The 56,694-nt window shown below is 72.9% G+C and carries 50 protein-coding genes (1 of these 50 running past the window's edge); 22 read left to right on the forward strand and 28 right to left on the reverse strand.

Translation table 11 applies throughout. The features are described 5' to 3' along the window. Positions 1 to 243 precede the first annotated feature (243 nt). Together ACPYO6_RS13550 and ACPYO6_RS13555 are read left to right on the forward strand one after the other, a co-directional pair. Entirely contained in the window at positions 244 to 4,347 is a 4,104-nt protein-coding gene (locus ACPYO6_RS13550; RefSeq protein ID WP_425715277.1) for a DUF2961 domain-containing protein, read from the forward strand. 188 nt (positions 4,348 to 4,535) lie between these two features. Next, positions 4,536 to 6,938, forward strand: coding sequence for a family 43 glycosylhydrolase (locus ACPYO6_RS13555; RefSeq protein WP_425715278.1), 2,403 nt, complete (start codon positions 4,536 to 4,538; stop codon positions 6,936 to 6,938). 200 nt (positions 6,939 to 7,138) lie between these two features. Here ACPYO6_RS13555 and ACPYO6_RS13560 read toward each other — a convergent pair whose 3' ends face one another. Continuing rightward, positions 7,139 to 7,846: a hypothetical protein gene (locus tag ACPYO6_RS13560; RefSeq protein ID WP_425715279.1), complete on the reverse strand. Its 708-nt coding sequence runs from the start codon at positions 7,844 to 7,846 to the stop codon at positions 7,139 to 7,141. Between the two features lie 249 nt (positions 7,847 to 8,095). Between ACPYO6_RS13560 and ACPYO6_RS13565 the strand changes: the two genes are divergently transcribed. Further along, a complete protein-coding gene (locus tag ACPYO6_RS13565; RefSeq protein ID WP_425715281.1) occupies positions 8,096 to 9,370 on the forward strand; it encodes an LCP family protein in 1,275 nt (424 codons plus the stop codon). Between the two features lie 61 nt (positions 9,371 to 9,431). Here the strand turns inward: ACPYO6_RS13565 and ACPYO6_RS13570 are convergent, their stop codons facing one another. Continuing rightward, positions 9,432 to 10,037, reverse strand: a complete 606-nt coding sequence (locus tag ACPYO6_RS13570) for a low molecular weight phosphatase family protein (RefSeq protein ID WP_425715282.1) — start codon at positions 10,035 to 10,037, stop codon at positions 9,432 to 9,434. Positions 10,038 to 10,048: 11 nt separating this feature from the next. Then, entirely contained in the window at positions 10,049 to 11,521 is a 1,473-nt protein-coding gene (locus tag ACPYO6_RS13575) for a polysaccharide biosynthesis tyrosine autokinase (protein WP_425715283.1), read from the reverse strand. A 216-nt stretch (positions 11,522 to 11,737) separates the two neighbouring features. Between ACPYO6_RS13575 and ACPYO6_RS13580 the strand changes: the two genes are divergently transcribed. Then, positions 11,738 to 12,652 carry a response regulator transcription factor gene (locus tag ACPYO6_RS13580; protein ID WP_425715284.1) on the forward strand — a complete coding sequence of 305 codons (915 nt, stop codon included), beginning with the start codon at positions 11,738 to 11,740 and terminating at the stop codon, positions 12,650 to 12,652. Between the two features lie 21 nt (positions 12,653 to 12,673). Here ACPYO6_RS13580 and ACPYO6_RS13585 read toward each other — a convergent pair whose 3' ends face one another. The 9 genes from ACPYO6_RS13585 to aroD all read right to left on the reverse strand — a co-directional run bounded on the left by ACPYO6_RS13585 (position 12,674) and on the right by aroD (position 21,852). Continuing rightward, entirely contained in the window at positions 12,674 to 13,048 is a 375-nt protein-coding gene (locus ACPYO6_RS13585; protein ID WP_425715285.1) for a hypothetical protein, read from the reverse strand. After that, complete coding sequence (locus tag ACPYO6_RS13590; protein ID WP_425715286.1) at positions 13,045 to 13,833, reverse strand: signal peptidase I; 789 nt, start codon at positions 13,831 to 13,833, stop codon at positions 13,045 to 13,047. The genes ACPYO6_RS13585 and ACPYO6_RS13590 overlap by 4 nt, the downstream gene beginning before the upstream one ends. A gap of 64 nt (positions 13,834 to 13,897) precedes the next feature. Then, on the reverse strand, positions 13,898 to 14,845 hold the full coding sequence (locus ACPYO6_RS13595; RefSeq protein ID WP_425715288.1) for a hypothetical protein: 948 nt from the start codon (positions 14,843 to 14,845) through the stop codon (positions 13,898 to 13,900). A gap of 47 nt (positions 14,846 to 14,892) precedes the next feature. Then, on the reverse strand, positions 14,893 to 15,474 hold the full coding sequence (locus tag ACPYO6_RS13600; RefSeq protein WP_425715289.1) for an alternate-type signal peptide domain-containing protein: 582 nt from the start codon (positions 15,472 to 15,474) through the stop codon (positions 14,893 to 14,895). Between the two features lie 47 nt (positions 15,475 to 15,521). Next, positions 15,522 to 16,109 (reverse strand): alternate-type signal peptide domain-containing protein, encoded by a 588-nt coding sequence (locus ACPYO6_RS13605; RefSeq protein WP_425715290.1) that lies wholly within the window; start codon positions 16,107 to 16,109, stop codon positions 15,522 to 15,524. 272 nt (positions 16,110 to 16,381) lie between these two features. Beyond that, entirely contained in the window at positions 16,382 to 17,596 is a 1,215-nt protein-coding gene (locus ACPYO6_RS13610; protein ID WP_425715292.1) for a GGDEF domain-containing protein, read from the reverse strand. Beyond that, positions 17,593 to 19,383, reverse strand: a complete 1,791-nt coding sequence (locus ACPYO6_RS13615; protein WP_425715293.1) for a sensor histidine kinase — start codon at positions 19,381 to 19,383, stop codon at positions 17,593 to 17,595. Before ACPYO6_RS13615 ends, ACPYO6_RS13610 begins: the two co-directional genes overlap by 4 nt. Positions 19,384 to 19,496: 113 nt before the next feature. Next, a complete protein-coding gene (locus ACPYO6_RS13620) occupies positions 19,497 to 20,834 on the reverse strand; it encodes a mechanosensitive ion channel (protein WP_425715294.1) in 1,338 nt (445 codons plus the stop codon). Between the two features lie 211 nt (positions 20,835 to 21,045). Beyond that, positions 21,046 to 21,852, reverse strand: a complete 807-nt coding sequence (aroD, locus tag ACPYO6_RS13625) for a type I 3-dehydroquinate dehydratase (protein WP_425715295.1) — start codon at positions 21,850 to 21,852, stop codon at positions 21,046 to 21,048. 171 nt (positions 21,853 to 22,023) lie between these two features. Between aroD and ACPYO6_RS13630 the strand changes: the two genes are divergently transcribed. Next, positions 22,024 to 22,590 carry a type 1 glutamine amidotransferase domain-containing protein gene (locus ACPYO6_RS13630; RefSeq protein WP_425715296.1) on the forward strand — a complete coding sequence of 189 codons (567 nt, stop codon included), beginning with the start codon at positions 22,024 to 22,026 and terminating at the stop codon, positions 22,588 to 22,590. 163 nt (positions 22,591 to 22,753) lie between these two features. Next, positions 22,754 to 23,338: a hypothetical protein gene (locus tag ACPYO6_RS13635; RefSeq protein ID WP_425715298.1), complete on the forward strand. Its 585-nt coding sequence runs from the start codon at positions 22,754 to 22,756 to the stop codon at positions 23,336 to 23,338. 6 nt (positions 23,339 to 23,344) lie between these two features. On the opposite strand, the gene ACPYO6_RS13640 is transcribed toward ACPYO6_RS13635, so the two are convergent. From ACPYO6_RS13640 to ACPYO6_RS13655, 4 genes are all read right to left on the reverse strand, one after another. Beyond that, on the reverse strand, positions 23,345 to 24,625 hold the full coding sequence (locus ACPYO6_RS13640; protein ID WP_425715299.1) for a CoA transferase: 1,281 nt from the start codon (positions 24,623 to 24,625) through the stop codon (positions 23,345 to 23,347). 53 nt (positions 24,626 to 24,678) lie between these two features. Then, positions 24,679 to 25,329: a 4a-hydroxytetrahydrobiopterin dehydratase gene (locus ACPYO6_RS13645; RefSeq protein ID WP_425715300.1), complete on the reverse strand. Its 651-nt coding sequence runs from the start codon at positions 25,327 to 25,329 to the stop codon at positions 24,679 to 24,681. A 121-nt stretch (positions 25,330 to 25,450) separates the two neighbouring features. Further along, positions 25,451 to 25,657 (reverse strand): hypothetical protein, encoded by a 207-nt coding sequence (locus ACPYO6_RS13650; protein ID WP_425715301.1) that lies wholly within the window; start codon positions 25,655 to 25,657, stop codon positions 25,451 to 25,453. A gap of 173 nt (positions 25,658 to 25,830) precedes the next feature. After that, positions 25,831 to 26,415 carry a TetR family transcriptional regulator gene (locus ACPYO6_RS13655; protein ID WP_425715302.1) on the reverse strand — a complete coding sequence of 195 codons (585 nt, stop codon included), beginning with the start codon at positions 26,413 to 26,415 and terminating at the stop codon, positions 25,831 to 25,833. A gap of 46 nt (positions 26,416 to 26,461) precedes the next feature. On the opposite strand from ACPYO6_RS13655, the gene ACPYO6_RS13660 reads away from it, so the two are divergent. The 6 genes from ACPYO6_RS13660 to ACPYO6_RS13685 are packed head-to-tail and all read left to right on the forward strand — an operon-like array spanning position 26,462 to position 32,381. Beyond that, positions 26,462 to 27,382, forward strand: a complete 921-nt coding sequence (locus tag ACPYO6_RS13660; RefSeq protein WP_425715303.1) for an SDR family oxidoreductase — start codon at positions 26,462 to 26,464, stop codon at positions 27,380 to 27,382. Positions 27,383 to 27,439: 57 nt separating this feature from the next. Continuing rightward, on the forward strand, positions 27,440 to 28,012 hold the full coding sequence (locus tag ACPYO6_RS13665) for an NADPH-dependent FMN reductase (protein WP_425715305.1): 573 nt from the start codon (positions 27,440 to 27,442) through the stop codon (positions 28,010 to 28,012). Continuing rightward, positions 28,002 to 29,636 (forward strand): IS21 family transposase, encoded by a 1,635-nt coding sequence (istA, locus tag ACPYO6_RS13670; protein ID WP_425715306.1) that lies wholly within the window; start codon positions 28,002 to 28,004, stop codon positions 29,634 to 29,636. The genes ACPYO6_RS13665 and istA overlap by 11 nt, the downstream gene beginning before the upstream one ends. Then, complete coding sequence (istB, locus tag ACPYO6_RS13675) at positions 29,633 to 30,472, forward strand: IS21-like element helper ATPase IstB (protein ID WP_425715307.1); 840 nt, start codon at positions 29,633 to 29,635, stop codon at positions 30,470 to 30,472. Before istA ends, istB begins: the two co-directional genes overlap by 4 nt. Before the next feature lie 53 nt (positions 30,473 to 30,525). Then, positions 30,526 to 31,005 carry a GlcG/HbpS family heme-binding protein gene (locus tag ACPYO6_RS13680; protein ID WP_425715308.1) on the forward strand — a complete coding sequence of 160 codons (480 nt, stop codon included), beginning with the start codon at positions 30,526 to 30,528 and terminating at the stop codon, positions 31,003 to 31,005. Continuing rightward, a complete protein-coding gene (locus ACPYO6_RS13685; RefSeq protein ID WP_425715309.1) occupies positions 31,002 to 32,381 on the forward strand; it encodes an FAD-binding protein in 1,380 nt (459 codons plus the stop codon). Before ACPYO6_RS13680 ends, ACPYO6_RS13685 begins: the two co-directional genes overlap by 4 nt. On the opposite strand, the gene ACPYO6_RS13690 is transcribed toward ACPYO6_RS13685, so the two are convergent. Together ACPYO6_RS13690 and ACPYO6_RS13695 are read right to left on the reverse strand one after the other, a co-directional pair. Continuing rightward, positions 32,374 to 32,901 carry a zinc-binding dehydrogenase gene (locus tag ACPYO6_RS13690; RefSeq protein ID WP_425715311.1) on the reverse strand — a complete coding sequence of 176 codons (528 nt, stop codon included), beginning with the start codon at positions 32,899 to 32,901 and terminating at the stop codon, positions 32,374 to 32,376. The two genes, ACPYO6_RS13685 and ACPYO6_RS13690, sit on opposite strands and share 8 nt — an antisense overlap. Beyond that, positions 32,902 to 33,357, reverse strand: coding sequence for an alcohol dehydrogenase catalytic domain-containing protein (locus tag ACPYO6_RS13695; protein WP_425715312.1), 456 nt, complete (start codon positions 33,355 to 33,357; stop codon positions 32,902 to 32,904). 195 nt (positions 33,358 to 33,552) lie between these two features. Here ACPYO6_RS13695 and ACPYO6_RS13700 point away from each other — a divergent pair, with 195 nt between their 5' ends. Continuing rightward, positions 33,553 to 33,978 carry an MmcQ/YjbR family DNA-binding protein gene (locus tag ACPYO6_RS13700; RefSeq protein ID WP_425715313.1) on the forward strand — a complete coding sequence of 142 codons (426 nt, stop codon included), beginning with the start codon at positions 33,553 to 33,555 and terminating at the stop codon, positions 33,976 to 33,978. 63 nt (positions 33,979 to 34,041) lie between these two features. Here the strand turns inward: ACPYO6_RS13700 and ACPYO6_RS13705 are convergent, their stop codons facing one another. The 4 genes from ACPYO6_RS13705 to ACPYO6_RS13720 form a co-directional block, all read right to left on the reverse strand. Next, positions 34,042 to 34,683, reverse strand: a complete 642-nt coding sequence (locus tag ACPYO6_RS13705) for an SDR family oxidoreductase (RefSeq protein ID WP_425715314.1) — start codon at positions 34,681 to 34,683, stop codon at positions 34,042 to 34,044. Between the two features lie 155 nt (positions 34,684 to 34,838). Beyond that, entirely contained in the window at positions 34,839 to 36,209 is a 1,371-nt protein-coding gene (locus ACPYO6_RS13710) for an FAD-dependent oxidoreductase (RefSeq protein ID WP_425715315.1), read from the reverse strand. Between the two features lie 166 nt (positions 36,210 to 36,375). After that, positions 36,376 to 37,323 (reverse strand): aldo/keto reductase, encoded by a 948-nt coding sequence (locus ACPYO6_RS13715; RefSeq protein WP_425715316.1) that lies wholly within the window; start codon positions 37,321 to 37,323, stop codon positions 36,376 to 36,378. Continuing rightward, positions 37,320 to 38,189 carry a TetR/AcrR family transcriptional regulator gene (locus ACPYO6_RS13720; protein WP_425715317.1) on the reverse strand — a complete coding sequence of 290 codons (870 nt, stop codon included), beginning with the start codon at positions 38,187 to 38,189 and terminating at the stop codon, positions 37,320 to 37,322. Before ACPYO6_RS13720 ends, ACPYO6_RS13715 begins: the two co-directional genes overlap by 4 nt. A gap of 177 nt (positions 38,190 to 38,366) precedes the next feature. Here ACPYO6_RS13720 and ACPYO6_RS13725 point away from each other — a divergent pair, with 177 nt between their 5' ends. Beyond that, positions 38,367 to 39,317 (forward strand): NAD-dependent epimerase/dehydratase family protein, encoded by a 951-nt coding sequence (locus tag ACPYO6_RS13725; protein ID WP_425715318.1) that lies wholly within the window; start codon positions 38,367 to 38,369, stop codon positions 39,315 to 39,317. Between the two features lie 107 nt (positions 39,318 to 39,424). On the opposite strand, the gene ACPYO6_RS13730 is transcribed toward ACPYO6_RS13725, so the two are convergent. Continuing rightward, a complete protein-coding gene (locus ACPYO6_RS13730) occupies positions 39,425 to 40,906 on the reverse strand; it encodes a catalase (RefSeq protein ID WP_425715413.1) in 1,482 nt (493 codons plus the stop codon). A 360-nt stretch (positions 40,907 to 41,266) separates the two neighbouring features. Further along, positions 41,267 to 43,723, reverse strand: a complete 2,457-nt coding sequence (locus tag ACPYO6_RS13735) for a DUF6777 domain-containing protein (RefSeq protein ID WP_425715319.1) — start codon at positions 43,721 to 43,723, stop codon at positions 41,267 to 41,269. Positions 43,724 to 44,011: 288 nt separating this feature from the next. Between ACPYO6_RS13735 and ACPYO6_RS13740 the strand changes: the two genes are divergently transcribed. Next, complete coding sequence (locus ACPYO6_RS13740) at positions 44,012 to 44,350, forward strand: DUF488 domain-containing protein (RefSeq protein ID WP_425715320.1); 339 nt, start codon at positions 44,012 to 44,014, stop codon at positions 44,348 to 44,350. An 88-nt stretch (positions 44,351 to 44,438) separates the two neighbouring features. Further along, a complete protein-coding gene (locus tag ACPYO6_RS13745) occupies positions 44,439 to 45,566 on the forward strand; it encodes a carboxylate-amine ligase (RefSeq protein ID WP_425715321.1) in 1,128 nt (375 codons plus the stop codon). A gap of 24 nt (positions 45,567 to 45,590) precedes the next feature. On the opposite strand, the gene ACPYO6_RS13750 is transcribed toward ACPYO6_RS13745, so the two are convergent. Further along, the gene (locus ACPYO6_RS13750) at positions 45,591 to 46,133 is read right to left on the reverse strand and encodes a YqeB family protein (protein ID WP_425715322.1); all 543 of its coding nucleotides are present in this window, start codon (positions 46,131 to 46,133) and stop codon (positions 45,591 to 45,593) included. Between the two features lie 425 nt (positions 46,134 to 46,558). Between ACPYO6_RS13750 and ACPYO6_RS13755 the strand changes: the two genes are divergently transcribed. The 6 genes from ACPYO6_RS13755 to ACPYO6_RS13780 all read left to right on the forward strand — a co-directional run bounded on the left by ACPYO6_RS13755 (position 46,559) and on the right by ACPYO6_RS13780 (position 54,092). Beyond that, the gene (locus ACPYO6_RS13755) at positions 46,559 to 47,698 is read left to right on the forward strand and encodes a DUF1611 domain-containing protein (protein ID WP_425715323.1); all 1,140 of its coding nucleotides are present in this window, start codon (positions 46,559 to 46,561) and stop codon (positions 47,696 to 47,698) included. Between the two features lie 2 nt (positions 47,699 to 47,700). Then, positions 47,701 to 49,665 carry an ABC transporter ATP-binding protein gene (locus ACPYO6_RS13760; RefSeq protein WP_425715324.1) on the forward strand — a complete coding sequence of 655 codons (1,965 nt, stop codon included), beginning with the start codon at positions 47,701 to 47,703 and terminating at the stop codon, positions 49,663 to 49,665. Next, positions 49,662 to 51,179 carry a phytoene desaturase family protein gene (locus ACPYO6_RS13765; protein ID WP_425715325.1) on the forward strand — a complete coding sequence of 506 codons (1,518 nt, stop codon included), beginning with the start codon at positions 49,662 to 49,664 and terminating at the stop codon, positions 51,177 to 51,179. Before ACPYO6_RS13760 ends, ACPYO6_RS13765 begins: the two co-directional genes overlap by 4 nt. 19 nt (positions 51,180 to 51,198) lie before the next feature. Next, positions 51,199 to 51,702 carry a hypothetical protein gene (locus ACPYO6_RS13770; RefSeq protein WP_425715326.1) on the forward strand — a complete coding sequence of 168 codons (504 nt, stop codon included), beginning with the start codon at positions 51,199 to 51,201 and terminating at the stop codon, positions 51,700 to 51,702. A 97-nt stretch (positions 51,703 to 51,799) separates the two neighbouring features. Continuing rightward, positions 51,800 to 52,825, forward strand: coding sequence for a hypothetical protein (locus ACPYO6_RS13775; protein WP_425715327.1), 1,026 nt, complete (start codon positions 51,800 to 51,802; stop codon positions 52,823 to 52,825). A gap of 148 nt (positions 52,826 to 52,973) precedes the next feature. Continuing rightward, on the forward strand, positions 52,974 to 54,092 hold the full coding sequence (locus tag ACPYO6_RS13780) for a trans-sulfuration enzyme family protein (protein ID WP_425715328.1): 1,119 nt from the start codon (positions 52,974 to 52,976) through the stop codon (positions 54,090 to 54,092). Positions 54,093 to 54,111: 19 nt separating this feature from the next. On the opposite strand, the gene ACPYO6_RS13785 is transcribed toward ACPYO6_RS13780, so the two are convergent. The 3 genes from ACPYO6_RS13785 to ACPYO6_RS13795 all read right to left on the reverse strand — a co-directional run. Continuing rightward, positions 54,112 to 54,384, reverse strand: a complete 273-nt coding sequence (locus ACPYO6_RS13785; RefSeq protein ID WP_425715329.1) for a DUF1905 domain-containing protein — start codon at positions 54,382 to 54,384, stop codon at positions 54,112 to 54,114. A gap of 143 nt (positions 54,385 to 54,527) precedes the next feature. Next, positions 54,528 to 56,198, reverse strand: coding sequence for an ABC transporter permease (locus ACPYO6_RS13790; RefSeq protein ID WP_425715330.1), 1,671 nt, complete (start codon positions 56,196 to 56,198; stop codon positions 54,528 to 54,530). Further along, on the reverse strand, positions 56,198 to 56,694 hold the 3' portion of the coding sequence (locus ACPYO6_RS13795) for an ATP-binding cassette domain-containing protein (RefSeq protein WP_425715331.1). 409 nt of this gene lie beyond the right edge of the window; 497 of the gene's 906 nt are visible here — the last part of the coding sequence; its start codon lies beyond the right edge, outside the window — the gene reads right to left on this strand; it ends in the stop codon at positions 56,198 to 56,200. The genes ACPYO6_RS13790 and ACPYO6_RS13795 overlap by 1 nt, the downstream gene beginning before the upstream one ends.

A 56,694-nucleotide genomic window follows, 5' to 3' on the forward strand; every position in this document is an offset into this window, starting at 1 on the left:
GCTGGGTGGGGGGGGCCACCGACCCCCGCCATGTCGGCACGACATCGCTGGACCACACCCGACGGGGCACCGACGCCCCCGGGACCACCGGGCACCGACGCCCGCGACCACGTACCGACCGACGACGACGCACCGACGGACGCCCCCGCGTCCCGTGCCCCCGGACCGACGCACGCGACCGAGCTCCACGTACCGAAGCACCGACGCACGACCCGACACCGTTCCGATCGAGGGGGATCAGACATGTCCGACCATTCCCGTACCCGAGGGGGCCTGAGGCGGCGCGCAGCCCAGGTCGCCGTCGCCACCGTGGGGGCCATCGGGCTGCTCGCGCCGGTGGCGGCCGCCGTCCCGGGCGCCCAGCCCGCGGCGGAGCCCGCAGCCCCGGCGTCCGCACCGGCGGCGGTCCAGGCGGCCCAGCAGCCTTACGCCCAGACCCCTGCCGTCCAGGAGCCCGCGCCCGAGCAGGACGACGCCGCGCCCACCGGCCCGGCCGCCCCGATCGGCTGGGACATCTACGAGCGTCTCGATCTGCTCCCGACCCTGACCACCGGCGTCGAGACCCGGCAGTTCTCGAGCTTCGACCGCACGGGCGGCAACGACGACGGCTTCCAGGGCACGTACTCCTGCCTGCGCGAGAGCGAGCAGGGCTGCGTCCTGGCCGAGGACACCGGCCCGGGCGAGATCGGCTCGATCTGGTTCACCTGGGACGGCGGCAACGTCTCCGGGGCCGGCAACATCGTCATCGAGCTCGACGGCGAGGTCGTCGTCGACGCGCCCCTGCAGGAGCTGGTGAACGGCGAGCACGGCGACCCGTTCACCTACCCGCTGGTGGCCAACGCCGACCAGAGCTCGGGCGGCGTCTACATCAAGGTCCCCATGGCCTACCGCGAGTCGATGCGGGTGACGACGACGAACAACCCGTTCTTCTACTACGTCACGCACCGCTCGTTCCCCGACGCCGAGGGCGTGACGACCTTCGACCCGGAGGCGGCCCCGGCGGACATCGTCGAGCAGGCCCAGGCGTGGGGCCACGAGGACCCCAAGCCCGCGCACCCGGACGCGGTCGCCGAGGACACGGAGGTCGCCGTCGCCCCGGGCGAGACCCTCCGGCTCGCCGAGCTGAGCGGACCCGGCGTCGTCGACGAGCTCCGGCTCGCGCTGCCGCAGGTCGTCGGCGCGCCGCCGCCCGGCGAGCCGCTGCAGGACGACGGCCGCGCCCACACCGGCACGAGCAGCTTCACCGTGGCGATCGACCCGGACAACGAGGGGGTCGAGCTCACGCGGCGGTGGGACCCGCTCTCGGCGAACCAGCACGCGACCATCACCGTCGACGGCGAGCCGGCCGGCGAGTGGGAGCCCGTGCGCGGGAACTCCGGCCAGTGGACGGACCAGACCGCCGAGCTGACCGCCGAGCTGACCGCGGGCCGCAGCGAGATCACGATCGAGAACACGTTCGTCTCCGCGGGGATCGACTTCAACGAGTTCTACTACTGGGTCGACTCCGTGGTCGGCGGCGAGCTCGTCCGCACCGACGAGCTCGACGTGGGCCCCGGTGACGAGGCGCTCGCCAGCGAGGAGGCGCACGGCTACGAGATCACGGACCAGGCCTGGGAGGGCTCGCACAGCTACTCCTACCCGACCGAGATCGAGAACGAGGAGGAGATCCTCGCCTCCAACGAGCTGCTCCGAGACGTCCGCGTTCAGATGACCTTCGACGGCGTCCAGACCGTCGACGCCCCGCTCGGGGAGTTCTTCGGGTCCGGCCTCGGGGAGGCCGAGGTCCGCGCGCTGATGTACGCGATGGACACCGAGGACGACGGCTCGTACTGGTCCTGGTGGCCGATGCCGTTCGCCGAGTCCGCCACGATCGACCTCGTCAACGGGTCGACGCAGACGATCGAGACCGGCAGTGCCACCGTCACGTCCCACGCGGACCCCGCGATCGCGGACCAGCTGACCGGCGACGACCCGTCGATCGGGTACTTCCAGGCCGAGAGCCGCACCGGCGAGACCGTGGCCGGCGAGGACTGGACGTTCCTCGACACCAACGCGGTCGGCCGGTTCGTCGGCGTCAACCACACGATGGTGGGCCACATCGAGGAGGGCAACATCCGCAACTACCTCGAGGGCGACGAGCGGGTGTTCGTCGACGGCTCGCGGTCGCCGCAGATCCACGGCACCGGTTCGGAGGACTTCTACCACGGCGGCTGGTACTTCAACCGCAACGAGTTCTCCGCCCCGATGAACGGCGCGCCCGCCATGCAGACCGGCATCCTCGACTGCGAGTTCCAGTGCGACGCCGCCTACCGGCTGATGATCGCCGAGTCGGTGAGCTTCGGCTCGGGCATCGAGTTCGGCATCGAGCACGGCCCGCTCGCCAACGAGCCCGGCCTCTACGGGTCCACGGCCTTCTGGTACGGCCACGAGGGCGTGAGCAGCCTGCGCGTCACCGACCGCATCGACGTCGGCGACACGGAGAGCGAGGACGCCCACGACTACCTCGGCGGGGGCGACGTCGCCGAGCTGACGTCGACCTTCGAGGGGACGCACAACCCCACGTCGGTCACCGACGACCTGCGCACCAGCACGGAGCCCGTCTCCTTCACGGTCGCCGTGGCCGAGGACAACGACGGCGTGTGGCTGCGCCGCACGTCCGACCAGGCCGAGGGCTACCAGGCGGTCGAGGTCAGCGTCGACGGCGAGGCCGTGGGCGTCTGGCAGCAGCCGCTGGCCAACGAGACGCACCGGTGGCTCGAGGACTCGATCGTCGTGCCGGCGGCGCTGAGCCAGGGCACCGACGGGATCATCGAGGTCACGCTCACGCCCGTCGAGGGCGCGGCCCCCTGGTCGGCCTCGGAGTACGAGGTCGAGTCGATCGTCGCCCCGGTCGCCGACACCACCCCGCCGTCCGCCCCGGTGAACGTCGCGGCGCAGGGCCAGGAGTCGAACGCCATCGACGTCACCTGGGGCGCGGCCTCCGACGACGTGGGGATCGAGCACTACGAGGTCCACGCCTCCACCGAGCCCGGCTTCGAGCCGAGCGAGGACACTCTCCTGACGACGACGTCGAACCTCGGCCTCGTGCACGACTCCCTCGGCCTCGGCGAGGAGTGGTCCTACCGGGTCCGCGCCGTCGACGTCGGCGGGAACACCGGCGAGTTCTCCGAGGAGGTGACGGCCACCGCCGGCACCACTGTCCGGCTCGAGGCCGAGAGCCTCGAGGTTCTCTCGAGCGACGCCGACGCCGTCCGGCAGGGCACCTGCTGCGGCGCCGACTGGTCCGCCGGGGCGCAGCTGTGGTTCAAGGCCACCGAGGTCGGCCACACGGCCACCCTCGCGTTCGACGTCCCCGCCGACGGCACGTACGACCTCGCCGGGGTGTTCACCCGGGCGGCGGACTACGGGATCGTCGAGGTGCTCGTCGACGGCGAGGTCGTCGGCGAACCCGTCGACGGTTACGGGGCCGAGGGCGTGAGCCTCACCGACCCGATCGGGCTCGGCACCGTCGAGCTCACCGCCGGCACCCACGAGCTGACCCTGCGGGTGACGGGCCAGAACGAGGCGGCCGCCGGCTTCTTCGTCGGGCTGGACTACCTCACGCTCACCGGCACCGAGGGCGAGGAGCCCGAGGAGCCGGAGGAGCCGGGTGAGCCGGTCCCGCCGACCCCGGGTCGCGGGTTCTACCTCAACGACGGCTGGGACGCGTGGGCCGAGCACGAGTTCAGCTTCGGTCGCCGCGGCGACGAGGTCCTCGTCGGCGACTGGGACGGCAACGGGTCCGACACCCTGGCCGTGCGCCGGGGCAACGCCTACTACCTGTCGAACACGCTGTACGGCGGCAACGCCGAGGTCGAGCTGAGCTACGGCCGGGCGAGCGACGTCGTCCTCGTGGGCGACTGGGACGGCGACGGGGCGGACTCCTTCGCCGTGCGCCGCGGGAACAGCTACTTCCTCTCGAACAGCCTCGAGGGAGGCTGGGCGGACGCGGAGCTCGACTACGGCCGCGCCGGCGACGTGGTGCTCGTGGGCGACTACGACGGTGACTCGGTGGACACGTTCACCGTGCGCCGTGGGAACACCTACTACATCTCCAACTCGCTGACGTCCGGCGACGCGGACTCCGAGCTCGACTACGGCCGGGCCTCGGACGAGGTGTACGTCGGTGACTGGGACGGCGACGGCGCGGACACGTTCACCGTGCGCCGCGGCATCACGTTCTTCGTCTCCAACTCGCTGACGTCGACGAACGCCGACGTCGAGCAGGACTACGGGCGTGCGGGCGACGAGGTGTTCGTCGGTGACTGGGACGCCGACGGCTCCGACACCCTCGGCGTCCGCCGCTGACCTGTCCGACGGGTGAGCGGATGTCCGCCTGACGAGTGAGCGCCGCCCGGACCACGGTCCGGGCGGCGCTCACTCGTCGTTCCCCGGTGGCGCGACATCGATGCCGCCGATACATGAGGCCGGTGCACGCGGCCGCCCGCGACCGGCCCCGACCGAACGACCCAACCAGGCAGCAAGGAGGCGCCGACATGGTCGGTGGGAGAAGACAGTGGTGGTCGCGCGTCGTCGCGGCCGCCTTCGGCAGCGCGGTGCTCGTGGGCACCGTCGGCATCGCGGCACCGCCGTCGTCCGGGGCACCGGACGCCGACGACATCGCCATCGAGCCCTTCGAGGAGCGCGTCCCCGCCGTCACCAGCGGCGAGCGCTTCAGGATCTACGACCCCTCGACCGGCATGGACGAGCAGTGGTACATCAACGACCACACGTTCATCCAGGACGACGAGGGCACCTGGCACCTCTTCGGGATCACGCACGAGGAGCCGGCGGCCCCGCTCGACGAGACGTACTTCGCGCACGCCACCGCGGACTCCCTCGAGGGACCGTGGATGCGGCAGGAGCCCGTCATGCACGCCGACCCCGAGGCGGGGGAGACCCACGTCTGGGCGCCGTACGTCATGGAGCACGACGGCACGTACTACATGTACTACGCCGGCGGGAACGACGATCACACGGCGTACCAGATGCAGCTCGCGACGTCGGAGGACCTGTTCACCTGGACCCGGCACGACGCGAACCCGCTGTTCGTCGACGGCTTCGACGCGCGCGACCCGATGATCCTGCGCCTCGAGGACCAGTGGGTCATGTACTACACCGCGAACAGCGAGCCCGACGGCGGCAACCACATCGTCGCCTACCGCACGAGCACGGACCTCGTGAGCTGGGGGCCGCGGGAGGTCGCCTTCGAGCACCCGGTCGAGGGAACGTTCGGCGGACCGACGGAGTCGCCGTTCGTCGTCGAGCGGGACGGCTCGTACTACATGACCGTGTGCTGCACGACCGACTACAGCGACACCCGCGTCTACCGCAGCGACGACCCGCTCCACTTCACCGTGGACCAGGAGGTCGGCCAGATCCGCGAGCACGCGTCCGAGATCGTCCGGGACGGCGACGACTGGTGGGTGAGCGGCGCCGGCTGGGGCCAGGGCGGCGTCTGGCTGCGCCCCCTCGACTTCGACGGCGAGCGGGTCACCACGGGGTACGACGTCACGACGCCGGGCTACCGCGCACGGGTCGAGACGTCACCGCACGCCGCGCTCACCTCGATGGAGGTGCCCGACGGCGAGGACGGCTGGACCCCGGTGCTCGACGACGACTACCGCGCCACCGGCCCCTACCTGGGGGTCGGCAACTTCGGGAACACCGACGTCGCCGGTGAGCCGGCCGAGGCCGTGGTCGACGGGACGACGCTCGACCTCGCCGGGATCCCGTTCGGCGACGAGCCCGTCACCGCCGACTGGTCGCTCGACTTCTCCCAGGAGTGGCTCGACTCGAACCTCGACCTCGCGGTCACGGCCCCGACGACGGCGCCCGTCTGGGAGGTCGGCCTCACCGTCGACTCGGCGATGGACCGCGTCGGCGACGACACCGAACCCGACCGGCCGCAGGGTGACGTCACGGGGTTCGGGCTGTGGACCCAGGCGACCTCCGACGACGCGAGCGTCGCCGCCGCCTACCTGCCGGGCTCGGCGTGGAGCGAGGACAACACGTACTACGCCCCGTCCGGCGCCGTCGTCTGGCAGCCCCACTGGGAGCCGGGCGGGCGGGACCTCCCCGCGGGCGAGTACGCGGCCGGCACCTGGCGGATCGGCGCGAGCCTCGAGGCGCACGACGACGAGCTGGGCGCCGACCTGGTGGCCTCCTTCGACGACGACGAGGAGCCGCCGGTGGATCCGGGTGAGCCGGTTCCGCCGACGCCGGGTCGTGGGTTCTACCTCAACGACGGCTGGGACATCTGGGCCGACCACGAGTTCTCCTTCGGCCGTCCGGGTGACGAGGTCCTGGTCGGTGACTGGGACGGCGACGGCAGCGACACGCTCGCCGTGCGCCGTGGGAACGCCTACTTCCTGTCCAACTCCCTCTACGGGGGCAACGCGGACATCGAGCTGGCCTTCGGCCGGTCCGGGGACACCGTGCTCGTGGGTGACTGGGATGGTGACGGCGTGGACTCCTTCGCGGTGCGTCGTGGGAACTCCTACTTCCTGACCAACGAGCTGGTTGGTGGGGATGCGGAGACCGAGCTGGACTACGGCCGCGCGAACGACCAGGTCCTGGTCGGTGACTACGACGCCGACGGCATCGACACCTTCGCGGTCCGTCGTGGGAACACCTACTACGTGGCCAACTCGCTCAGCTCCGGCTGGGCGGATGCGGAGTTCACCTACGGCCGCGGCAATGACCAGGTGCTCGTGGGTGACTGGGATGGTGACGGCAGCGACACGTTCGCCTCGCGTCGCGGGAACCTCTACCTGGTCTCCAACACCTTCGACGGTGGTTGGGCCGACCGCGAGGTTCGTTACGGCCGCTCGGGCGACGAGGTCTTCGTCGGCGACTGGAACGGCGACGGCGAGGACACGTTGGGTATCCGCCGCTGACCGCCCCGGTCCCGTGGGTGCGGGGATCCACCTGCCAGTGTGGGGATCGGATCCCCGCACTCGTGCTGATCGACGAGTGAGCGGATATCGGTCCGACCAGTGAGCGGGCCCCGCACCCATCAGGGTGCGGGGCCCGCTTCGCTGTCGAGGGGTGTGCGTCGTCGTGAGTGGTACCGGCGTGCTCACTCGCCGGGACGACGTCAGGTGGTCGGGGCGTCCGGCTGGTCGCCGTGGGGGAAGGCGCCGGGACCGGGCAGGCCGGCAGCCTCCGGACCCTCCTCGATGACCGTGCGGAGCATGGTCTCGAGCTCGGCACGCGCCTCGTCGGCCTCGGCGCGGGTGACGTCCCCGCGCTCGACCGCGGCGTCGATCTCCTCGTCGACCGGCCCGAGCCCGAGCTGGACGAGCTCCTCGGGGTCAACGCCCTGCTCGGTGGCGAGCTCCCCGATCGTGGCGCCGGAGCTGAGCTCGGCGAGGAGCTCGCCCGGGCCCAGATCGAGGAGCTCGAGGCCCTCGAGCGCGGCGTCGATCATCGGCTGCATCGACTCCGTGAGCGCGGCCATGCCGCCGTCCTCGAGCTCGCTGGGCAGCTCACCCTCGAGTCCCTCGAGGTCGTCGAGCCCCTCGGGCAGCTGGTCGCCGAGGTCGTCCGGCAGCTGGTCGGCGAGGTCGTCGGGCAGCTGGTCGAGCAGGCCCTCCGGGAGGGCGGGCAGGCCGCTGGGCGGGGTGTCGCCGTCGGGCGCGTCGTCCGGTGCGTCGGTCTCGTCCCCCGTGCCCGAGTCGTCGCCCGCCGCGACCGGCTGCTCCGGTGCGTCCTCGCTGCCGAGCGAGGCCGCGACCGCGACACCGCCGACCCCGACGATGCCGAGCCCGGCGACCGCCGCGACCGTGATGATCCTGCGCCTCATGCTGGTGCTCCCTCGTGGCTCGATCCCGGGGCCGGCCGGCGGCCGGACTCCCGTCCTCTAAAAAACGGTACGTCGGGGTGCTCGGCACGGCAACGAGTTCCGGATGGGGCGGGGGTGCGCCTCTGCCCGTGCACACCTCCCCGTCCGGCGTCCCCGTCCGCGACGCGCGGGCGCCCTAGACTTGCCTCCCGCGCGGAACGGCGCGGCAGGACGGGCGGACTCGCGCCCCCGGGACCATGAGGGATCGGTGTGACCAGCTCGACGCCGGACAAGGACGCCAGCCGCACGCCCGACGAGCCGTCGGACGACGAGACCACGAACCACGAGGTCTCCGACGACGAACGACGCGACGAGGACGGGCGCTCCGACGACGACCGGTACGGCGACTCCTCCGACGACGCGGACGACGACTCCGACGATCCGGACGACGACGTCATCCCGTTCAGCGACAGCGACGACGAGGCGGCGGGCGGCCGGCATCGTCGCCGACGCAAGGGCGGGGGCGGCCGGAAGGCCCTCATCGCCTCGCTCGTCATCGTGCTCGTCCTCGTCGGCGGCGCGTACGGCGCGCTGAGGTACGTCCAGCACCGGATCGAGTCCCAGGTCGAGCGCATCCCGGACGTCTTCGAGTCCGTCACCGACCGGCCCACCCACGTCGAGCCCGAGGAGGGCAGCGGAACGCCGGTCAACTTCCTCGTGCTCGGATCCGACTCGCGGATCTCGGCCGGCGACCCCACCCAGTGGGAGGTCGGCGGGCAGCGCACGGACGCGATCATGATCGTCCACCTGTCCGGCGACCGGCAGTCCGCCGTCGTCATGTCGATCCCGCGCGACTCGTGGGTGCCGATCCCCGGGCACGGGGACAACAAGGTCAACGCCGCGTTCTCGTTCGGCGGGCCGGGCCTCATGGTGCAGACGATCGAGGACCTGACGAACATCCCGATCGACCACTTCGCCGTCACGGACTTCGAGTCGTTCGCCCAGCTGACCGACGAGCTCGGCGGGGTCGAGATCGACCTCCCCAACGGCATGGAGGGGACGACCCGGGACGGCCGCGCGGTCGACCTCGAGCCCGGCACGCACCTCCTCGACGGCGAGGAGGCGCTGTTGTACGCGCGGAACCGCTCGATCCCCGGCGGCGACTTCGGCCGTGTCCAGCGCCAGCAGAACTGGATGCGCGCGATGATGTCCGCCGTCTTCCGGGAGAACCTCCTGCGTCGCCCCGCGGCCCTCTACGACTTCGCGCAGGTGGTGGCGGGGACCGTCGCCGTCGACGAGAACCTCTCCGTGAGCCAGATGACGACCCTCGGGCTGTCGATGCGCGACGTGCGGCCTGACGACGTCACGTTCCTCACCGCGCCCGTGGCCGGCACGGGCTGGAGCCCGGACGGTCGGCAGTCGATCGTCAACCTCCACTACGAGACGTTCGACGAGCTCAACCAGGCGATCGCCGAGGATCGCGCGGCCGAGTACCTCGAGGAGAACCCGGAGGTCGCCGAGCGCCTCGACGAGGAGGTCCTCTAGGCCGGACCGGTCTGTCGGCCGGATTCGGACCGGCGGGCCGGACGAGGTGCGGACCGCGCCGTCAGGCGCGGCCGAGCACCCGGTCGGCGATCGTGTCGACGGCCTCCGCGACCGCGTCGATCGCGACCCGGTACTCCTCCGGGCTGCCGCGGTAGGGGTCCGCGACGTCATCGAGCTCGCGGGGAACCTGGACGCGGTGCCGGGCGGCGAGCGCGGCGAGAGCCTTGAGTCGCGCGGCCGGCGTCGCGTCGTCACCGGCCCTGGCCACGAGGTCGGCCTCGTCGACCTGACCGACGAGGCGGGCGAGCTCGAGCAGCGTGAAGGACCGGCGCACGAGGGCGGGTGCCACCTCGACGACCGCGGCGCGGTGCTCGCGGGTGGCGGTGAGGACGATGTCGCTCGAACTGGCGATGCGCTCGGTCAGCGCCCGGGCGGCGAAGTCCGTCGTGTCGACACCGCGGTCGGTGAGGAGCCGGACGACGGGCTCGTCGATCGGTGCGCCGACCAGGGCTCCGACACCGGCGCTCGTCACCTCGATGCCGGAGCCGGCACCGAACCGGTGGCGCAGGAGCCGCTCGGCCGCGGGCGAGCGGCAGATGTTGCCGGTGCAGACGGTGAGGATGCGCAGCTCGGGCGCGGCGGCGGTGCCCACGTCGGCGGTGCTCACGTCTCCGGTCCTCAGGACGCTGCGCGGGTGCGGCGGTTGCGTCGGGGTGCGGGGGCGGTGGCGCGGCGCGGGGCCACCGCCCGCGGGCCCGAGGCGGCGGTGGTCGTGCCCGCCCTCGGCGCCTCGTCGGCGTCGAGGGGGCGGTACCCCGCGTAGGTGTAGGAGTAGCGGTTGCCGGTGCGGGCGACCCGGTTGAGGACGATGCCGAGCACGTGCGTCTCGACGGCCTCGAGCGACTCGAGGGAGTCGGCGAGCTGGCCCTTGTGGATCTGGTTCGCGCCGGCCACCACGAGCGTCCCGCCGGTCATGCCGCTGAGCACGGTGGCGTCGGTGACGGGCAGGATCGGCGGGCTGTCGAGCAGGACGGCGTCGTAGGAGCTCGTGGCCTCGGCGAGCAGCGTGCGCATCGACTGCGAGCCGAGCAGCTCGCTCGGGTTCGGCGGGATCTGCCCGGTGGGCAGGATGTCGAGCGACGTGTCCTGCCACGGCTGGACGACGTCCTCGAGCGACGCGCGCCCGATGAGCACCGTGGTCAGCCCGACGCCGCCCTCGAGCCCGAGGTAGTCGGCGACCGAGGGGCGCCGCAGGTCCGCGTCGATGAGGAGCACGCGCGCCCCGGTGTCCGCGAGCGAGGCGGCGAGGTTGATCGCCGTCGTCGACTTGCCCTCGCCCGGCAGCGAGGACGTGACGACGATCGAGCTGGGGCCGTCGCCGAGGTCGACGAACTGGAGGTTGGTGCGCAGCCGGCGGACGGCCTCGGCGGAGGGCCCGTGCGGGTCGTCGTGGACGAAGACCCGGTCGCGCTCGGCGTTCTCCTTGATCGCCACTGCGGCGATGACGGGCGTGTCGGTGAGGGGCTCGATGTCCTCCTCGGTGTGCACGCGGGTGTCCGCGAGGTGCCGGACGAACGCGGCACCGAGTCCGAGCAGGAGGCCGAGCACGAGGCCGAGCGCGGCGTTGCGGACGACGTCCGGCGACGACGGCGAGCCCGGGACCTGGGCCGGCGTCATCACGGTGGCCTGGACGGGCGCGGTCTCCCCACCGTCGGGCGAGGACAGCGCGGCGGACGTGCTGGCCAGCTGGTTGGCGACCGCGTTGGAGATCGCGGCGGCGTCGTCGGGGCTCGTCGACGTCGTCGAGACCTCGAGGATCACCGTGTCCTGCGGGACGCTGACGGTGACCATCCCCGCGAGCTCGCCCGGGGTCATGTCGAGGCCGAGCTCCTCGACGACCGGCTCGAGGACGAGCGGGGAGGTGGCGACCTCGGCGAACGAGGTCATCTGTCGCTGGGCGAACGTCGAGCCCTGGGCGAGGTCGCTGACCGAGTCGCCGCCCTGGACCGCGAAGAACACCTCGGAGCTCGACGTGTACCGCGGGGTGGCGAGCAGGCTCGCGGCCAGCGAGGCGGCGAGGCAGAGCAGGGTGACGACCAGGACGATCGGCCACCGTCGTCGGATGACGGCGACGTAGTCGGTCAGCTCCACAGGTCCACCTTCGTCTCGTTCCGCGCGCCGACATTCTCGTCCTACATCCAGTGGGCGCGAGGGGGTGCCGAGCGTGAATTGTGGGGGGAGTTGCGAGAGTACTACGCGAGGCTGGTGTTTCCGTGGGATTCGCGCGCGACGAAAGGCACGTCGACACACGTTCCGAGCACCGGTCGGGGGTGTCGCTGCAGGTCGTCGGTTTGATAACTTTGTGACGTGATCTCTGAGGTCAGGACCGCCGTCGTCGTCGAGGACGACGCCGACATCAGGTTCCTGCTCGAGACGACCCTGCGTCAGGCCGGTTTCGAGGTGCACACCGCGCCCACCGGGCTCGAGGGGGTCGACGCCGTCCGGGCGCACGACCCGCTGGTGACGACCCTCGACATCTCCCTGCCGGACATCGACGGCTTCGAGGTCGCCCGCCGGATCTGGACCTTCTCCTCGACCTACGTCCTCATGCTCACGGGTCGGTCCGACGAGATCGACACCCTGCTCGGCCTCGAGGCCGGCGCCGACGACTACGTGACCAAGCCGTTCCGGCCGCGCGAGGTGCGCGCCCGCATCGAGGCGATGCTGCGGCGTCCGCGCACCGTGGCCGGCTCGGCGGACTCGCCGCCCGTCGCGGCCTCCGCACCGGTGGCCGCCTCGGCGCCGGCCGCACCCGCGGCGTCCGTCCCCCCGACACCCCCGGCGATGCCTCCCGCGCTCGCGACGGTGGCGAGCTCGGCGCCGGTCGCCGGGGTGGTGCAGGTCGCGTGGTCTCCCGATGCGCCGGCCGCAGCACTCCCGGACCCCGACGACGACGGCGTGCTGCGGCACGGGGGCCTGCTCGTCGACGTCGACGCCCGGCTCACCTCGCTCGATGACGCTCCCGTCCACCTCACGCGCAGCGAGTTCGACATCCTCGTGGCGATGGTGGGCGCGGGCCGCCGGGTCGTCGAGAAGGACACCCTCGTGCGCGCCGCCTGGGGCGACGCCGACGACCACGCCCGGGACGTCACCGACCCCGACCGCCGCGCCGTCGAGGTGCACATCGCCAACCTGCGCCGCAAGCTCGGCGACGGCGCGGCCGCCCCGAGGTTCATCGAGACCGTGCGCGGTGTCGGCTACCGGATGGTGCCCGCGCGGTAGGGCCCGGTGCGGCGCCCGGTCTCAGCTGGAGCAGGCGGGCAGGCGGGAGAGCTCGCCGGCCGAGCGGCGCGCCACGTGCTCGAGCCGCTGGAGGGCCTCGGCGCCGTCGCGCTTCTCGCCGTCGGGCAGGGTGATCTCGCCGGGGGCGAGGTCCGCGAGCCGGACCGAGCGCGCGGACGCGGCGAGGGCCTCCGCACCGAGCATCGAGGCGGAGCAGGCGAGACTGAGCACGGCGACGCCCAGCTCCTCCGCGTCCGGCGCGCGGCGGATCCGCAGGAGCCGAGCCTCGAGCAGGTCGAGGAAGCGGTCGACCATGTCGCACGCCGCGTCCGTGCCGACGTCGGAGGCGAGGCGGTGCAGCGCGGCGACGTCGACGACCTGCTCGTCCGTCGTCATCGGCCGGCGTGGGCGTAGGACCGGTGGTGGACCGCGTCCTCGCTGTCGGGGGACAGTGCGGAGATCGCGGGGGCGTCCGGCGAGAGGAGCGGCAGGACGGCGGGGTACTCGTCGTCGGAGGGGACCGTGGTCGCCGCGTCCGCGTCGTCTGTCGGGACGACGCCGGCGCTCGCCTCCGCGTCCCGGCTCGCCTCCGCGGGGGCTGCTGCGCCGAGGACGGGGCTCGACGTCGACGGTTCCGTGCTCGCGTCAGCCGCCGCGTCCTCCTCGGGACGACGGCGGACGGCGCCGACGATCTGGACGGCGGCGTAGGTGAGGAGCACGCCCGCGGCGAGGATCGCGCCGGTGGCCTTCTGACCGCCGTCGAGGAAGGAGGCCACGTAGCCGGCGTAAGGCACGTGGTAGCCGACCTCGCCGCGGATCTGGGTGGCGGTGACGTCCCACTCGTCGGCCGTGTTGTTGGCGTCGCCCTGGGTGACGAAGCTGACGCCGTCGGCGCTGACGCGGCGCTCGACGATCCGGTGCGTGACGAGGGTGGGGTCGTTCGGGTACGGCATGACCGTGATGACGTCGCCGACCTGGAGCTCGCTCGCCTCCTCCTCGCCCTGGACGCGCTCGATGACCACCTGGCTGCCGGTGGGGATCGTCGGCTCCATCGAACCGGTGAGGATCGTCAGCGGCACCCAGCCCATGAGCCGGGGGACGATGACGAGGGCGCCGAGCACGGCGATGATCGCGACGAGCGCGAGGCCGGCGACGATGCGGCCGAGTCGGCGGACGGTCATGGTGGGCTCCTGGTTCTGACGGCGCGGCGTGGGTGGTGTCGAGGGGGACGGGGCGGTGCGCTGCTCAGGAGCAGGTCATGGTCCCGCCGCGTTGGGTCGAGGTGTCGAGGCCGATGGCGTTGCTCGCGACCCGTGTGCCGTCGGTGAGCACGGCGACAATGCGGATGCTGCCGGTGCTGTTCACGCGGAGGCGCTGCGGAAGGTCGTTCCACTTGATCTGGTACGACTGCGCGGACGCTGCGATGCCGTCGAAGATCGTCGTCCAGTCGGAGGCCGCCACGCGGTGCTCCACCCGCCAGCCCTGCACGGACGCGGACCCCGAGGCTCCGGTCAGGGCCCAGCGGAGATCGACGAACTTCTCGTTCGACAGGGGGCCGCAGCGGAACGAGTCGACCTCCGGAAGGGCGGGCAGCGGGGCGGGCAGCTGCTGCGCGGTGGTCCAGCTCTGGCCGGCCGTCCACGTGCCGGTGCCGGACTGGGCGGCGGTGATCGTCGTCGTGACGGAGAGGGCGACGCCCGCGTAGCTCGCCCGCAGGGCGTCGCCGGGGACGAGCGTGACGCAGAGCGTGCGCGTACCGCTGAGGGCGGAGCCGCCGGAGACCGTGAAGCTCGTTCCGGTGCCTGTGGGCGTCGCCGTGAAGAGCGGCGTGCCGGTGGTGGAGCAGGCGGCCCCCGCCGCCGGGACGCGGTACTCGAGGCGTGAGCCGGCCAGCTGGGCGACGGTGAGCGGGACGCCCGCGGCCGCGACCGTCACGGCGGTCGGTGACCAGGTGCTCGCGACCGTCCCGCCGGGCGTGACGACGGCGGAGCCGGTGACGGCGCCGGAGACGGCGAGGGAGAGGGAGCCGGTGGTGCCGGAGGCGCCGGCGACGTCGACGGAGTCGCTCCAGGCCGCCGTGGTGGAGCCCGAGGGCTGGAGGACGAGCACGGCCGCCACGGCGAGGAGCGCCGCGACCAGCGCACGCACCAGGTGGGTGCGGGGGCGTGGGCGCGTGGCGGTCGCGGCGCTCATCGGTTCTCCTTCGGGCAGGTTCTGGGTGGTTCGGGCAGGGCGGGAGTTCAGGACTGCTGGACGAGGGTCCAGCGCAGTCCGCCGGGGGCCACTGACTGGTTCTGCAGTCGCGTGCCCCACCAGTTCGACCGGTCGGCGGCGCGGGGCCGGCCGTCGGTGGTGGCGGGGATCGTCCAGGCGACGGTCGCGGTCGCCGTGGCGCCGTCGTCGGAGCCCGTGACGGCGAAGGAGTGGGTGCCCGCGGACGGGAGCGAGCTGCTCGTGCCGACGTGGGCGCCGGCGGAGAGGTCGACACCACCGACGACGAGCGTGGCGGCCGAGGCGTCGAGCGCGAGGCGCGCGTCGAGGGCGTCGCCGGCCGTGCGGACGCGGACGGTCGACGTGAGGGTGATCGTGTCCCCGGGCTGCACCGCGGTCGTTGCGAGCGGCGTGGGGGTGGGGCTGCCCGGCCGCGTGACGAGGACGGACGAGGAGACGGCCTCGACCTCGAGCCGGCCCGACGAGATCGTCGATCCCGCGCTCGTCACCGAGTCGGACCAGGAGGCGGCGGTGCCGCCGGATCCCGAGAGGAGGACGACGGCGAGTGCCGCTGCGAGTGCCGCGCGGCCGAGCCGGGGGGTGCTGCTCATCGTCGTCCTCCTCTCGGGGGTTCAGGGGGGTTGATCGGTCGGGTGCGTCAGCCGGCCATCGGGGTCTGCGCGACGGTCACCTCGAGGGCGCCGATGTTGACGTGCTGGCCCTGGGCGACCTGCTCGACGGCGTCGAAGGGGATCGTGATCTCGATACCGACCGTCTGCTCGCCGTCGTTCGTCGGGACGATCGCGGACGGACCCTCGGTCTCGGACATCGGCGCGTAGGTCTCGCCGTCGAGGGTGACCGAGAGCGAGGCGGCGTCGCGGAGGGCCGCGACGAGCTCGGGGCCACCGGTGTGGCTCGGGATGTTCGTGCTGACGGTCGCCTCGAGGCCGTCGCCCTCGGCGTCGATCGTCATCGACTCGGTGTAGGTGAGCTCCTCGCCCGGGACGATGACGTATTCGGCCGGGTTGATCTCGACGCCCGCACGGTTCGTCCACGTGCCGTTGTTGTTCGAGCTGATGTCGAGGACGCCGGAGGTGATCGTCGCCGCGTTGTCGGCCGCGGCGGAGGCGCGCCACTCGGCGAACGAGGCCCCGCCACCGGCGAGGATGGCGACGGCGGCGACGCCGGCGGCGACACCCTTCCAGGTCTTCGAGGTGAGGGTGGCGGAAGCGGTCGAGCGCGACATGATGGGCCTTTCGGGAGGGGGCCGGCCCGGCCTGTCCGGGCTGCTGGGAGGAGATTCCCCCGCGCGCCTCAGCGCCCGCCCTCGGTCACCGTTCGTTCACCTCAGGTTCGCCTCAGGACTTGCTCAGGGTTCACCCCCGGTCGTGGTGCGCCTCAAGATTCGTCAGCGCAGACCGTTCCGGGGTCCGGGTATCACTCCCGACGACGGCGAACGACGGCTCGCGACACCAGGGCTGCCGTCGTCGCCGGCCCCGCGTCGTCGGGCCCGCGCGGTCAGTCGCGTGGTGCGCCGATGCTGCGGCCCACGGAGGCCAGGCTCAACTCGCCGTCGTCGACGGAGGCGACGTGCACCTGGTTGCCGCCCCCGGACCGGGAGCTCGCGGCGGCGTCGCGGCTGACCTGGGCGAGGTCGTCGAGGTCGTAGCCCGCCGTGTCGTCGCAGGCCACGCCCGCGCTGATGCGCAGCCGGAGGTGCCCGCCGTCGACGTCGAGGGAGTCCTTCGCCAGCTCCCGGCGGACCTGCTCCGCCCACGTGCGCGCCTCGGCAGGGCCGCGGCGTGGCAGGAGGACGTCGAACCCGGAGCGGTGTCGCTCGCGGCCGATGAGCGACATCGGCGGGGCCAGGCGCCGGACGACCTCGCCCAGTGTGATGACCGCGTGCTCGGCGATCCCCGCGTCGAAGGCGGTCCGCAGGCGGGCGTGGTCGTCGAGGTCGAGGGTGACCATCGACACCGGCCGGTGGGCCTCGCGATCCTCGTCGATCGCCGTGATCGCGCGGGGGCGGAAGCTGACCACCGTGCGCGCGCCGGTCGCCGGGTCGTAGGAGGACCGCTCGACCTCGACGCGCCGGCGGTCCTCCCCGCGCATGCTCACCATGGCGAAGGCGGCGCAGATGACGAGGACCATGATGACGAGCGACGTGACGGACGTGCCGGCCCAGCGCTCGAACACCCCGGACCTCGGACCGGCGCCGAGGAGCAGGACGAGGCGGAAGGCGTAGAACGCCGCGACCGCGAGGAGCAGCACCGCGAGCAGGCGCACGACGGGGGAACGGCCGCGCCACGCCGCGGCCAGTGTGGCGCCGCCGGCGAGGGCGCCGGCGGCGGTCACCGCGAGCATCGCCCAGGCCCCGCCCCACGGCCCGGCGTCCGGACCCGCCACCAGCGTGATGACGAGGACGGACGCGCCGGCCACGCCCGAGACCCACAGCAGGTGGGGTCGCCCGCGCCACGCGCGCAGGCCGTTCCACATGAGCGGGGTCGTCATCGCGGTGGCGGCGTTGCCGAGAGCGTTGGCCCACCACATGGCGGGCGAGGCGGCGGCCACGACGTAGGTGATCGCGCCCGTGATGGCCGCCGCGAGTGCGCCGCCCCAGAGCTGGTCGACGGTGTCCTCCCCCCGGCCGCGGGCGTCGACGACGAACAGGACCGTCACCGTGGCGATGACGAGGCCGGTGACTGCCTGGAGGGTGAAGGTGTCGAGGGTCATGACGCACCCGCCGCGGGCAGCGAGACCTCGACGGTGGTGCCCTCGCCGAGCCGGCTCTCGAGCGTGATCGTGCCGCCGAGGGCCTCGACGAGCCCCTTGGTGATGTGCAGGCCGAGCCCCGTGCCCTGCACGGGGCCGCTGCGCACGGACGGCGCCCGGTAGAACCGGCTGAACAGCCGGATCCGGTCGCCCGCCGAGATGCCGATGCCGGTGTCCACCACCTCGAGATGGACCTGGTCCGGGGTCCGCCAGGTCGAGATCCGCACGCGGTCGCCGGGGCGGGAGTACTTGATGGCGTTCGAGACGAGGTTGTCGACGATCTGGGTGAGGCGGGTCTCGTTCGCCTCGACCTCGCACCGCTCGTCGGCGTCGACCTCGACCGAGATCCGCCCGTCGGCCGCCCGCGGTGCCTGGCTCTCGGCGACGTCCGCGACGATCGCGGAGAGGTCGACCAGGCCGGTGGGCGCCGGGGTGGCCCCGGCGCTCTCGCGGGCGGCGACGAGCAGGTTGGAGATGAGCAGCTCGAGCCGCTCGGAGTTACGCACGGCCACGTCGAGCTGGGTGCGGACGTCGTCGGGCAGGTCGGGGTCCTCGAGCGCGAGGTCGAGGTAGCCGAGGATCGAGGTGAGCGGCGTGCGCAGCTCGTGGGTGACCGAGGAGACGAAGTCGTCGCGCTGCGCGAGGGCCTCCATCTCCTTGGTGAGGTCCTGGTAGACGAGGACCGACCCGGCGGCGGCGCCGCTCTCGTCCGTCAGCCGGGTGGCCGAGACGCGCTGCGCCGAGCGGGGCTCCTGGGCGCCCCACCAGATGATCTCGCGGACGACGCGCTCACCGCGGTCGACCCGCACGCTCGGGAGCTCGTCCGCGCCGAGCTCGGTGACGCCGTCCGCGCCGCGGACGAGGCCGTCGTGCCGCGCCAGGACCTCGGGGTCGTCGACGAGCTCGCCGACCCCGGGCACGGGGGCGTCCTGCTCGACCAGCGTGCGGTTGCGCAGGGTCACCCGACCCTCGGCGTCGAGGACGACCACGCCGACGTCGACGGTGTTGAGGACCGCCTCGAGGAGCCGGCGCTGGCTGCGCGAGTCGGCGAGGGCCTCCTCGACCACCTGGCTCTGGCTGGAGACGAGCTCGAGGCGGGCGGTGGAGCGCCGCTCGGAGCCCGCGACGACGATCGCGGTCGACGCGAGGACCGCCGGGATGATGACGAGCCGCTGGAGCGTGATCGGGTCGACCCTCAGTGCCTTCGACGAGGAGACGAGGTCGACGATCTCCGGGGACCACGCGGCCGCGACTCCCAGCGCGATCGCCGGCGCCACGCCCGTGCGGGGGAACGTGCGCGCGAGAACCATGACCGGCAGCACGAGCATCGAGGACACGACGAGCGACTCGGACAGGAGGAGCGCGACCGCGAGGATGTCGAGGACCGGGACGACGGCCGGCGCCCAGGTGGGCAGTCGGTGCCACGGCATCGCCGCGGCCGTCGTCGTGGCCGCGAGGACGAGGAGGAACGCCCCGAACGTCCGGTCCTGCGTGAGGATCTCGGGGTCCGTCGCCACATGGACGAACCCGACGACGACGGCGACGGCCACGAACGGCAGCTGGCGGACGAGCGGTGAGGAGCGCAGCCGCGGCGAGGTGTCCGTGCCCGCGTCTGCGTCCGCGGTCCACGGGGTCGGTGCCGCGCCTGGCTCGGGCTCCGGGCCGACGTCGCTCCCGGTGGGCGCCGCGAGGCCGGCCGTCACGCCCGGTCGCCGGTCGCCGTCGTCGGGGGCGGTGACCGTCGGCATGAGGCGAGCCTAGGCGCCGGACGCGCGGTTCGCCGCGGGTTCGGGCGAGCGTTCGCGCACGTGGGGCGCGCGACCGGACCACGGCCGCGCGCCCCACGTCAGGGGGTGTCCTATCAGGCGCCGGGGTGCCCCTCCGGGGCGGCCGGGCCCGCCGACGCGGTGCCCGGCGCGGCGGATCCGGCACCGGCCGCGGGCGTCCCGGCGTCGATCTTCCGCTCCGCCTTGCTCAGCGTGCGGGCGGCGGCGTCGCGGCCCCCGAGGCCGAAGGCCAGCGCGGCGGCGAGAGCCCCGCCGACGACGACGGCGCCGAATGCGAGGTTGACGATCGACTCGGCGATGCCCATGTAGCTCAGGCCCATCGCGGCGAACAGCGCGACGGTCGCCCAGTAGACGATCTGGGCCGGGGTGCCGGTGCCGATCGCGCGGCGCAGGAGCGTGGCGACGAGGACGCCGACCGCGACGAACGCGGCACCGAAGAGGATCCGGCCGCCGACGGCGATGATCTCCTCGAGGAACCCGGTGATCTCCGGGAAGCCGAGCATGCGGGTCGCCATGATCGCGAAGAACACGACGATGACCACCTTGACCACCGTGGCGAGGATGCTCGAGGCCCGGCGGCCCTCGGGGACGATGCCCTGCTCGACGGCGATGCGGTCGATGCTCAGCCCGGCGAGCGTGGACTCGAGGAGCTGGGCGACGAACTTGGCGATGACCCAGCCGAGGATGAGCAGCACGGCGGCGGCGAGGATGTTCGGGATCGCGTCGAGGACCGTCTGCAGCATCGAGGTGGCGGGGTCCGAGATCGCCGAGATGCCGAGGATCTGCAGGGCCGAGATCGACACGACGACGAGCACGACGGCGAACGCCAGGTTGGCCAGGACGTTGGTCAGGCTGGTCTGCTGGCCGCCCTGCTGCGGGGCCTGCTGCGGCGCGTGCTGCTGACCGGGCTGCTGCGGCGCGGCGCCGTGGGCGCCCTGCGCGCCGGCAGGAGCACCCGCGGGCGCCGGGTTGCCGGTGGAGTTGCCGCTCAGCTTCGCGACGCGCTGGTCGAGGCCGGCCGAGTAGAGGGCGGTGCCGACGAGCTGGCGGACGATGCGGGCGAGCACCAGCCCGATGAAGAACACCGCTCCCGCACCGATGAGGTTGGGCAGGTAGGACAGGATCGTGTCGAGCATCGACTGGATCGGCGCGAGGACCTGCTCGAGGCGGAAGACCTGCAGGATCGCGATGAGGCCGAACATCCACACGAGCAACGAGGCGATCTGCCCGAGCGAGCTGCCGACGCTCTGTCCGTCACGACCGGCGCGCTGGAGCGCGGGGATCCGTCCGACGAGCTTCTCGAAACCGGCCTTGACCAGCCGGGCGATGATCCACGTGACCAGGAGGATGACGAGGGCGACGAGCACCTTCTCGAGCAGTCCCACCCAGTCGTAGTTCCGGAGTTCGTCCATGTCTCTGCGCTCTCTCTCGATCGATGCATAACGGACGCATGACAACCTAACGACCTGGGCCACACAAGGGAAGACCGGCGGTTGACCGTTCGATGAACCGGTCATGGCGAGGCGATGGCGGCGCTGCGCGTGCTTCGCGCGCCCCGAGGAGGCGGCTGACGGGGTGCCCGGCCGGCGAGTGCCCGGCCTGCCGGGCATTCGTCCGTTGGTGTCAGCCCGTGGCGGCGAGGGCGTCGATCGTCGCGCGCACGGAGTGCAGCGGGAGCTGGCCGGGGGCCGACGACGCGGCGAGGCTCGCGAAGGTGGCCGCCGAGCCGAACCGGCCGCCGACCAGGCGCGTGGGGGCACCGAGCGTGCCCATCGCCATCGTGATGAGGGGGACGCGCGCGACGGCGGCGCGCTCCGCGGTGGCGGTGAGCAGCGCGAGGACGTCCGCGGTGGTGCGCGGCGTGACGGCGATCTTCGCGACGTCGGCGCCCGCGTCCTCCATGGCGGCGAGCCGGTCGACGATCTCGCGGTGCGCCGGGGTGCGGTCGAAGTCGTGGTGCGAGAGGACGACGGCCGGGCGTGCGGGCGCCTCCCGCGCGACAGCCAGCGCGTCGGCCGCGGCGGGGTGGTCCGCCTCGACGTCGACGAGATCGACGCCGTCCACCGCGGCGACGGCGCCCACGAGCCGGACATACGCGTCCGGCGACGCCTCCCCGGCGCCGCCCTCCGACGTCGTGCGCCACGTGACCATGAGCGGCGCGCCCGCGCACGCGGCGACCACGGCCGGCAACGCGGCGAGGACCGAGTCGAGGGTGCGCCCGTCGAGCTCGGCGCGCGCGGGGTCGGTGCCCCCGTCCGTCACCGCGTACGCGAGATCGATGCGCCACTCGACGACGTCCGCCCCGGCCTCGACGGCCTCGGACGCCCGTTCCGCCGCGTCGCCCGCGGTGACGACCGGGACGACGACGAGCGGCCGGTCCGCGGTGAGCGTGACGCCGCGCAGGGCGAGTGCGGCGGTGGGCTCGGGCATGCGGGGAGCCTACGACGGGCGACGACCTCGCGCGGTGCGTCGTCGTCGTTCGCCCCGGGCTGATCCGGGCGGCGACACGCCCGCCCCGGGATGCGGAGGGGCCCGGTACTCGGTTGCATGGAGGTGACCGCGGCCCCGAGCGGGCCGGACCGATCAGACGGGAGGCCGATCATGGCTCCGAGCATCTCCGGCAAGAAGGTCGCGTTCATCGCGACGAACGGCGTCGAGCAGTCCGAGCTGGCCGAGCCCTGGGCGGCGATCGAGAAGGCGGGTGGCGAGCCCACGCTCATCTCGCTCGAGTCCGGCACGATCACGGCGCTGCGGCACGACTGGGACCGGGGCGACGACTTCACGGTCGACCTCGAGATCCTCGCCGCGAACCCGGACGACTTCCAGGCCCTCGTGCTGCCGGGCGGCACGCTCAACGCCGACGCCCTGCGTGGGAACTCGGACGTGCGGACGTTCGTCCGGGCGTTCTTCGACCAGCACAAGCCGGTGTCCGCGATCTGCCACGCGCCGTGGATCCTCATCGACGCGGGCGTCGTCGAGGGGCGTCGCCTCACGTCCGTGCCGACCGTCTCGACGGATCTGAAGAACGCGGGCGCGCAGTGGGTCGACGAGGAGGTCGTCGTCGACGCCGGTCTGATGACCTCGCGCACCCCGGCCGACCTCGCCGCGTTCTGCGCGAAGACGGTCGAGGAGATCGCCGAGGGGAAGCACAGCGACCAGACCGCCTGACGCGGTCGGCAACCGCCTGGCACGGCCGGCGCGGGCGGCGGCGTCCCCATGACGGCGACGCTGCCCGCCGCCGGTCGGCGTGACGTGCACACAGTGTCCGGCAGCGCGCAGGGTGCCTCCGCGCGCTGCAGCTCCTACGGCGCGGGCCTGCGAGGATCGGGGTGTGGACACAGTTGGGGGACCGGGCGCCGAGGAGAGTGACGCTGCGCGAGCGCGTCGTCGTCGGACGGGTCGTCGGCGCGGGTTCGGGCTGATCGCGCTCGGGATCGTGTGGCTCGTGCTCGGGACGCTGGCCGTGTTCGCCGTGGCGATCATCGGCGGCACGCGGGGGGCTCCGCCCGATCTCGTGGCGAGCGAGCCTCAACCCGTCGAGGGCGGGAGTCACCGACTCTCCGGCGACAGCCCCTACGTGCTCGTGTCGTCGGCTCCGATCGACGCGGAGCCCGCGTGCTCGATCACCGGGCCAGACGGCGAGGAGGTCGAGTACGAGGTCGCCGCGAACTGGGAGCACTCCGAGCGACCAGCGATCGCCCGGTTCTACGCGGACGAGACCGGCGACCACGCACTCGGCTGCACCGCGGGCGGGTCGGAGCTCGAGGTCGCCGTCGCCGACGACGGCGCCTGGGAGTGGGACCGCGAGGGCGAGGCGCACGAGCGGCGGATGGTGATCGCGGTGGTCGTCGTCGCCCTCATCGGGACCGCCGTGCTGGTGACCGGGACGTCCCAGATCGTGCGGAACCGCGCCTGACCGAGGTCAGCCCGCCGCCCACGCGAGCGGGTCGCCGCCGTAGGGACGCGGCGGCCACCGGTGGGGGAGGCGCTCGCCGCCGACCGCGAACGGCGGCGGCACGTGGAGCAGCCGGCCGTGCGGCGAGTCGACCTCGACCAGTTCGGGCGCGTCGTCGTCGGGGGTGCCGCCGGGACCGGGCATGGCGAGGAGCTCGGTGGCGGCGTCGACGAGGGCGTGGTGCGCGGACCCGGCGCCCACCTCCTCCCGGGCGGCGAGCAGCCGCATCGCCGAGGTCGCGAGGCGGATGCCCGTAACGTAGTCGAGGGCCTGCACGGGCAGCGCCCCCGGCCGGCCGGCCGTCGACCTCCCGTCGCCCGCCCGCCCGTCGGCATCCTCCGCGTCGCCCGCCCGGTAGACGTCCGCGATGCCCGAGGCCGCCTGCACGAGGCTGTCGAACCCGCGGCGCCCCGCCCACGGGCCGACCGTCCCCCACGCGCTGAGCGAGACGACGGTGAGGTGCGGGTGGCGCGCCCGGACGCCCGGCCCCTCGAGGGCGAACCGCGTGAGCGCACCGGGCCGGTACCCGGTGAGCAGGACGTCGGCACTCTTGAGCAGGTCGTGCACCCGGTCGAGCTCGGCCGGATCGGTGAGGTCGGACTCGGCGGTTCGGAGGCCGAAACCGGTGTCGAGGTGCTGGTCCGGCAGCTCGGGCAGGTCCGGCGGGTCGACCCGCAGCACGTCGGCCCCGAGGCTCGCGAGGAGGCGCGCCGCGCTCGGGCCCGCGAGCACCCGGGTGAGGGTCAGGACGCGCAGGCCGGCCAGGGGCAGGTCGCCGTCGTCGAGCGGGGGCAGGCGTGTGGCGGAGCCGACGCCGGGGCCGCGGTCGGGGCGGTGCCCGGGCGTCCCACGTGTGGCCGCGGCATCCGTGCCGGAGAAGTTCGCGGCGGTGCGCACGGCGACGGTGAGTCCCCCCGCGGCGGTCACGCGCTCCTCGGCCTCGAGCGCCGGCAGGTCGGCGAGCGCGCGGGCGGCGTCGTCCGGTCCCGCGACCTCGGGCAGCGCGAGTGCCGTGCGCAGGGCCGCGGAGTGGTGCGGGTAGTTGGCGTGGGTGCGGACCCAGCCGTCGGCGGCCGAGAAGAACGCCGAGAGCGGGCCGAACCCGATCCGCCGGCGACCGTCGACGCGCAGGTGGTTGGCGGTGGCGATGGCGTCCCACGCCCATCCGGGCCGGGTCGTGACGACCGCGGCGGAGCCCCGCGCGCGGGCGAGCGCGGTGGCGGCGTCCGCGCAGTCGGTCGCTGCCACCTCGGCGAACCCCTCGACGTCGAGGGGTCCGCACCAGGGCCGGCCGCGCATCGTCAGCGATCGAGCACGGTGCAGAAGCAGGCGCGGTTTCCTTCCGCGTCCTCGACCACGACGAACGCGCGGCCGCGCCCCATGTCCTCCACGCGACGGCCGCCGGCGGCGACGGCGGCCTCGACGCGGGCGTCGAGCTCGTCCGCGGGCACCTGGACGTCGAGGTGGAAGCGCTGGCGCGGGGTGTCGTGCGGCTCGGTGCGCTGGAACCACAGGGTCGGTGCGCGCCCCGACGGGTCGACGATCTCGTCGCCGTCGACGTTGTCCGGCGAGCCCGTGAGGACCGAGGACCAGAACGCGTCGATCGCGCCCTGGTCCGCGGTGTCGAGGGCAAGCTCGACCACCGCGACGCCCGACGGCGCCGCCGGGATGCCGTCGGCCGAGGCGATCGTGCTGATCCGGCGGGCGAGGTCGATGTCCTTCGGCGTGATCCCGCCGGAGTCGTGGCTCGTCAGGCTGACGGTCACGGACGGGTAGGTGAGGGTGACGTCGGGGTGGTGGCCGGCCGCCTCCGCGACCTCGCCGATCGCGGCGACGAACGAGAGCCCGCGGGCGAAGTCACCCGTCTCGAACCGGGAGTGCAGCTTGTTCACGAGGTGACGCCAGTCCGTGAGGGCGGCGTCCTGGACCTGATCCGCTGTCAGATTCTCCATGCCTCCAGCGTGGCACCGGTCACCGACATCGGCATCCCGACCGCCGGAGCGCGCGGAGGCCGGGCGCGGCTCGCGCCCGGCCTCCGGTGGTCCGTCGTCGGACGGCCCGGTCCTGCCGTCCTCAGTGCTCGTGGACGACGACGCCGCGGATGTTCTGACCCGCGTACATGTCGTCGTAGGCCGTGTTGATGTCCTCGAGCTTGTACTGACGCGTGGCGAGCTCGTCGAGGTGGAGCTTGCCGTCCTTGTAGAGCTCGATGAGCTTGGGGATCGCCACGCGCGGCGACCAGCTGCCGTACAGCGAGCCCTGGATCCGCTTCTGCAGCATCGAGAACTGGAACAGGTTGATGCCGTCGATCGTCTGAGAATGCGGGTTGATCTGGGAGTCACTTACGGGTGTGGTCGGGAGTCGGTCGCGCCGGCCACCGCAGTGTGCGGACGAACTCAGGAGTCACGAGGTGAGATCGGCGGTAGGGCAGGTCTTGGTGTCACTTGGCGTGCTCAGGCTGCTAGGTACGGGTCGAGGATCTGGTGGAGGTGGCGCCTGACCTGTCCGGCAGGCTCGCTCTCGCCGGTCATGCCCCAGGTGAGGAGGGCGCCGTTGTACGCGGCGTGGACCAGGCGTGGGAGGTCGTCGTCGAGCGGTCCGGAGAGGAGCTCACCGGATGCCTGGCCTGCGGCGAGGACGTCGCTGATCGCGGCTTCGACGGCAAGGGCGTAGGTCCTGGTGAGGTCTCGGAAGTCGGGGTCGCCGAGGTCGAGGAGCAAGAAGGCCAGGTGGTTGGCGAACTCGGAGGACGTGCGGACACCGGCAGCGAGTTCGGCGAACGTGTTCACCATGGCGGCCACGGGAGCTGAGGCTGAGGCGGACTGCCGCAGATCCCGGGGCAGTGTCTGAGCGGCCTGTTGCGCCAGGGCGAGGAGCAGTCCCCGTTTGGAGCCGAACCGTTGCAGCAGGGTGGCCGGTGACAGTCCGACCTGGCGTCCGATCTCGGCGAGGGTGATGGCACCGGGCCCGACTGCGGCCACGGCGTCCGCGGCGGCCGCCAGCACGTCTTCGTCGGCCATAGTGCGGGGTCTGGTCATGAGCGGCACTCTAGCATTAGTAAATGAATGATGGTTTACTAACAATATGAACACACCGCTTCCCAACGTCTGCTCCGTCGACCCAGCGCCACAGTCCACCTCTGCTGGCGTCTTGTCCGACTGTGTGGCGCTGGTAGCCGGCGGCACTCGGGGCGCGGGCCGCGGCATCGCGGTCGAGTTGGGGGCGTTGGGGGCCACGGTCTACGTGACCGGACGCAGCACCCGGGGGGCGGGTTCGGACATGAACCGGCCCGAGACCATCGAGGAGACCGCGGAACTGGTGGCCGCCGCCGGTGGCCACGGAGTCGCGGTCGTCTGCGACCACACTGACCCAAACCAGGTGGCCGCCGTTGTGTCGCAGATCCGGGCCGCGCACGGCCGCGTGGACGTTCTGATCAACGACGTGTGGGGTGGTGACCCGCTGACGCAGTGGGACACACCGTTCTGGGAGCTGGACCTGACCAAGGTCAGAACCCTGTGGGAGCGGGCCGTTCTGACCCATCTGATCACCAGCCAGCAGACGGTGCCGCTGATGCTGCCCCGCCGGGCAGGGCTGATCGTGGAGATCACCGATGGCGCCGGTCCGCAGTACCGCGGCAACCTGGCCTACGACCTGGCCAAGACCGCGGTGAACCGGCTCGCTCTCGCCCAAAGCGAGGAGTTGCGGCCTCACGGGATCACCTGCCTCGCCGTCACTCCCGGATTCCTGCGGTCGGAGGCGATGCTGGACGGCTTCGGGGTGGCCGAGAGCAACTGGACTGATGCCGCCGCCCAAGACCCCCACTTCCTGGCCTCAGAGACCCCTCGGTTCCTTGGCCGGGTCGTCGCCGCGCTGGCCGCCGATCCGCAGGTGGCGAACCGGACCGGGCAGGTGCTGACCTCTTGGGACCTGGCCGAGGAGTACGGCATCGACGACGTCGATGGTCGACGCCCCCACTGGGGCCGCCACATTGCCGAAGCGCTCTAGGCGCTCACGGGACCTTCCACTCGCCCACACCACCCAGCACACCAGAGGAGCTCTTTCGTGTTGCGCATTGCCATCATTGTTGGAACGACCCGGCCGGGCCGACGGGGAGACATCGTGGCCCGTTGGGTCCACGCTCACGCCTCGGGGCGCGGGGACGCCTCCTACGAGCTCGTCGACCTCGCCGACCATCGGCTGCCGGTCTTGGACGAGCCGGTCGCCGCCGCCATGTCCGAGGAGTACGTCCACGCCCATACCCGTCGGTGGGCCGCCACCATCGCCTCCTACGACGGGTTCGTCTTCGTCACCCCCGAGTACAACCACTCGACCACCGCGGCGTTGAAGAACGCCTTGGACTACCTGTATCGGGAGTGGCATGACAAGGCCTGCGGCTTCGTCAGCTACGGCATCAACGGCGGCGTCCGGGCCGTGGAGCACCTCCGCCAGATCGTCGGCGAGCTGCACCTTGCCGATGTCCGTGACCAGGTCGCGCTGTCGGCCTTTGACGACTTCGACGGCTCCCGCCTCGACCCTCCGCAGCACCACCTCGACACCTTGCATCGCATGCTCGATCAGCTCACCGCCTGGGCCGACGCGCTGCGAAAAGCGCGGACGGCCGCCGATGCCGCCTAACCGGGCACCGTCTCCGACGGAGGTGTTCGCCGCCATCCGGCGAGACCTCCGGGCCGGACTGTCCTCCCGCGAGATCCAGCGCACCCGCCACGTGACCTGGCGGACGGTGAAGGCGGCCTCGCAGTCGGCGTGGCCGCCACCCCGGGCGGAGTATCCGCAGCGGGCCTCGAAGTTGGATCCGTTCAAGCCGCTCATCGAGGAGATGCTGGTGGCCGATCTAGACGCGCCACGGAAACAGCGCCACACCGCCACCCGGATCTTCGACCGGCTCGTCGACGAGCACCAGATGAGCGGGGTCTCCTACGACACGCTGCGTGCCTACGTCGCGAAGAGGCGACCCGAAGTCCGCGCCGAGCAGGATCGCGGCGCCTCCGAGGTGTTCGTGCCGCAGACCCATCTGCCCGGCCGGGAAGCCGAAGTCGACTTCGGTGAGATCAGCGTCCGGCTCCGCGGGGACCTGGTCAGCTGCCACTTGTTTGCGCTGCGGATGTCCTACTCGGGCAAGGCGGTTCACCGCGCCTCGGCCACCGGCGGCCAGGAAGCGTTCTTCGAAGGCCATCAACACGCTTTCCGGACCCTCGGCGGAGTACCGGCCGGCAAGATCCGCTACGACAACCTCAAGGCCGCCGTCGCGCAGGTGATCGGCTTCACCCGCCAGCGGGTCGAGACCGACCGGTGGATCGCGTTCCGGTCCCACTTCGACCTCGACGCCTTCTACTGCCAGCCCGGCATCGAGGGAGCCCACGAGAAGGGCGGCGTGGAGGGCGACATCGGCAGGTTCCGCCGCAACCACCTGGTTCCCGTGCCCGAGGTCGACTCCATCGCCGAGCTCAACGACCTGATCGACGGCTACGACACCGCCGACGACGCCCGGCGGATCGGGCACCGGCTGCACACCGTCGGCGAGGCCTTCGCCGCCGAACAGACCCTGCTGAAACCGCTGCCTGTCGAACCGTTCGAGACCGGGCTGTGGCTCACCCCGCGGGTCGACCGCTACGCCCAGGTCACCGTCCGCTCGAACCGGTACTCGGTGCCGTCCCGGCTGATCGGCCGACCGGTGCGGGTGCTGCTAAACGCCTCCGACCTCACCATCTACGACGGCCGCACTCCCACCGCCGATCATCAACGACTGCTCGGTAAAGGCGGCAGCCGACTTGAGCTGGACCACTACCTCGAGGCCCTGATCCGCAAGCCGGGCGCGCTGCCCGGGGCGACCGCGTTGGAGCAGGCCCGCGCCGCCGGCACCTTCACTCCCGCCCACGACGCCTGGTGGGCGGCGGCCCGCAAGGCCCACGGCGACACCGCCGGCACCCGCGCGCTGATCGAGGTGCTGCTGCTGCACCGCCACCTGCACGCCGACCAAATCAGCGCCGGCATCCGAGCCGCCCTGCAGGCCGGTGCGTTCACCGCCGACGCCGTCGCCCTGGAAGCCCGCAAACGAGCCGACACTGACCTGCAGTCTCCGGTCAGGGCGCCGGACGCCCATGCCGCCCCCGCGGTCGGGCAGCAATCAATCCGCTCCCTCACCGAGAAGCGGCTGAGCCACCTCCCGCCGGACACCAGGCCGCTGCCGGACGTGACCTCCTACGACCAGCTGCTCACCCGCCCGAAGGGAACCCCATGACTGCACCTGTTGCCACCCCCGCACGGCGAGGCTTGACCGAGCAGGCCGCCGACACCGCCATCGACCAGGCCTGCCGCATGCTGAGGCTGCCGACCATCCGCACCCACTTCAGCGAAACCGCCGACACCGCCGCCCGCCAGCAGCAGTCCTACCGCGCCTTCCTCGCCGAGCTGCTGCTCGCCGAATGCGACGACCGAGCCCGCCGACGATCCGAGCGCCGCATCCGCGCCGCCGCATTCCCCCGGGAGAAGTCGTTGCGCGCCTTCGACTACGACGCGAACCCCCACATCGACCCGGCAGTGATCAACACCCTCGCCGCCTGCGACTGGGTCCGCCGCGGCCAGCCGCTCTGCCTCATCGGCGACTCCGGCACCGGCAAGAGCCACCTCCTGATCGCTCTCGGCACCGAAGCCGCCATGGCCGGCTACCGGGTCAAGTACGTCCTGGCCACCAAACTCGTCAACGAGCTCGTCGAAGCCGCCGACGATATGGCCCTGACCAAGACCATTGCCCGCTACGGCCGCGTCGACCTGCTCTGCATTGACGAGCTCGGCTACATGGCCCTCGACAAACGGGGCGCCGAACTGCTGTTCCAGGTTCTCACCGAACGGGAGGAGAAGGCGTCGGTGGCGATCGCGTCCAACGAGGCCTTCAGCGGCTGGACCAAGACCTTTACCGACCCGCGGCTGTGCGCCGCGATCGTCGACCGGCTCACCTTCGGCGGCAACATCATCGAAACCGGCACCGACTCCTACCGCCTCGCTCACACCCTCAGCCAACAGCGAACGGCACCCGATCAGTCTTCGAAGGCCGCCCCCAGCGCACTCCCGACCTGAACGCGCAGAACCCGAATCGCCTTACCTCTATCCCGAGCGAAGGATCGCCGACCATGCACCCGCTTCCCACGAAACCCGCCCTCGACCTCCCCGCCGTCGACGCGTTGATCAGCGCAGCCCGACACCGGGCTGTCCAGCTCGGCGGCCGCTTCACTGTCGTCGTGGTCGACGACGCAGCCAACCTGCGCTCCCTGTTCCGAGGCGACGGCGCCGACCCACTGACCGTCGGGCTGGCCAGCGGCAAGGCGCGCCTGTCGGCTTCCAACGGCATGCCGACCCGCGACTGGCGCAGTGTCGTTGGGAATGACCCTTACCTCGGTCTCACCGTGCCCACGGTGCTCGACCAGCTGCTCACCGGTGCGGTGCTGTTCGCCGGCGGCTACCCGATCGTGGTCGAGCAGACCGTGGTGGGCGCGATCGGCGCCAGCGGCGGAACCGAGGACGAAGACGACGACGTGGCCCGAGCCGGCCTCGCGGCGCTGCCCTTCGCTGACCAGTTCACCGCACAACCGGCCAGCCACACCGCACCTTGAGCAGCGACCAGGCCCACACCACCGGCGATCCCGGCATGCTGCGCACCTTCACCGGCGAGTTGCTGCTGCCCGAGGCTGCCAATTACGAGGATGCACGCGTCCCCGCCGTCGCGCGGTTCGCCGCCGTCCGACCGGCGGCCATCCTGCGATGTCGAACCGCCGACGAGGTCGCACAGGCGCTCGGCCTCGTCCACCACACCCAGCTCCCTGTCGCGGTCCGAAGCGGCGGCCACGACTTCGCCGGGCGCTCCTCCACCACCGGCCTGCTGATCGACGTCGGTGCGATGAACAGCATCCACGTCGACGACAACCGGATTGTCGTGGGACCCGGCGCCCGGCTCGGAGACATCTACCGCATCCTGCAGCAACACGGGCGCACCATTCCCGCAGGTTCAGGACCGACCGTCGGCATCGCCGGACTCACCCTCGGCGGAGGGTTCGGCCTCTTGGGCCGACTCCACGGACTCACCTGCGATAACCTCGTCTCCGCCCAGGTCGTGCTCCTCGACGGCCGGATCGTGCGTTGCGATCACGAGCAGGAGCCCGACCTGTTCTGGCTGATCCGGGGCGCGGGCGCCACCGGCTGCGGCGTCGTCACCGAGCTTGTCTTCGACACCATCGCCGAACCGGGCTGCACCGCCTTCGAACTGACCTGGAACCATGAACACACCGCACAAGTGGTCACCGCCTGGCAGAACTGGGCGCCGTCCGCGCCCGACGCCCTCGCCGCCAGCCTCCTCATCACAGCCCCGGCCGACCCTGCGCGACCGCTGCAGTCCAGAGTCCTGGGCACCCTTGCCGGCGACGGTTCCCGCCTCCGGTCGCTGTTGTCCGTACTGGTGGCAGCGGTCGGGCCCCAGCCACGCAGCAGCTGGCAGCGTCGCTCGTCTTGGCTGGACGTCCGCACCTGGCTCAACGGCCCCGACGCCGATTTGGCGCCACCAGATGCGTTCAGCAAGTCCGAGTTCTTCCGCGAGTCGCTGCCAGCCTCGGCCGTCGACAAACTGATCACCGAGCTGGCCGATCACCGGCGACCCGGTGAGGCACGTGAACTCGACTTCTCTCCCTGGGCCGGCGCCTACAACAGAGTCGCCGACGGCCACACCGCCTTCCCTCATCGCCGCGAGCAGTTCCTGCTCAAACACACCGCCACCGTCTACCGCGGAACGAAGATCACGGCCTGCTCGACCGACAAGTGGATCACCCGGTCCTGGCGATCCGTGCAGCCATGGGGATCCGGAGGTGTCTACCCGAACTTCCCTGACCTTGAGCTCGCCCGACTCGACCGCGCCTACTACGGCAGCAACCTCAGTCGGATCGAGCAGATCCTCACCGCCTACACCCCAGACCTGCACCACCAGCAGGCCATCAAATGACTCCCGGATTGGCTCGGACACTCAGCCTTGAAGGCCGCCCGACGACTCCCGAATTCAACCGCGAACGACTCCCGAGATCGCCCGCGGAGCTAATCGTCGAGCTCGTGCTGCCCTGACCCGTGACGACGAGTGTGCCCGCCTTGCGCACGGTCTCGTAGCCTTGGCGGACGTGCTCGCCGGTGGTGACGCCGACGGTGACGATCGTCGAGTCCGTGCCCTGGCCGTTGGTCAGCGACTTCGCGAGCGCGTCGGCCTCCTCGATGGAGTCGAAGACGTCCGTGGCGCCGAGCTTGAGGGCGGTGTCCCGCTTGAACGGCTCCGGGTCGACGACGATGACGCGGCGCGCGCCCGCGTAGTTCGCGCCCTGGACGGCGTTCATGCCGATCCCGCCGGCGCCGAGGATCATCGTCACGTCGCCCGGCTTGACCTCGGCCGCGTTGACGGCGGACCCGAACCCGGTCGGGACACCGCACCCGATGAGGCAGGCGACCTCGAGCGGGAGGTCCTTGTCGATCTTCACTCACGACGTCTGGTCGAGCACCTGCCAGTTGGCGAACGTCCCGAGCATCGCGGCGGCGAAGACCTGCTCGCCGTTCGCGTCGGTCATCCGGGTCGAGCCGTCGAGCTGCGTGCCGTCGAGGATGAGCGCGCCGTAGTCGCAGAGGTTCTGCATGCCCATCGAGCACCACTTGCAGCGTCCGCACGCGGGGACGAAGGACGTGACGATGTGGTCGCCGACCTCGAAGCCCGTGACGTCCTCACCGAGCTCGCGGACGATGCCCGCGCCCTCGTGCCCCGACACGACCGGCAGGTTGGGGAGCGGGGTGTCTCCCTTGGCCATGTGCTCGTCCGAGTGGCACAGGCCGTTGGCGACGATCTCGACGAGCATCTCCCCGCGCCGCGGCCGGGACAGCTCGAGGTCCTCGACCAGCCACTTGCCGGGCTGCTCGCGCAGCAGCGCACCACGAATCTTCATCTGTTCTCTCCTCGTCGAGATCGGCGCGGTGTCACCCGTGACGGCCGCGCTCAGGGTGTCGGTATGCCCCCGATCGACATTGTGGCACCGAGTGCCGTCGCTCGGGCCCAGTTGGGAGCGACCGTGTTGCCGGCTACGGCCCGGTCGGGAGATTCCCGGCGCCGGCCCACGCCGCGCTGCTCTACCGTGCGTCGCATGACGCACCCACGGATGTTCGACGACGACGATCCGGTGCTCGCCCGCGTCCGCGCGGTCTGCCTCGCCCTGCCCGACGCCGCGGAGAAGGTGTCGCACGGGCGGCCCACGTTCTTCACCACGAAGACGTTCGCGACGTACGGCGGCAGCGTGAAGCTCGGCGGGGGCCGGCACGAGCGGCACGAGCAGAGCCTCCTGCTCAAGCCCTCCGACGACGACGAGCTGCGCGGTCTCCTGGCCGACCCGCGCTGCTTCTACCCCGCCTACGTGGGGCCATCGGGCTGGTACGGCATCGATCTCGACGAGGAGACCGACTGGCCCGAGATCGCGGAGCTGGTCGAGGAGTCGTACCGGGTGACGGCGGGCCCGCGCCGGGTCGCGCGCCTCGACAGCGAGCGCACCGACGGCCCGCCCGCGCCCGGCTGACCCCGGGGACGGGATCGGTCCGGCCGCGAGCGGGCCGACAGTGGAAGCGTCGGGTGAGGACGATCAGGCGAGCGCGTCCGCGATGGGGGTGTCGCCGTCGTGGAAGTTGATCGTCCGGCCGATGGCCGACGGCGTCTCGAGCGCCGCTGCGGCGACGGCCGCCACGTTGGCCCGGGACGTCTCGCCCGAGGTGTCGGTGACGGTGATCCGGCCGCTCGGCTCCTCGAGGGTGAGGCCGCCCGGGCCGAGGATGGTCCAGTCGAGGCCGCTCGCTCGCAGGTGCTCGTCGGCGGCGGACTTGGACTCGGCGTACGGGAAGAAGGAGCTGTCCTCGGGGACGCCGTGGTCGGGCCCGGCGCCCACGTAGGACACCATGACGTACCGGCTGACGCCCGCGGCCTTCGCGGCGTCCATCGAGCGGATCGCGGCGTCGCGGTCGACGGCGTAGGTGCGCTGCGGGTTGCCCCCGCCGGCGCCGGCCGAGAACACGACGGCGTCGTGGCCCGAGATCAGGTCGGTGAGCTCCTCGGTCGAGAGGTGCTCGATGTCGGCGACGACGGGGTTGGCGCCGGCCGCGCGGATCTCGTCGGCGTGCTCGGGGTTGCGGATCACCGCGTCGACCGAGTCGCCGCGCTCGACGAGGAGCGGGTGGAGGAGGAGGGCGACCTTGCCGTGGCCACCGAGGACGATCACGTTCGCAGTCATGGCGTCCACGCTAGGCCCGGGGCATGCGCGGTGCACGGGCGTGCGGCCCGGTCACGCTCGTGGCGGAACGAGGAATCGGCGGGACGCGGATCGCGGAGTCCTCGGGACGCGGATCGCGTCGCGTGCGGGAATGTCCCCGCACTCGTCGGGGGTGGTCAGGCGAGGACCTCGTTGAGCGCCTCGGTGGACGACGGGTGGGTCCAGATCCCGTCGCGCAGCTCGCTCGCCGTGATCCCGTGGCGCATGGCGAGGGCGACGAGGTTGACGACCTCCTGCGCGTCGATCGTGTGCAGGGCGGCCCCGACGACGCGGTCGGTCCCGCGCTCGACGAGCACCTTGACCAGCCCGTGCGTCTCCTCGACCGCCTTGGGCCTCGGCATCGCGGCGATCGCGGCCACCGGCTTCGCCTTGACCTCGACGTCGAGCCCCTGCTCGCGCGCCTCGGTCTCGCTGAGCCCGACCCGTCCGAGCGGCGGCGTGAGGAAGATGGTCGTCGGCACGGCGACGCGGTCGGCGGTGGACCGCGTGCCCCTGCCACGCAGGTCGTCCTCGACGATCCGCTGGTCGTCGTAGGAGATGTAGGTGAACTGCGGCCCGCCGTTGACGTCGCCGACCGCGTAGACGCCCGCGGCGCTGGTCCGCAGGTGCTCGTCGACGGTGATCGCGCCGCGCTCGCCGGTCTCGATGCCGGCGGCGGCGAGGTCGAGGTCGGCGGTGCGGGGGTTGCGGCCCGTGACCACGAGGATCGCCTCGGCGGTCAGCGCCCGCTCGGCTCCGTCGACCTCGACGACGAGGTCGGCGCTCGACTCGCCGTCGACGACCCGGCGTGCGGTCGCGCCGAGGACGAAGGTGGTCCCCGCGTCCTCCATGGCCCCGCGCACGCTCGCGGCTACGTCCTCGTCCTCGCGGGGCAGGAGACGCTCGGCGACGTCGACGACCGTGACCTGCGAGCCGAACCGGGTGAACGCGTCCGCGAGCTCGAGCCCGATCGGCCCGGCGCCGAGCACGACGAGGCGCTCCGGCAGGGCGGCGAGCTCCTGGACGCCGGTCGAGTCGACGACGTACTCGCTCTCCCGCAGACCCTCGACCGGCGGGAACGCGGGCTCGGCTCCGGTGTTGACCACGACGTGCGTGCCGCGGACCGTGACGGTCCCGTCTGCCGTGGCGACCTCGACCGTGCGCTCGCCGACGAACCGGGCCGGGCCGTACAGGACGGTCGAGGACTCGTGGTCGTCGACCATCGCGAGGTTGGCGGTGCGGAGCTTGGCGGTGAGGGCGTCCCGGAAGTCGAGGGCGGAGCGGAACCAGCCCTCCGCGTCCTCGCCCCGGCGCCCGGCGGCGCGGTGGACGAGCGCCTTGGTGGGCACGCAGCCGATGTTGATGCACGTGCCGCCGACCATGTTGGGGTCGGTCTCGACGATGACGACCCGCTCCCCGGACGAGGCGTGGGAGCGCGCGAGCGTCTTGCCGCCCTTGCCCCAGCCGATGACGAGCAGGTCCGCCTCGAGCGTGGTTCCGGTGGTCATGGCACAACTCTTGCACCCGACGGTGCGAGGCGACAGCGGCGCGGTCCGCTCCTCGTCGTCGTGCCCGTGGTTGTGGCGGTGGCCGAACCCGTGGCCGAACGTGTCGTCGTGGTCGAGAGTGCGGCTCAGGTCGGCACGGGCGGCCCGTCGTGGTCGAGCGTGCGGGTCAGAGCCGGCCGAGCCGGGCGTCGTCGAGGGCGGTGAGCGCATCGGCGCCGAGCTCGGTGGTGACGCCCTGCCACGCGGCCTCGAGCTGCTCGACGCTCGAGACGCCGACCACCGGGAGCACCGGCCGCACGCGCTGGCTCATCCAGGCGAGCACGGTCTGTCCGGCGTCGAGCCCGGCGCCGGAGGCCACCTCGCTCAGCTTGAGCAGCGCGGGTCCGAGCGCCGCCGTGTGGTACTGCTCGGGGATCGGGCGCTCAGAGCGGGTGTACGCGCCGGACAGCAGCGGCGAGTAGCCGAGCAGCGTGAGGCCGGACCGGACCGACAGGTGCGCGACGGTGTCGTCGAGCAGGACGTGCGGCGAGAGGTCGGCGCCCTCGGCCGGCCGGAGGTAGGTGAAGCGCTGCTGGAGCGCGGTGTACCGGTGCGCGGTGGGGACGGCGAGCGCGTCGCGCAGCCGGACGGCCGAGAAGTTGCTCGCGGCGACCTGCCGGACGAGTCCCTCGTCGACGAGCGCGGACAGCGCCCCGAGGGTCTCGTCGAGCGGGGTGTGGTGGTCGTCGATGTGGGCGTAGAGCACCTCGACCCGGTCGGTGCGCAGCCGCCGCAGGGAGTCGGTGACCTGCCGCCGCACGGCACCGGCCCCGAGCCCCGTGGTCCCGCCCGGGCCGGGGCCGCCGGGCACCGGGAGGTTGCCGATCTTCGTGGCGAGGGTGACGTCGTCGCGGGCGACCGACCCGCGCTCGGCGAACCACGCGCCCAGCGTGCGCTCGGACTCGCCGCCGTCGCGGCCGGCCCAGTGCGCGTAGATGTTGGCGGTGTCCCACGAGGTGGCGCCGAGGTCGCGCGCCCGGTCGAGCACGTCGTGGGCGATCCGCGCCGGCACGTGCGTGCCGAAGTACATCGTGCCGAGCGTGAGCGGGTGGGCGGCGAGCAGCGAGTCGGTCACCAGAGCGATCCTTCCGGGCGGGGTGCGTCGTCGGCGGGTGCGTCGTCGATGGGTGCTGCGCCCTCGGGGACGGGTCCGGGCTCGGTCATGAGACCGACGTCGGGAACGGGCCCGGGCTCGGGGACGAGACCGAGGTCGGCCGCCGTCTGCTCGACCACCCGCGCCCACACCGCGTCGGCGTCCGCCACGCCACCGGTGAGGTGACCGAACAGGTCGAGGGACACGAAGCCCATGATCGTCGACCAGGCGCCGATGCCGCGGGCGATCGCGGCCGGCGAGGGCGGTGTCGGATCTTCGGTGATCGCCTCCGGGACGAGGTCACCGATGAACGAGGTCATCGGGGCGAGGGACCGGGTAAGTGCATCGTCGTCGGGCTCCGTGGCCTCGTCGGACATGGTGATCTCGCCCGGCACGGTGATGTCCGGGAAGAGCGCGATGATCGGGGCGAGGACGCGCAGCGCGGAGGTCGTCGTCGTGTCCGGCGCCGCGTACCCCGGGATGGGGGAGCCGTAGATGAGGGCGTAGTCGTGCGGGTGGGAGACCGCCCAGCCGCGCAGCGCCCTGCACCAGGCTCGCCACCGGTCGGCGGGGTCGGCGTGGTCGGCCAGGGCGGCCACGGCGGCGTCGGTGAGTTCCGCCAGCTCGTCGTAGGCGGCGGTGATGAGCGTGGTGACGAGCTCGTCGCGGCTGGCGAAGTGGCGGTAGATCGCCGACGACGCCATGCCCAGCTCGCGGGCGACGGCGCGCAGCGAGAGCTGTCCCGGCCCGACGATCCCGAGCTGGCGCCGCGACTCCGCGACGATCCGGCGCCGGACCTCCGCGGTGGCCAGGGCGCGGGCGCTCGTGGGCGCGTGCTCGGTGTCCATCGGGCCAGTATGACTCATCCGGTGAGCGCTCGCCCCGTTGGGCGATCATGCGAACTTTTTGTGAGCACTGCTCTTGTGTGATGGGGCAGTGAGGTCTAGCGTGGCTTTCGTGAGCACCGCTCACTGATATGAACACCGCTTCGTCCGGCTCGTCCCTCTCGACCGCAGGAGTCCCTCATGTCCCACCACCTCGTCGTCGGAGCCGGCCCCGTGGGCCGCGCCGTCGCCCGCCACCTCGTCGCCCGCGGCGAGGACGTCACGCTCGCCAGCCGTTCCGGGACCGGTCCGCTGGTCGAGGGGGCGCGCCGCGTCGCCGTCGACGCCACCAGCGCCGCGCAGCTCGGCGAGCTCGCCGACGGCGCCGCCGTCCTCTACAACTGCCTCAACCCCGCCGGCTACCACCTGTGGGAGAAGGAGTGGCCGCCGCTGCACGAGGCGCTCCTCGCCGCAGCCGCCTCGAGCGGTGCCGTGCTCGCGACCGTCGGCAACCTCTACCCGTACGGGCGCGTGACCGACCCGATGACCGGGTCGACCCCGGAGGCGCCCGCCGAGCACAAGGGCGAGCTGCGGGCCCGGATGACCGCCGAGGCCATGGCGGCGCACCGCGAGGGCCGCCTCCGCGCCGTCGAGGTCCGCGCCTCGGACTACATCGGCGCCTCGGTCGGTCAGAACGGGCACGCCACCCGGAACATCGACCGCATCCGCGCGGGCAAGAGCGTGCAGGTCGTCGGGGCCACGGACGAGCCGCACTCGTGGACCTTCGTCGACGACGTCGCGGCAGCTGTCGTCGCGGCCGCCGCCGATCCCGCGCTGCACGGCCGCACCTGGCTCGTGCCGACCAACCCGCCGCGCACCCAGCGCGAGCTCACGGGCGATCTCGCCGCCGCTGCCGGGGTGGGGGTGCCGAAGGTGAGTGCGATGCCCACCTGGCTGCTCGTCGTCGTCGGGTGGTTCGTCCCCCAGATGCGTGAGATCCGAAAGATCGACCACCAGTTCACCGCGCCGTACGTCGTCGACTCGTCCGAGGCGGAGGCCGCTCTCGGGTTCGGCCCGACCCCGTGGGACGAGGTCCTGCGCGCCACCCTCGCCCCGGAACGGACCGCCGACCCGCGTCCCGCCGAGCACTGACGGCGCAGGGGCGCAGGGCCCGAGGGCGAACGACGACGGCGCACCCCGCGATGGGGTGCGCCGTCGTGCGCGTGCCGCCGTTCAGGGGCGGTTCGGGAGGTGCCGGATCAGCTGCCCGCGCGGACCTTGTCCTCGATCGCCTGACCGGTGGCCTGGTCGACCGCCTTGACGTAGAGGAAGACGCGCTCGCGCACCGGCTCGCTCACGCCGCCGAGCAGCGAGCCGGCGATCTGGTCGACGTACTCGGCGCGCTGGGCGTCGTCCCAGACCTCGCGGACCAGGGTCCCCGGCTGGCCGAAGTCGTCGTCGTCCGCCCGGAGCGTGTAGGCCTGGCGGACCATCTCGCCGTCGGACTCCCAGCCCTCGTCCTCGACCCCCTCGTAGTCGGAGTAGTCGCGGCCGTAGGAGTTGGGCACGTAGTTCGGCTGCGCGCCGCTGTGCTCGTACTCCATCGGTCCCGCCTGCCCGTAGTTGTTGACCTCGACGATCGGCTTGTTGACGGGCAGCTGGTTGTAGTTCGGGCCGATCCGGTAGCGCTGCGCGTCGGCGTAGGCGAAGACCCGGCCGAGCAGCATCTTGTCCGGGCTGAAGCCGATGCCCGGGACGGTGTTCGACGGGGCGAACGCGGCCTGCTCGATCTGGGCGTGGTGGTTGACCGGGTTCGTGTCCAGCGTCATCGTGCCGACCTCGATGAGCGGGTAGTCGGCGTGCGGCCACACCTTGGTGAGGTCGAACGGGTTGAACCGGTAGGTCCTCGCGTCCTCGTAGGGCATGACCTGGACGGAGAGCTTCCACGACGGGTGGTCGCCGCGGGCGATCGCGTCGAACAGGTCGCGGCGGTGGTGCTCGGCGTCTGTTCCGGCGAGCTCGTCCGCCTCTGCGTTGGTCAGGTACTCCATGCCCTGGTTGGTGTGGAAGTGGTACTTCACCCAGAAGCGCTCGCCGGCCTCGTTGACCCACTGGTAGGTGTGCGAGCCGTAGCCGTTCATGTGGCGCCACGTGCGGGGCAGGCCGCGCTGGCCCATGAGGTAGGTGACCTGGTGGGCCGACTCGGGGTTGAGCGTCCAGAAGTCCCACTGCATGTCGTTCGAGCGCAGGCCCGAGTCGGGGAGGCGCTTCTGCGAGTGGATGAAGTGCGGGAACTTCATCGGGTCGCGGACGAAGAACACCGGGGTGTTGTTGCCGACCAGGTCGTAGTTGCCCTCGGTCGTGTAGAAGCGCAGCGAGAAGCCGCGGACGTCGCGCCACGTGTCGGGCGAGCCGAGCTCACCGGCGACGGTGGAGAAGCGGGCGAGCATCTCGGTGCTGGCGGCCGGCTGGAAGACGGCGGCCTTGGTGTACGCGGAGACGTCGTTCGTCACCTCGAACCGGCCGAAGGCGCCGGAGCCCTTGGCGTGCGGGCGGCGCTCCGGGACGGACTCGCGGTTGAAGCGGGCGAGCGACTCGACGAGCTTGACGTCGTGCAGGAGGAGCGGACCGTTCGGGCCGACGCTCAGCGAGTTCCGGTCGCTGACGGCGGGCGCGCCGTTCTCGCGCGTGCTGGCTCCGGTGGGCGTGGTGCCCTGCGGGAGCGGACCGAGCGTGTCGATGCTCGGGTCGTGCGGGACAGGTGCGTTGTCTGCAGTCAAGGAAACCCTCTCTCGATGTCGCGACCGGCATGTCCGGTGCCGGTCGTGCTCCTGTCCGGGCAGGCCAGGGCGTGCCCGGTGCGTGCTGTTCTCTCTCGGTTCTTGCTCGGTCGAACCCCGGTGCTGCCCGATCCATTCCCGTTTCCATGATTTGGAATCGATGTGCGGGCCGTGTGGTGCCGTTCTCGTCTGTGGGGGGGAGTGGCGGTGCGGTCAGGGGCCCGCGCCGAGGTGACCCCAGGATATGACGCGGTGACGTGACGTGGGGAGCGGGTCCGATGCGCGGACCGGGTGGTCGGAACGTGCCGGGGCGACCGCGGGTCAGCAGTCGGCGCCGACCTGGACCGGGGCGGTGATCGACGTGACCACGCCGTCCTCGGCGCCGACCGAGACACTCATCTCGGCCGGGCCCCACTCCGTCTGCTCCGTCAGCACGTCGAGGTTGATGTAGTCGTACGCGGTCCCCTCGTGGACGGCCGAGGACGTGGGTGCCTGCGGGTGGGCGGCGATCACGGGGCTGATCGGGTGCCCGAGGGCCACGCCGGTCGGGCCGGTCACCGTCGCGGCGCCGGCCGGTGCCGCGGGGTCGGTGAGGTAGACGCGCCACTCGGTCGCGTCGGGCGCCGTGCCGGGACGGATGAGGTGCAGACCGGCCCAGGTCGTGATCGTGCTGTCGACCGAGCAGTAGCCGTCGCCGGGGACGAACTCCTCGGCGCCGGGGCCGAACAGCTCGGACAGGGCGTCGGTCGCGGCGGTGGCCGGCCCGGCGTAGGGCAGGGAGACGAGCGTGGTGCCGTCGTCGGCGAGGAGGTCGAGGCCGCCGGTCATGATCTGGACGGTCGCCGCCCCGGCGGGCCCGGCCGCGGGGTCGGGCTCCGCAGCCTCGGGGTCCTCCGCCTCGGTCGCTCCCGGCTCGGCCGGCTCGGCCGGATCGACCGGTTCCACCGCCTCGACCGGCTCGACGGGCCCGGACGCGCCCGCGCGGAACAGGGCGACGCTCGTCGTCGACTCGGCGGCCGTGCCGATCTGCTCCCAGGTCTGCAGGTCGGAGCTGCGGTAGACGCCTCCCGCGGCCGGCGGGTCGGTCGTGCTGGCGCCGACGTAGTCGTCGACGGCCAGCCATTCGCCGTCGCCCGGGTTGAGACCGGTGAGCACGAGGCGGTCGGGCTGGGTGGGGCCGATCGCCCAGGTCGTCCCGTCGGGGCTCGTACCGGCCGAGCCGATGGGAAGGTCCCACTCGGCGTTGTTCGCCGGGTCGGCGATGCGCTCGCCCCCGACGAAGCCCCACTGCTGCCCGTCGTGGGCGAGGTCGAGGCGGACGATGTCGTCCTCGAGCGCCGACCGGGTCCACGTGATCGTGTCCGTGCTGGTGAAGAGCACCTGCATGCAGGTCCGGAACTGGCACTCGGTCGCCGTGGCGATCCAGCGTCCGTCGCCGTAGGCCACCGAGTTCATGCCCTGGTACCGCATCTCGCCCGAGCTGCCCATGAAGGGGTTCTCGTACGGGTCGGTCGTGGCGACGCGTTCCCAGGTCTCGCCGTCGTCGCTGCGGTAGATCGCGCCGCTCGACCCGTCGCCCTCGCCGCTCTCCTCGGCGAACGACCGGTCCCCGACGGCGACCCACGTGCCGTCCCCGTAGGCGACCGCGGTCAGCGGGTCGATGACGTCGATCGCCGGTCCCCAGGTCAGCCCGTCCGTGGACGTGTGGATCGCGCCCCCGTACCGGTCGTTCACCCCGACGGCGACGGCCAGTCCCTCACCGGCGGCGACGTCGAGCATGGGTGTGGTCTCGAGGGCGACGCTCCATTCCACGCCGTCGGGGCTGGTCTGGATGGTGCCGGACGCGGGGGCGCCCGACGGGTCGTACTGCGCCTGGACGTGCGTCGAGGACGTCGCGAGGTAGACCGTTGCGCCGGAGTGCGGGCCGACCGTGCGCTCGACGAGCTCGCCGGTGTCGAGGTTGGCGACCGTGAAGGCCGAGACGGCGTCGGCGGCCGGGGTCACGCTGACGACGCGGTCGAGGGCGAGCCCGTCCCAGGCGGCGCCGACCGTCTCGGCCTGCGCGACCGGGCCCGGCAGGTCGGGGGCCACGAGCGGGTTGCCGCACTCGCACCGCACGGCGGGGGCGCCGCGGTCGTCGACCATGACGGCGGATCCCGCCTGCAGCACCGCCTGGTGCGGGGTGGCGGCGCCGCCGGAGAACCCGTGGTTGGTGACGAGCGTGTCGGTGGTCAGCACCACGGAGGTCAGGCCGTCGACGTACTCGGGGATCGCCTCGGCGTCGATGTCGAGGACGCCGGCCCAGGCAGCCGCCTTCTCGTCGTCGTCGGCGAGGAAGGCGACCAGCGACTCCGGGTCGCAGACGTCGCTCACGCTCGACCCGCCGTACAGGCCCGGTGCCGTTCCGGAGACGGTCGAGGTGCTCGTTCCCGGGGTGGTGCTCGCGCCCGTGGTCAGCTCGGCCGTCCGCGCGACGATCGTGTCGACGAAGGGCGAGCTCGTGTCGATCTCCGGGGCGGTGACCGTCTCGGTGAACGGGCTCTCGCCCGGCTCGTCGGCTGGCTCGAGCTTGACGACGTGCACCGCCTCGGTGGCGTCTCCGCCGCTCGCGGCCGGGGCGACTGGGTCGGTGGACGCGCCGTCCGTCTCGTCGAGGAGACGCACCGCGACCAGGGTCGCCGCGACGACCGCGGCCACTGCGACGAGCGCGACGAGGACGAGGACGATCGGGCGGCGTGGTCGGGGGGGCCGTGCGGGCATGGCGTCGGGTGCGGACATGGTGGTGCCCTTCGAGGGGTGCGCGAGAGCCCGTGGGCTGTCCGGGGGGACCGCAGGTGGCGCGAGCGTAGGGCTCGGGTCGGCGCGCGCGACAGCCTCGAGGGCGTCGTTCCCTCATGTCCGGCACAGGTTCGGCACCTGCTCGGCGCCGGCTAGGCACTGCCTCGACGCTCCGGGCGGGGCGGCTCGGGCCGCGAGCTCGGCACGCCCCGGCGAACCCCTCGGCGTATGTTCGAGGTGTCGGCGTCGACCCGATCGGGCGCCGCGCGAGTGGGCGAGGAGGAACGGATGGGACTCCGGATCAAGCGTGTCTACGACGACGCGGCCGAGGCGGACGGGTACCGCGTGCTCGTCGACCGCATCTGGCCGCGCGGCGTGAAGAAGGAGGACGCTCGCATCGACGAGTGGCTCAAGGACGTCGCCCCGTCGACCGACCTGCGGAAGTGGTTCGGCCACGACCCGGACAGGTACGAGGAGTTCGCCGGCCGTTACGAGTCCGAGCTCGACGGGTCCGACGCCCTGAGTCATCTCGAGGACCTGGTCGACGAGCACCGCACGGTCACCCTCGTCTACGCCGCGAAGGACACCGAGCACAGCCACGCGAAGGTGCTCGCCGGCCTGCTCTGAGCGGAGGTGCGGCCTGCACCACCCGTCGTCGACGCCTCGCTCGGGGGCCGAACCAGCGGGACGGGCTCGGGGCTGCAACGCTGGTTGGATGCGAACCGTCGGAGTTGAGGAAGAGCTTCTGCTCGTCGAGGCCGGCACCGGTCGTGCGTTGCCGGTGGCGTCGGAGGTGATCGCCCGCGCCGAGGAGCGAGGCTCGGGCGCGAACGCTGGCGAAGGCGTCGTCGGACTGCTCGAGAGCGAGCTCCAGCAGCAGCAGGTCGAGAGCAAGACGCACCCGACGATCGAGCTCTCCGCCGTCGAGTCCGAGCTCCACTCCCTCCGGCGCGCCGCCGACGACGCAGCCCAGGAGGTCGGTGCCCGGCTCGCGGCGATCGCGGTCTGCCCGACACCCGTCGTCCCCGTGACCACGCCGTCCCCGCGCTACCGGGAGATCGCCGAGCGCTTCGGCCCGATCGCGACCGAGAGCCTCACGTGCGGGCTCCACGTGCACGTGCGGGTGGCCGACGCCGAGGAGGCGGTCGGCGTGATCGACCGGATCCGCGTGTGGTTGCCCGTGCTGCTCGCCCTGAGCGCGAACTCCCCCTACGTGGAGGGGCTCGACACCGGGTACGGCAGCTACCGGTCGCAGGTCCAGCACCGGTGGCCGTCGTCGGGACCGAGCGAGCTGTTCGGCTCGGCGCGCGCGTACGAGGAGACCGTGGCGTCCATGCTCGGCACGGGGGTCCTCATGGACCGCGGGATGGTCTACTTCGACGCCCGGACGTCGGCGGACCACCCGACGGTGGAGCTCCGTGTCGCGGACATCTGCCTGAGCGCCTCCGAGGCGGTCCTCGTGGCCGCGTTCGCCCGCGCCATGGTGGAGACGGCGGCACGACGCTGGGCGGACGGCGAGCCCGCGCCGGCGGTTCCGGCGGCCGTGATCCGGCTCGCGCAGTGGCAGGCGGCCCGGCACGGACTGACCGGCGATCTGCTCGACCCGCGCACCGCCCGGCCCGCACCTGCGTGGGAGGTGCTGGACGGCGTCGTCGACGAGCTCCGGCCTGCCCTGCGCGAGACCGGCGACGAGGAACGTGTCACCGACGGACTCGCGCGCCTGCGCGAGGCCGGGACCGGGTCCGAGCGTCAACGAGCGGAGCTGGAACGGACCGGGAGCATGGAGCGCCTGATGGACTTCGTCGTCCGGGAGACCTCGGCGTCCGGTCCTGCCGGGACGTGACGGGCGCCGTTCCGTCCGCGGCGACTACCCGCGTGCGCCCTCCCACGGGTAGCCCGCCTCGACGAGCACCGCGCGGTGCCGGTCCTTGTCGCCCTCGACCTCGGCGTCGAACAGCGACCGACCCTGCGCGGTCTCGATGACGAGGTGCGAGCCCCGGCGGTAGGTCGCGGCCACGTCGTCGCGGTCGATGACACGCTCGACGTCGCCCCCGCGGACGACCTCGATCTCGCCCGGTCCGACGCGTAGCACCGGGGTGCGCGAGACGACGACCAGGCCGATCAGCAGCCCGACGACGAGGCCCAGCAGCGGCCGCCCCCACACGAGCCACGACTGGTCGAACGAACCGAGGAGCTCGAGCGGGCCCTGGAACGGCATCCACGGCAGGCTCGACGCCCAGCCCGCGAGCACGGGGACCAGCGCGCCGACGATCGCCCCGGCGCCGCCGAAGATGACGAGCACCCACGCGCGGTCGGATCCGCTGAAGCCCCCGATGGTGGTCGTTCCGGAGGGCTGACCTGCCGGTTCGTCGTCGGGCGTCGCTGCGTCGTCCGGGTGTCCCGCGTCCATGGTCGGCAACGGTAGCGAGGTGGGTAGGCCCGCAGGTGGGTGGCACGGGGTGTCGGGATGGATCGGAGAGCGGGGGCACGACGACGAACGGCAGCCGTGATGGCGCTGAGCCGCACTCTCGACCGGTCGGGGGCGATTCCCCACCGCAATCTCGACGTGCACCAACCGCAATCTCGACGACGACGAACCGCAGTCTCGGTGAGGAGTGGCCAACCGCGAACTCGGCGGGAAACCGGCGGGTCGGGCGGCGGGGTGAGCGTCGTCGTGAGAGTTCTGAGGACGGTCTCATCTCGGTAACGAGTCGCGCTCACCTGGGCTTTCTAGCGTCCTGGTCAGTCGCACACATCGGGTGCTGCGGCACGGACAGCACACCGACACATCGACGGCACGGCCCAGCGGCCTTCCCAGACGCACGAGGAGTCACCATGACCACGTTCGACCTTCCCCAGGCCGAGACCCGTTCCGAGCTCGACGCCCGCGCCCTCGTGGCCTCCGCGAAGTGGGCCTACACGACCCGCCGCATCGACCTCGACCGGGGCGCGCAGCTGATCACCGACCCGACCACGGCCCCGCGGATCGGCGACGTCGTCCTCGCCCGCATCACCGCGGTCGGCCAGCACAAGCGCATCGAGCTCCAGACCGGCCGCCGCGCCACGCTCTACCCGGGCGACGTCGTCGGGCTCTGCTACGGCAGCCGCTACGCCCCGGACCAGTTCCTCGCCGAGATCCCCGCGGACATCGGGCCGTGCCACATGGCCGCCGCCGGCGGGATCGCCGCGCAGGTCGAGCTCGCGCACTCCGCCATGGGTGCCGCGACGGCGATCGAGCCGATCGGTCTGCTGGCCGACTCCGAGGGCCGCCGCCTCAACCTGCGCGACGCCGCCATCGCCCCGGTCTCGCCGCTCAGCTCGCACCGGGCACCGACGATCGCGGTCGTCGGCTCCTCGATGAACGCCGGCAAGACGACGACGGCCGCCGAGCTCGTCCGCGGCCTGCGCGCCGCCGGCCTGCGGGTCGGGGCCGCCAAGGTGACCGGGACCGGCGCGGGCGGCGACGTCTGGCTCTTCACGGACTCCGGCGCCGACGTCGTCTACGACTTCACCGCCGCCGGCGCACCCTCGACCTTCGGGCTCGACGACGAGACGATCCGCGAGATCTTCCGGACCCTCACCACGCAGCTGGCCGTCGACCGCACGGACGTCAACGTCATCGAGGTGGCGGACGGGCTGTACCACGAGGAGACGGCCGCGCTCATCACGCACGAGCTGTTCCGCGACCAGGTCGACGGCGTCGTCTTCGCCGCGCGTGACGCGCTCGGTGCCGTCGCGGGCGTGGACTGGCTCGCCGACGCCGGCCTGCCGCTCCTCGCGGTCAGCGGCGTCCTCACCGCGTCCCCGCTCGCGATGCGCGAGCTCGAGCGCCTCGACGGCGAGCTGCCCGTGGTCGACACGATGGTGCTCGAGCAGGCGGACCGCGCTCTCGAGGTGCGCGACGCCGCCCTCGCCGCCCGCACCCGTCACGTCCCGGGTCTCGCGGCGATCGCCGAGGACGCGAAGGCGGTCTGACCATGACCCGTTCGGTTCCCCTCCCGACGGGCGCCCCCACCCCGCACACGGCGCCGACCCCGGCGGAGCACGACGACCTCCCTCACGTGTGGGCGCGGCCCGGCGCACCGGCGTCGGCCGCGGCCTCGGCCGCGAACGAGCGGACGACCTCCGACGACGACACGCGGACCGCGATCGTCGACACCCGGACGAGCTCCGACGACGCGCCGGCCACCGCCGCACCGAGCACCTCCGCCCCGAGCCCCGCCCCCGAGACCCCGAAGCCGATCGGCCACGGCCGCCGACTCCGGTTCGTCCTGCTCATCGGCATCGGCGTGGGCCAGGCAGTCGCCGCGGTCGGCGTCGCGATGCTCACCCAGCGCGGCTTCGACACCCTCCTCGGCAGCGCGACCGGCCAGGGCGGCGCGGCGGGGGCCGGCGCCATGAGCCTCACCGTCCTCGTCCTCGGCCTCCTCGCCTGCGTGCTCATCAGCGCCTGGATGCGCGGCGCCGAGCGCACGGAGTCGGAGAAGCTCGGCCAGCACTACGTCACCGAGGTCCGCGCGGTCCTCTTCCGCCACCTCACCCGTGTCCCGGCCCGCGAGCTCGGCCGGCGCGGCCGCGGGGACATGCTGATGAAGTTCGTCGGCGACCTCTCGGCCCTGCGCCTGTGGGTGAGCCGCGGCCTCGCCCGCCTCACCGTCGCCGGCGTCGCGATCGTCCTCGCGATCGCGGCCGTCGCGTGGATGAACCTCACGCTCGGCCTCGCCGTCGGGGCGGTCCTGGTGATCGGGGCCCTCCTCACCCTCGCGATCACGCCGTGGATGATGCGGACGGCCAAGGTCTCGCGCCGCCGGCGCTCCCGCCTGACCGGCGAGGTCACCGAGCGGCTCACCCAGGTCGCCGTCCTCCAGGCCGCCGGCCAGGAGCGCCGCGAGAGCAAGCGCGTGGGCCGGCACAGCGACAAGGTCGCGGCCGCGATGGTCGACCAGGCCCGGGCCTCCGGCGCCGCGCGCGCCATCGCCGAGGGCACCGCCGTGGCCGCGAGCGCCGCTGCGCTCGTCGTCGGCGGCATCGAGGTCACCGCGGGCCGCGCCTCGCCCGGCACGATCGTCGCCGGCGTGTCCGTGGCCGGCATGCTCGCCGGCTACCTGCGCGACCTCGGCCGGGTCGCCGAGTACGCCTCCCGCGCCACGGTGGCCCGCGCCGCCGTCCGCCGGTTCCTCGACATCCCGCCGCTGCCCGTCCTGCCCGGCGCGCCGGACATCGAGGTCGAGCGCGGCCTCGTCGAGGTCGACTCCGTCCACCTCGGCACCGCCCTGCAGGACGTGACGGTGCGCGCCGAGCCCGGCACGCGGGTCGCCGTCGTCGGCCCCAACGGGGCGGGCAAGTCCACGCTCACCTCGGTCATCGCCCGCCTCGTCGACCCCGACTCGGGCACGGTGCGCATCGACGGCCAGGACGTCGCCACCCACTCGCTGCGGTCGGTGCGCCGGTCGATCGGCATCTCCTCGCCGAGCATGCCGCTGCTCTCGGGCAGCGTCCGCCGCAACGTCACCTACCGGATCCCCAAGGTCGACGAGGCCGAGCTCGAGCGCGTGAGCCGCCTGTGCGGGCTCGACGAGCTCGTCGCCTCCCTGCCCGACGGCTGGGACACGAACGTCGGCCCCGGCGGCGGCCAGCTCTCCGCCGGCCAGCAGGCGCGCATCAGCATCGCGCGCGCCGCCCTGGGCCGCCCCGCGCTCCTCGTCCTCGACGAGGCCGAGGCGCACCTCGACCCCGAGAACTCCAAGGTGGTCGACCGGGTCCTCGCCGACCACCGCGGCACCGCGCTCGTGGTCACGCACCGGCACGAGCTCATGGCGTCCTCCGACGTCGTGTGGTGCCTCGAGGACGGCCGTCTCGTCCGCGTCGCGACGCCGGCGGAGCTCCTCTCCGACGACGACGAGGCCGCCACCGCGCTGCTCGCCGAGGCGGTGCCGGCATGAGCCGCTCGCCGTTCGCGGTCGGCCACGACCCCCTGGTCGCCGGCCGGACCGCCGCCGTGGTCGGGTCGGGGCCCAACGGCCTGGCCGCCGCCGTCGCGCTCGCCCGCGCCGGCGTGGCCGTCACCGTCCACGAGGCCGGGCCGGAGGCGGGCGGGGCCACCCGCTCGGGCCCGGTCCTCGGCGAGGGGACGACCGTCGACCTCGGCTCCGCCGTCCACCCGTTCGGGATCGCGAGCCCGTTCCTCGCCACCCTCGACCTCGGCCGTCACGGGCTCGAGTGGGTCCAGCCCGACATCCCCGTGGGCCACCCGCTCGACGACGGCCCGGCCGCCGTCCAGTATCGCTCGCTGCGCTACACGGCCGCCGACCTCGGGCGCGACGGGGCGGCCTGGCAGCGCCTCTACGCCCCGGTCGTCTCCGACTGGGAGGCGACGACGGCGGGATTCCTCGGCCCGCTGCTGCGCGTCCCGCGCGAGCCGGTGGCCCTGGCCCGGCTCGGCCTCCGGGGCGCCCTGCCCGCGACCGCCGTGGCGAAGGCCCTCTTCCGCGACGAGCGGGCGCGCGCCCTGTTCGCCGGCACCTCCGCGCACTCCGTCATGCCGCTGACCCACCCCCTGACCGCGGCGTTCGGCGTGCTCTTCGGCGCCGCCGCGCACGCGACCGGCTGGCCGGTGGCCCGCGGCGGCTCGCGCGCGATCTCGGCCGCGCTCGTCGCCGAGCTCGAGGCCCACGGCGGCCGGGTCGTCACCGACTCCGAGATCACCGACCTCGACCAGGTCCGGCCCGCCGACGCCATCCTGCTCGATCTCGGCCCCCACGCCGTCGCCGAGCTCGCCGGCGACGAGCTGCCCGCCGGCGTGACCCGCGGGCTGCGCCGCTGGCGCTACGGCACCGCCACCCACAAGGTCGACTACCTCCTCGACGGCCCCGTGCCGTGGAACGACGACCGCCTGGGCCGCGCCGGCACCGTCCACCTCGGCGGCACCCTCGACGAGATCGCGGCCGCCGAGCGCGACGTCCACCGCGGCCGCCACCCCGAGCGGCCCTACGTCCTCGTCGCCCAGCAGAGCGCGCTCGACCCCGGCCGCGCGCCCGCCGGGCAGCAGGTCCTCTACGCCTACGCCCACACCCCGCACGGCTCGACCGCCCCCGTGGGGGACCGGATCGACGCCCAGCTCGAGCGCTTCGCCCCCGGCTTCCGCGACCGCGTGCTCCGCCGCGTCGAGTCCGCGCCCGCGGACCTCGCCGCGTGGAACCCCAACCTCGTGGGCGGCGACGTCGTCGGGGGATCCATGGGTGGCACGCAGCTCCTCCTGCGGCCGCGGGCGACGCTGCGCCCCTACGGCCTCGGGGCGTCCGGCCTGTTCATGTGCTCCGCCTCCACGCCCCCCGGCGGCGGCGTCCACGGCATGAACGGCTACCACGCCGCCCGCGCGGCCCTGACCCACCTGCGCCGCACGGAGACCCGCGGACGCGCCGGACGCAGCAGCTACCGCACGAAGGAGTGGTCATGACCAGCACGAAGGAGACGACATGAGCACGACGACGAGGCCCCCCGTGACCGCGGGCGGGCGCGCGAAGACCCTGACCTACCTCGCGGGGATCGCGCTCACCGCGGTCGTGGCCGCGCCGATCCGGCAGAACCACCGGCCCGACGACGAGAAGGTCGACGGGTTCCCCCTGTCCTACTACCCGATGTTCTCCGTCCGACGCACGAGGAACGGCACCGTCCACCACCTGCTCGGCATCGACGACGACGGCACCGAGCGGATCCTCCACTTCGGCCACGCCGGGACCGGCGGGCTCAACCAGGTGCGCCGCCAGATCAACCGGCGCGTGCGCGAGGGGCGGGCCGAGGAGGTCGCGCGGCTCGTCGCGGCCTCGGTCGCGGCGTCGTCGGCGGAGCAGGACGCCGCCGTCGAGCGCGTCCAGGTCGTCACGTCGGTGCACCGGTTCGACGACTTCTTCGCCGGCGACCGGGCCCCCCGGCGCCGCACCGTCCTCGCCGACGTCCCGGTCCCGCGCACGATGATCTGACGAGGCCGTCGCGCCCCTGAGCTCGTCCCCACCGCCCGGTGACCCGTACCCACCGCCGGGCATCCCCACCCGTACCCCAGCCCACCTGGAGTCCCTCATGCTCAGCCGGATCCGCGACGGCGCCCGCCGCCTCGCGTCCGCCGTCGACAGTCGTATCCTGCCCGCGACCTCGGCCGCCCGCCCCGCCCTCAACCGCGTCGCCACCGGCGCCTACACGGCCTACTACCTCGGTCGGCGGATCAAGATGTTCCGCCGCATCCACCGCACCGACCCGGGCCTGTTCCAGCCGGTCGGCCCGGTCAAGGTGCTCAAGCGGCCGCTGCCCGCCCCCGTGGCCGACGCGCTGATGTACGCGACGATCGCCAGCGACGTCGCCTTCACCCTCGGCGTGAAGCACAAGGTCACCGGTCCGCTGCACGCCGCCCTGCTCACGTGGTCGCTGTCCTACCGCAACTCGTGGTCGATGATCTTCCACAGCGACAACAACCTCGTCCTGCACACGATCGTGCTGGGCGCGACGCCCTCGGCCGACGCCGTCTCCGTGGACGCCCTGCTGGCGCGACGGTCGGCGTCGGTGGTTCCGTCGCCGTCGGTCCGGGCCCTTCCTGCCCGGGTGATCCCGGCGCGTGTGCTGCCCGAGCGGATGGTCCCGGCTCGACCCCGCCCGGCAGTCTCGACCGCGCCGGCGCCGTCGTGGCGGTACGCGGCCCCGGTCCGGGGGATGCAGGCGGTGACGGCGGTCAACTACTTCCTCGCCGGCTACGCCAAGGTCACCGGCCCGCTCGGCTGGAGGTGGGCCGACGGCGAGGTGCTGCGTCGCCAGATCGCCGCCGACGGCCTGCGCAAGGAGCTGCTCGGGAGCGAGGCCGCGGGGCTCGGTATCCGGCTGTACGACCAGACGTTCCTGTTCAAGGTGTCGGCGGCCGGGTCGCTCGTCCTCGAGCTCGCCGCGCCGCTCGCGCTGCTCGACCGGCGGCTCGCCCGGCTGTGGGCGGTCAGCGCGTTCTCGATGCACTGGGGGATCAAGGCGATCATGGGCATCACGTTCCGCCACAACCTCTCCGGCGTGCTCTACCTGCCCTACTTCCCGCTGGAGAAGCTGCTCCCCGCGCGCATGCGGTGACGGTTGCCGTCCGGCTTCGGGTCGAGCGCGGCTCGGCGTCTCTGCGGTCGTCGGTGTGCGTCGTCGCGGGGTACGGTCCGGCGCCGACATCCGGACCATCGGGGAGACAGCCGAGTGTCCGTCGTTCCTCCCGACCTAACCTGGCCGGGTGAACGACACCTGGTCCGCCCGCACCCGCGCCGTCGCGCTCGGCCGCCCCTCCGGCACCGGCGCCCCGCTCAACGTCCCGCCGTCGCTGGCCTCGACGTTCCAGGAGGGCGGCACCGACTACGCGCGGTTCGGCACGGACGGCACCGTCGCCCTCGAGACGGCCCTCGGCTCACTCGACGGCGGCCACGCCGTCACCTTCGCCACCGGCATGGCCGCGGCGGCGGCGATCGTCGAGACGATGCCCGTCGGCACCCACGTCGTCAGCGGCTCGACGATCTACCACGGCGTCCGGTCCCTGCTCGCCGACCTCACGGCGCTCGGCCGCCTGCGCGACGTCCGCGTCGACGCGACCGACCACGGGGCCGTCGCCGCCGCCCTCGACGCCGCGGCTTCCGACGGAGCGCCGGCGCTGCTGTGGCTCGAGACCCCGAGCAACCCGCTGCTCGAGATCCTCGACGTCGAGGCCCTCGCCGCGATCGCCGCCGAGCGCGGCGTACCGGTCGCCGTCGACTCGACCTTCGCCACCCCGCTGCGCCTGCGCCCCCTCGAGCTCGGCGCCACCTACGTGCTGCACTCGGCGACCAAGTACATCGGCGGGCACTCCGACCTCATGATGGGCGCGGTGGTCGCGCGCGACGCCGACGCGCTCGCCCCGATCGTCCGGCAGCGGTCGCTGCACGGCGGCTTCCCCGGCGGCATGGAGACGTTCCTCGCCCTGCGGGGGCTGCGCACGCTCGCCCTGCGGCTCGACCAGGCGGAGGCCAACGCCCAGGTCGTCGCGGAGCGGCTCGCGGCCCACCCCGCGGTCACGTCGGTCGCCTACCCCGGGCTGCCTGACGACCCCGGACACGCGCTCGCCGCCCGCACGATGGGCGGGTTCGGCGCCGTCGTGTCGTTCTGCCTGGCGAGCGAGGACGCGGCCGACCGGGTGCTCGCGCGCACCGAGCTCGTCGTCATGGCGACCTCGCTCGGCGGCGTCGAGACCACCGCCGAGCGGCGCAACCGGTGGAACGAGGGCACCCGCACCGGGCTCGTGCGGATGAGCGTGGGCGTGGAGGACGTCGAGGACATCTGGGCGGACCTCGCAAGGGCGCTCGAGCCGGAGACGGCCGCGTAGGCGGGGCCGGGGCGGCCCGCTACCGCTTCGTGACGGTGACCGCGACCTCGTCGCCGACGCCCTTGCCGAGGGCCTTCCGGACCTTGGCGTTGAGGGAGACCATGTGGCCGCCGGTCCCGGTGACCATCGCGCCCACGTTCTCCAGCACGACGTCGTCGACCGTGGCGTCCACCCGGACCGTCCGGCCGGTGCCGAAGAACTCCGCCGAGCCCGGGATCTCGACGCAGCTCCACGTCTCGCCCTTGACGTCGACCCCGATGGTGGTGGTGAAGCTCAGCCGCTCCGTGTCCATGGCCGCAGCCTAGGGGGCGGCTGCCGCGGGCGAGCGTCGTCCGTGCGGCGGGGCAACGGCTGAGCGCGCCACCGTTGGGGGGAAAGCGGCCTGTTTCGGGGCCCAGAGGCGCCGCAATCCCCCCATTCGTCACGCCGGTCGGGTCAGCGCGAGGCGATGTCCCGGCGTCGGAAACCGAGGAGCCCGACGACGACGAGCACCGCCGCGATGACCGACAGCGCGACGAGCGGGACGATCTCGAGGTCCTCCGCCGGGAGGGCCGGCGTGCTGTCGAACGGCGAGATCGCGAGCGCCCAGTCCGGGATGTCGAGCAGCCCGCCGAGGAAGAGCACGAGCGACGTCCACACGACGAGCAGCCACGCGAGCACCGTGAGCCGCGGCGCGAGGCCGTAGGTGGCGACCGCGAGTCCCGCGATGACGGCGATCGCCGGCAGGTAGACGAGCGCGGCGATGACGAGCTCGCCGACCCGGCCGGCCTCGCCGACGCCGAGTGCCACGCCGATCCCCGTGCCGAGGCCCGCGACCAGCGTGAGCAGGACGGTCTGCAGCGCCACCGTCGTGAGCCAGCCCGCGAGGAACCCGGTGCGCGAGCTGCCGGTGACGATCACCTGCTCGGCCCGGCCCGAGGACTCCTCGGCCTTGAGCCTGAGCACGCCCGAGACGGCGAGGACCATCGGGGCGACGAGCGTGATCGTGAGGACGATGCCCGCGAACTGCGCGGTCATGTCCGTGCCCTCCATCTCGATCCAGCTCTGCAGGGTGGGGTTGTCGTCCAGCATCCCGTCGATGGATCCGGCGAGGGACCCCATGGCGACGGCGAAGAGGAACGTCCCCACGCCCCACGCGACGACCGAGCCGCGCCCGAGCCGCTCGGCGAGGCCGGCGGGGGAGAGCAGGGAGCGCGCCGCGGTGGCGGGACCGGGGGAGGGGCGGCGCAGCCCGGCACCGAGGTCGCGGCGCCTCGCGAGGCCGACCGCAACGACGTAGAGGACGACGACGGCGGCCGCGGAGACCGCGAGCGGCCACCAGCGCAGGTCGACGAACAGGCGGGTCTGCTGCGCCCACGCGAGCGGCGAGAACCACGAGAGCCACGAGCCGGTGGGCTCGATGACGTCGCCGATGCCGCGGACGAGGAACGCGACCGCGAGGACGGCGGAGGAGAGCCCGCTCGCGCCGGCGGCGTGCTCGGTGGTCTGGGCGATGACGGTGGCGATCGCCGCGAAGACCATGCCGGTCAGGGCGGTGGCGACCCCGAGCGCGACCGAGTCGGCGACGGCCATGCCGGGCACGAGCAGCCCGACCGTCACGGCGGCGCCGACGAGGACGTTGGCGATCGCGACCGTGACGACCGACGCCGTCGGGGCGGCGAACCGGCCCACGGGCAGCGAGCGGACGAGCTCGAGCCGGCCCGACTCCTCCTCGGCGCGGGTGTGCCGCACCGCGAGGAGGATCGACATGATGCTCGCCGCGAGGAGCACGTACAGGACGAGCTCGTTCGCGACCATCGCGCCGAACGTGTAGTTGTCGAGCGCGAACGCCGGGCCGCTCATGATGACCGCGGCCGGGCTCGACATGAGATCGGCGCGGCCCTGGAGGGACTCCTGGGTGGGGAAGGCCTCCTCCAGGGAGTAGATCGAGCCGAGGACGACGAGCCCGACGGCGAACGTCCACACCGCGATGCGGACGCGGTCGAGTCGCAGGTTGAGCCGGACGAGGGTGCCCGTCCCCGTGAGGTGCGAGCCGCCGTCGGGCGGGTGGTCGGTCCGTGGGTGAGGGCGGGGCGCGTCGGTGCGGGCCGGGGCGGTGGTGGTCATCAGGCGGCCTCGCTCACGTCGTCGCCGTAGTGCCGCATGAAGAGCTCCTCCAGCGAGGGCGGGGTGATGGTGAGGTTCTCGACGCCGGCGTCCGCGAGCACGCGCAGGACCTCGTTGATGCGAGTGTTGTCGATGTCGAACGTGAGCCGGCCGTCCTCGGCGACGAGGTCGTGGACGCCGTCGATGCGCGCGAACGCCTCGGCCGGGTGGGCGGTGGTCGCGGAGACGGTCGAGCGCGTGAGGTGGCGCATCTCGGCGAGCGTCCCGGACTCGACCGCGCGGCCGGCCCGGATGATCGTCACCGTGTCGCACAGCTTCTCGACCTCGCCGAGGATGTGGCTCGAGAGCAGGACGGTGCGGCCGTCCTCGCGGAGCTTGCGCACCTCGTCGGTGAAGACGGCCTCCATCAGGGGGTCGAGGCCGGAGGTCGGCTCGTCGAGGAGGAAGAGCTCGGAGTCGGAGGCGAGGGCCGAGACGAGGGCGACCTTCTGCCGGT

It is taken from the genome of Georgenia sp. Z1344 (genome assembly GCF_049856295.1).
In the GTDB taxonomy this organism is placed as follows: Bacteria; Actinomycetota; Actinomycetes; order Actinomycetales; family Actinomycetaceae; genus JB111.

Bases quoted from the DNA above. Each gene is read 5' to 3' on its own strand.
- ACPYO6_RS13710 (WP_425715315.1), bottom strand. From the start codon at position 36,209: ATGACCACCGGAACCACGCTCGAGGCGGACCTGCTCGTCATCGGCTGG.
- ACPYO6_RS13755 (WP_425715323.1), top strand. From the start codon at position 46,559: ATGACCACGTTCGACCTTCCCCAGGCCGAGACCCGTTCCGAGCTCGAC.
- ACPYO6_RS13595 (WP_425715288.1), bottom strand. From the start codon at position 14,845: ATGAGCGCCGCGACCGCCACGCGCCCACGCCCCCGCACCCACCTGGTG.
- ACPYO6_RS13600 (WP_425715289.1), bottom strand. From the start codon at position 15,474: ATGAGCAGCACCCCCCGGCTCGGCCGCGCGGCACTCGCAGCGGCACTC.
- ACPYO6_RS13745 (WP_425715321.1), top strand. From the start codon at position 44,439: ATGCGAACCGTCGGAGTTGAGGAAGAGCTTCTGCTCGTCGAGGCCGGC.
- ACPYO6_RS13785 (WP_425715329.1), bottom strand. From the start codon at position 54,384: ATGGACACGGAGCGGCTGAGCTTCACCACCACCATCGGGGTCGACGTC.
- ACPYO6_RS13705 (WP_425715314.1), bottom strand. From the start codon at position 34,683: ATGACTGCGAACGTGATCGTCCTCGGTGGCCACGGCAAGGTCGCCCTC.
- ACPYO6_RS13735 (WP_425715319.1), bottom strand. From the start codon at position 43,723: ATGTCCGCACCCGACGCCATGCCCGCACGGCCCCCCCGACCACGCCGC.
- ACPYO6_RS13555 (WP_425715278.1), top strand. From the start codon at position 4,536: ATGGTCGGTGGGAGAAGACAGTGGTGGTCGCGCGTCGTCGCGGCCGCC.
- ACPYO6_RS13700 (WP_425715313.1), top strand. From the start codon at position 33,553: ATGACGCACCCACGGATGTTCGACGACGACGATCCGGTGCTCGCCCGC.
- ACPYO6_RS13605 (WP_425715290.1), bottom strand. From the start codon at position 16,109: ATGTCGCGCTCGACCGCTTCCGCCACCCTCACCTCGAAGACCTGGAAG.
- istA (WP_425715306.1), top strand. From the start codon at position 28,002: ATGCCGCCTAACCGGGCACCGTCTCCGACGGAGGTGTTCGCCGCCATC.
- ACPYO6_RS13590 (WP_425715286.1), bottom strand. From the start codon at position 13,833: ATGACCGTCCGCCGACTCGGCCGCATCGTCGCCGGCCTCGCGCTCGTC.
- istB (WP_425715307.1), top strand. From the start codon at position 29,633: ATGACTGCACCTGTTGCCACCCCCGCACGGCGAGGCTTGACCGAGCAG.
- ACPYO6_RS13610 (WP_425715292.1), bottom strand. From the start codon at position 17,596: ATGACCCTCGACACCTTCACCCTCCAGGCAGTCACCGGCCTCGTCATC.
- ACPYO6_RS13630 (WP_425715296.1), top strand. From the start codon at position 22,024: ATGGCTCCGAGCATCTCCGGCAAGAAGGTCGCGTTCATCGCGACGAAC.
- ACPYO6_RS13655 (WP_425715302.1), bottom strand. From the start codon at position 26,415: ATGACCAGACCCCGCACTATGGCCGACGAAGACGTGCTGGCGGCCGCC.
- ACPYO6_RS13790 (WP_425715330.1), bottom strand. From the start codon at position 56,198: ATGACCACCACCGCCCCGGCCCGCACCGACGCGCCCCGCCCTCACCCA.
- ACPYO6_RS13770 (WP_425715326.1), top strand. From the start codon at position 51,199: ATGAGCACGACGACGAGGCCCCCCGTGACCGCGGGCGGGCGCGCGAAG.
- ACPYO6_RS13760 (WP_425715324.1), top strand. From the start codon at position 47,701: ATGACCCGTTCGGTTCCCCTCCCGACGGGCGCCCCCACCCCGCACACG.
- ACPYO6_RS13650 (WP_425715301.1), bottom strand. From the start codon at position 25,657: ATGCTGCAGAAGCGGATCCAGGGCTCGCTGTACGGCAGCTGGTCGCCG.
- ACPYO6_RS13550 (WP_425715277.1), top strand. From the start codon at position 244: ATGTCCGACCATTCCCGTACCCGAGGGGGCCTGAGGCGGCGCGCAGCC.
- ACPYO6_RS13720 (WP_425715317.1), bottom strand. From the start codon at position 38,189: ATGGACACCGAGCACGCGCCCACGAGCGCCCGCGCCCTGGCCACCGCG.
- ACPYO6_RS13660 (WP_425715303.1), top strand. From the start codon at position 26,462: ATGAACACACCGCTTCCCAACGTCTGCTCCGTCGACCCAGCGCCACAG.
- ACPYO6_RS13775 (WP_425715327.1), top strand. From the start codon at position 51,800: ATGCTCAGCCGGATCCGCGACGGCGCCCGCCGCCTCGCGTCCGCCGTC.
- ACPYO6_RS13615 (WP_425715293.1), bottom strand. From the start codon at position 19,383: ATGCCGACGGTCACCGCCCCCGACGACGGCGACCGGCGACCGGGCGTG.
- ACPYO6_RS13620 (WP_425715294.1), bottom strand. From the start codon at position 20,834: ATGGACGAACTCCGGAACTACGACTGGGTGGGACTGCTCGAGAAGGTG.
- ACPYO6_RS13585 (WP_425715285.1), bottom strand. From the start codon at position 13,048: ATGACGACGGACGAGCAGGTCGTCGACGTCGCCGCGCTGCACCGCCTC.
- ACPYO6_RS13680 (WP_425715308.1), top strand. From the start codon at position 30,526: ATGCACCCGCTTCCCACGAAACCCGCCCTCGACCTCCCCGCCGTCGAC.
- ACPYO6_RS13765 (WP_425715325.1), top strand. From the start codon at position 49,662: ATGAGCCGCTCGCCGTTCGCGGTCGGCCACGACCCCCTGGTCGCCGGC.
- ACPYO6_RS13645 (WP_425715300.1), bottom strand. From the start codon at position 25,329: ATGGAGAATCTGACAGCGGATCAGGTCCAGGACGCCGCCCTCACGGAC.
- ACPYO6_RS13750 (WP_425715322.1), bottom strand. From the start codon at position 46,133: ATGGACGCGGGACACCCGGACGACGCAGCGACGCCCGACGACGAACCG.
- ACPYO6_RS13725 (WP_425715318.1), top strand. From the start codon at position 38,367: ATGTCCCACCACCTCGTCGTCGGAGCCGGCCCCGTGGGCCGCGCCGTC.
- ACPYO6_RS13740 (WP_425715320.1), top strand. From the start codon at position 44,012: ATGGGACTCCGGATCAAGCGTGTCTACGACGACGCGGCCGAGGCGGAC.
- ACPYO6_RS13560 (WP_425715279.1), bottom strand. From the start codon at position 7,846: ATGAGGCGCAGGATCATCACGGTCGCGGCGGTCGCCGGGCTCGGCATC.
- aroD (WP_425715295.1), bottom strand. From the start codon at position 21,852: ATGCCCGAGCCCACCGCCGCACTCGCCCTGCGCGGCGTCACGCTCACC.
- ACPYO6_RS13695 (WP_425715312.1), bottom strand. From the start codon at position 33,357: ATGAAGATTCGTGGTGCGCTGCTGCGCGAGCAGCCCGGCAAGTGGCTG.